The following is a 56540-nucleotide window of genomic DNA, read 5'->3' as shown; positions in this document are numbered from 1 at the left end:
CGGCGTAGGAGTAAGACCCGGCTGTTCGAAGGTGCTCGGCACAGGGAGAGTCGCCCAGTGGCCGACCGGCCAGGCGATCACGACGGCGCGGCCCACCACGTCCGTCAGGGGCACCATTCCGCGGCGAGGGTCGCTCTGGTGGTAACGGGAGTCCTGCGAGCTCTGCCGGTGGTCGCCCATCACCCAGAGGTGGCCGCTGGGTACCGTGACCTTGAACTGGCCGTCCCCGTCAGTGCTGCAGGCGGTGTTTCCGGGAAAGACGTACGGCTCGGTGAGCGGCCTGCCGTTCACCTTCAGTGGTCCCGTGCCCGTACATTCGACCGTGTCTCCGGCGACGCCGATGACCCGCTTGATCAGGTGTTTCTCCCCGGCCGCCGGCATCAGCCCGATGAAGCTCAGGAACTTCTGTACCGTGTTGGGCTCCTCCATCGGATGCCCCACCAGCCAGTCGCCTGGATCGCGGAAGACCACGACCTCGCCCCGGGCGGGTTCTGAGCCGAACCGCGGAGTGAGCTTGTCGACCAGGACGCGATCGTCCTTCAGCAGGGTGTTCTGCATGGAGCCCGAGGGGATCAGAAACGCCTGGAGCAAGAACGTCTTGATCAGAAAGGCCAGTGCCAGCGCAATGCCGACGAGGATCGGAAGCTCCGTCCAGAAGGAGTGACGTCGCTTCGGACCGCGGCCGGGGGCAGGGGCGGCCTCGTCGGAAGGAACGTCCTCCGGGCCCTCCGCATCGGACCGCGCATCGATCACCAAGTCCCCCATGTCTACCCCCGCTTCGTCGAATCCTGCCGTATGAACGGACCCTATGTCCGATGATCCCCAGGCGGCGACTGCCGACCGCTCTGCACCACTTACGGATGACCTGATGGCCCCCGTCGCAGCCCCAGAGGGCGCTGCGAGACGCCTGGGCGGTACCGCCGCTGCGTGAGCGATGCGTGAGCGGACGGGCCGACAACAGTCGTCACGTCTTGGACCAGGCGGCGTGCCGCATGGTGCTGACCAGGCAGAACAGCACCACGCGGCAGAAACTGGAACCCCCCGGCAAGGATTCGATCCCACTCCTAAAGCGGGTGTCGCAGGTTCGAATCCTGCCGGGGGCACAACGCATTACGCTGCCGACCTGGGGGTTCCCCAGGGAGGTGCTCTGTTCGGCCTCGGGCTCCTCGTTCGGGTCCGTTTGGGTGAGCGGTGCACCCTCCGCCCCGGAGCCAGCTTCTTCAGCGCCTCTGTGTGTCAAGCGGCCTGGGCAAGGTGGTCCGTTGGTCGCGTTTCATGATCCTGTAGACCACGTTGGACAGTCGGCGTCTGAGGGCTCTGCGGGCCTCGGCGGGTGTCTTCCCTTCGGCGATCTTGCGCAGGTAGCAGTCCTGTCCGCGTCCGCTGTTGCGGATCCGGCAGACGGCGATGATGTGCAGCACGGAGGTCAGGGCGCGGTTGCCGCCGGCGTTGAGCCGGTGGCGGACGTTGTTGCCGCTGGAGGCGTCCGGAGGCGCGCTGCCGGTGCAGCCGGCGAAGCGGTGTTCGGTGGGGAAGCGGCCGGCGTCGCCGACGTGGCCCACGGGCTTGGCGGCCGGCACGGTGCCCAGGCCGGGCAGGCTCGCGTACGTGTCGGCCGTGATGGTGATCGAGGAGTGACCGAGCATCTCCTGGATGTCCTTCAGGTCGGCCCCGGCCGCATGGGCGAGGGTCGCGGCACCGTGGGTATGTCAATTTAACGGCTGGTCTTGGTTGTTGATGGTCAGTTGTTGCTCGGGGTCAGGCGGCCTTCGAAAGCGATCTGGAACGCGTTCAGCTGTGTTTTCCAGCGCATGGTTCACCTCTTGCGGCCCTTGCCCGTCGGATCCAAGCTCATCAGCGCCATGTAGATGCACTTGAGGGCGGCGGCCTCGTTGGAGAAATGTCCGCGGGCACGGACGGCCTTGCGGATGCGGGCGTTGACGCTCTCGATGGCGTTCGTGCTGCAAATGACCTTGCGTATCTCGATGTCGAAGGAGAGAAGGGCACGAACTCGGCCCAGGCGTCCGACCACAGCTTCACGATCGCCGGATGCTTCCCTCCCCAGGACTCCTGGAACTCCAGGAACCGTTCCGTCGCCGCGTCCTCGCTGGGTGCGGTGTAGACGGGCTTGAGTGCCTTGGCGACCTTGTCCCAGTCCTGGCGGGCCGCATACCGGAACGAATTCGGCAGCAGGAAGGAAGGCCCTCGAGCCCGTCGCAGACCAGCATCAGCACGTCGTCCAGGCCGCGGTTCTTCAGCTCGGTGAACACGTGCAGCCAGTACTTGGCTCCCTCGCCGCCGTCACCGGCCCAGATCCCGAGGATGTCGCGGGTGCCGTCCACGGTCACCGCCATCACGACGTAGACCGGCCGGTTCGCGACCTGCCCGTCCCTGATCTTGACGTTGATGGCGTCCACGAACAGGACCGCCCGCGGTCCAGCGGGCGGTTCTGCCATTCGGCCATGCCGTCCATGACCTTGTCGGTAATGGTGGAGATGGTCTGGTTGGACACCTCGGCGCCGACCACAGACTGACAGGGAGGGACCCGGCGGGCTCGGCCTTCCGCCGAGCCCGCCCCGCCGGCTCCATACCGGAGCCGGACTCGTGTCACGCCGTCAGCGCTGCAGTGTCAGCAGGCCCGGACGGTAGGGCAGGAGGCCGTAGTCGCCGCCGGAGTTGGGGCTGCGCCCCTGGTAGAGCAACTGCAGATTGCAGGGATCCACGGTCATGGTCTGATCGGCGCTGGTGCGGATCAGTTCGCCGTGGCTGATGTCGTTGGTCCAGGTGGCGCCGCTGTTGGCCTTGCCGGCGAAGGGATTGCTCTCGGTCGCGGCCTGGGGTGTCCATGAGCCGTTCAGACTGGTGGCTGTGAACGAGCGGAAGTAGCGGCCCTGCGAGCCGATCGCCTCGACGATCATGAGGTAGCGGTTCTGGCCCTGGAGCTTGTAGACCTGCGGGGCTTCGAACAGGTTGTTCGTCGTATCGCTCATGATCGTCGTGTACGACGAGCCGAAGCTGCCCGGGAAGTTCCCGATCGGCATGCTGGCCCGGTAGATCTTGCCGTTGTCACCGGCGAAGAACAGGTACATGTTCTGGTCGTCGGCGATGAGCGTCTGGTCGATGGGTCCGGTCCCGGAGCCGGAGATGCTTCCGGAGAAGAGCACCTGCTCGGATGACCAGCCATTCGGGTTGGTGGGGTCGCTCGACGTCCGGTAGGAGAAGGCGGTCCCACCCCACTGGTAGGCGAGCACCCAGATGTTCTTCGGCGCGAAGTAGAAGAGCGTGGGCGCGACGGTGGAAGCTGACATGGTGTTCTGGCTGGCCGAGGCCATCTCCGACCAGTTGGTGAACAGGCCGAAGTTCATCGAACCCCACCTCGTCCCCGTGTCGTGCGTCGTCGCATAGACGAGTTGCCTGCCGTTGTAGGGGGCGACGGTGAAGTCCTTGAGCGAGACCCACCCCGGCTTGGGCTGCGCCAGCGCGCCCGTTGATGTCCAGCGGTATGTCGACGGAAGATCGCACGGGCCGGGGTTGCCGCCGCCGACCTTGACGAGCTGCCACTGCTGGTTGGTGCCGCCCCAGTCGTCGTACTGGACGATGTTCGCGTTGTCGGCGGTGGAGGCACCTTGTACTTCGAGGGCCTTGTTGCTGTGGCGCGAGATGAACCTCACGTAGCCATCCGAGCTGTCGGCCAGCCGCCACTGCTGGTTGGTGCCATTCAGGTCGGCCCACTGGACGATCGAGCCGCCGTTCGCGGTGGACCAGTTGTGGACGTCCAGGACCTTGCCGGAGTGGCGGGACTTGATGCGGTAGTAGCCGTCTCCGGAGTCGACGAACTGCCACTGCTGCTGGTTCTGATCGTTCCTGGTCCACTGGGTGATGCGGGCGCCGTCGTTGGTCGCCAGGTTGTAGACGTCCAGGGCCTTGCCGCTGTTGCGGTTGACCAGCACATACCAGGCGTTGGGGTCGACGGTCGCCGCGCCGGCGGGCTGGGCACCGAGGAAGGTAGCCACGAGCAGCAAGGGCGCAAGGACGGCGAGTAGGCGTCTCAGGTGGGCCGGGGACGGACGGCGAAACCACATCAGAAGACCTCCTTGGGGGGCGGGGGTGAGGTGACCCCCGATGAACCGCGGAGCGGCCGCGCCGGGGGGCAGGGACGGGAGAGGTGCGAAGGCGCCGCATATGCCGAAGAGTTGGTGCTCTGGGCGCTCAAGCCGGAGCACTTCGCCGTGGACCGAGATGAGAGAGGTCTCCGGCCTTCAGCCGCCCCGGCTGACGGACGGTTGTGACGGCTGCCGGCAGGGGCCGTCACGCCAGCGGATCCACCAGGCGTCCGGGAGGTGCTGGCCATGGAGACCTCAGGGGTGGGAAGTGTCAGTTCAGTCTCGAAAACCTTACGGAAACTTCTCGGACTCTTTGACGCCACAAGCTAGGAATGTGGGGCTTCCCGGTCAAGGCCTGTCGCCGGTCTGTCCATAAACAGCCCCTCTCCTTTGGGCTTGACGAGCTGTCCTCCCGACCGGAAACCATCCGGAAGTTTGCGATACAGCTCGCCAGTCCAAGGCGTCCGCGCAGAGGAGAGGAGTTGAGCAAGCAGCGTCCGACCCTGGCCGGTACTCGGCCTCGCGCGGCGGCCGGAACACGGCCCCCGTCGCCTCGGGGCCGCGCGAGTTCGCCGACGTGCTGGTCGAGCCTTTCATCCGAGCCCTGCGCGAGGCGACCGCGTCGTCATGAGCACACTCGTCCGGGCCCCGGTCCTACGGCTCCGCCGACGGCGGCGCTGGGGGTCCGGCGGTTCCCCGTCCGACTCGCCGGGATTCCGGAAAGTTTCGGGCAAGGAACGGAAACTTCTTCTGCGGGGAGTATTGACGATCCACCGTCAATCCCTCAATCATCCCTGTCTGAGGCACCGGTTGTAATTCGAAATTTCGAACAACATTGGCCCTGAGCAATCTGTGCTGCACGACAGATCCGCGCACCACAGCACCCGCGCCACCCCGTTTCCGTTCCGGTGAGGTTCGCACCAGCGCATCCCGGCTCTTCGCGCAGTTGGAGAGGTACGCGACGCCGTGTGGCGGCCCCCCGGCTGAGCCTCGATGGAATACCCCCATGCCTCTGTCGAAACACCGCCGCCGCCCGCGTCCGGTACGCGCGGCCGTGGTCGTCCTCTACGGCCTGGCGCCGGCGTTGCCCGCCGTCCCCGCCGAGTCCGCTCTCCTCCGCACGTCCATGGCCGACCCCGCTGTTCCCCTTCGGGCCCGGGCTCAGCTGAACCAGCTTCACCTACCCGGAGTTCTCGGTGGATCCAGTCGCCGCGACGGACGGGGCCGTCGCCGTTTCGGTCACCGTCCGCAACGTCGGCGAGGTGGGCGGTACGGAGGTCGTCCAGCCGTACCTCTCGGATCCCGTGGCGTTCGTCGTCCGGCCGCAGCGGTGGCCGGCCGGGGTCGGCAGGGGCGAGCTGCAGCCGGGCGCGGCCGTCCGCCGGCCGGACCTCTTTCACCGGGCTCGACCTGCGGAGGAGGGTAGAACCCGGGGATATCGGCCGTGGCCGTCGGACGGTCCAGCGGCGACCTGCCGCTCCAGGGCTCCTTCACCCTGGAATGCCCCGTACTCACCCGGAGGCCGACCGGGTGCTGTCCGCGCCGGTCGAGATCGTCCCGGTTCCACGACCACGATGTCCAGTGATCCCGTAATGCCCGGATTCCGGCCCGCCTCGTCCGCCTGCCGAGTGGGAGCGGACGACGCATTCCGCTGCACTTCAGTCCTTCCGTGATTTCTACCCTGGAGGCACAGTCATGGGCTCGTATGCCATTCCCCCACCCGCCGTCCGCCGGAAGCTCCGCGGTCTGCTGATAGCGCTGGTCGTCGGCGTCCTCGGTGTGGTCGGTGCACTGGTCGCGCCGCCGAGAGCACACGCCGCCGAGAGCACGCTCGGCGCCGCGGCAGCGCAGAGCGGTCGTTACTTCGGCACCGCCATCGCCTCGGGCAGGCTGGGCGACTCGGCGTACACGGCGATCGCGGGCCGCGAGTTCAACTCGGTGACGGCCGAGAACGAGATGAAGATCGACGCCACCGAACCGCAGCGGGGCCAGTTCAACTTCACCGCCGGTGACCGCGTCTACAACTGGGCGGTGCAGAACGGCAAGCAGGTGCGCGGTCACACCCTGGCCTGGCACTCCCAGCAGCCCGGCTGGATGCAGAGCCTCAGCGGCGGCGCGCTGCGCCAGGCGATGATCGACCACATCAACGGCGTGATGTCCCACTACAAGGGCAAGATCGCCCAGTGGGACGTCGTGAACGAGGCCTTCGCCGACGGCAGTTCGGGAGCCCGGCGCGACTCCAACCTGCAGCGCACCGGCAACGACTGGATCGAGGTCGCCTTCCGCACCGCGCGCGCCGCCGACCCGGCCGCCAAGCTCTGCTACAACGACTACAACGTCGAGAACTGGACCTGGGCCAAAACCCAGGCCATGTACGCCATGGTCCGGGACTTCAAGCAGCGCGGCGTGCCGATCGACTGCGTCGGCTTCCAGTCGCACTTCAACAGCGGCAGCCCCTACAACAGCAACTTCCGCACCACCCTGCAGAACTTCGCCGCCCTCGGCGTCGACGTGGCCATCACCGAACTCGACATCCAGGGCGCCTCGGCCACGACCTACGCCAACGTGATCAACGACTGCCTGGCCGTCCCGCGCTGCCTCGGCATCACCGTCTGGGGTGTGCGCGACACCGACTCCTGGCGACCGGAGCACTCGCCGCTGCTGTTCAACGGCGACGGCAGCAAGAAGCCCGCCTACACCGCCGTCCTCAACGCACTCAACGCCGGCTCCTCTACGCCCCCTTCGGATTCCGGGCAGATCAAGGGCGTCGCTTCAGGCCGCTGCCTGGACGTGCCCGGCGCCGGCACCACCGACGGCACCCAGCTCCAGCTGTGGGACTGCCACAACGACACCAACCAGCAGTGGACCCACACCGCCGCCGGCGAGCTCAGGGTCTACGGCAACAAGTGCCTGGACGCCGCCGGCACCGGCAACGGCGCCAAAGTCCAGATCTACAGCTGCTGGGGTGGCGACAACCAGAAATGGCGCCTCACCTCCGACGGCTCCATCGTCGGCGTCCAGTCCGGCCTCTGCCTCGACGCCGCCGCAGGCGGCACCGCCAACGGCACCCTGATCCAGCTCTACTCCTGCTGGAACGGCAGCAACCAACGCTGGACCCACACCTGATAGGACCTGCCACAAACGAAAGGGTGGATCGATGAAGACCCATGGTGCGGCTTCCCCCGCCCCTCCACGAAGGCATCGCTGGTGGTCCCGGGTCGCCGCCGCGGTGGCGGCGACCCTCGCGATCGGCATGCTCGGCGCGGTGAATCCGGCGCCCGCCGAGGCGGCGACGGTGGACACCAATGCCTGGTATGTCCTGGTCAATCGCAACAGCGGCAAGGCGCTGGACGTCTATGACGTGTCCACGGCCGACGGCGCGCGGGTCAGCCAGTGGACGCGCAACGACGGAGCCAACCAGCAGTGGCAGTTCGTGGACTCCGGCGGCGGCTTCTACCGGCTCAAGGCCCGGCATTCGGGCAAGGTTCTCGACGTGGCCGGCGCCTCGACCGCCGACGGTGCCGCGATCCAGCAGTGGGCCGACCACAACGGGGCCAACCAGCAGTTCCGCCTGGCCGACTCCGATGCGGGCCACGTCCGGCTGATCAACCGCACCAGCGGCAAGGCGGTGGAGGTGCAGGGCGCCTCCACCGCCGACGGCGGCAACGTCGTCCAGTACACCGACTGGGGCGGCGCCAACCAGCAATGGCAGATGATCAAGCTGTCGTCCGGTGGCGGCGGCGCATGCGGCAGCACCCCGACCCTGGCGAGCGGTACGCATACGATTCAGAGCGGCGGTAAGAGCCGCAGCTTCATCCTCAGGGTTCCCGCCAACTACGACAACAGCCACCCCTACCGGCTGATCTTCGCGTTCCACTGGCGGGGCGGAACCGCCGGCGACGTCGCCTCGGGCGGCACGAGCGGGAACGCCTGGTCCTACTACGGCCAACAGGAGCAGTCGAACAACAGCGCGATCCTCGTCGCCCCCCAGGGCCTCGGCAACGGCTGGGCCAATGCGGGCGATGAGGACGTCACCTTCGTCGACGACATGATCCGGCGAATCGAGGGCGGCCTCTGCGTCAACCCGGCACAGCGCTTCGCCACGGGTTTCAGCTGGGGCGGCGGTATGAGCTACGCCCTCGCATGCGCCCGGGCGAACGCCTTCAGGGCCGTCGCGGTCATCTCCGGCGCTCAGATCAGCGGGTGCAGCGGCGGCACCCAACCCACCGCCTACTTCGGCATCCACGGCATCAGCGACAACGTCCTCAACATCACGCAAGGACGGTCCCTGCGCGACAGATTCGTCAGCAACAACGGCTGCACCCCCCAGAGCCCGCGCGAGCCCGCGCCGGGCAGCCGAACGCACATCACCACCACCTACTCGGGCTGCCGTGCCGGATACCCGGTCCAATGGGCCGCGTTCGACGGAGGCCACATACCCGGTCCGGTCGACGGCTCCCCCAACGAAAGCGGCGTCGCCACCTGGACCAAGGCAGAGATCTGGAGGTTCTTCGCACAGTTCCAGTGACACGCCCGCACCATGGAGTGGAGCCAGGATGATCCTGGCTCCACTCCGTCGACGTCTACCGCAAGTTGAAGGATGGAGCCGCCTTTCAGGAGAGCTCCCCGGGTGGTCGAACAACGCAGCTTGCGGAGGAGCCGCCAGGATTTGAGGGTGGCGACGGCTTGTTCGACGAGGGGCCTTGTCCCCGAGGGGTGGACACCTGTTTGTGTCGTTATGTGGCAAGTGTCAGGGCAGCCGACTGCTGTTCGTAGGCGATCGGTGTCTGCTGTCCGTTCGCCGAGTGCCTGCGGCGGGTGTTGTAGCGCGTGGTCCAGCAGAAGACCGCCAGGCGGCAGGCGTGGGCCCCGTCGAAGCGGCGGGCGCCACGGAGCGTCTCGCGTTTGAGGGCTGCGTTGAACGACTTGGCGAGTGCGTTGTCCGCGCTCGTGCCGACTGCGCCCATGGACTGCCGTACCCCCAACCCGGCGCAGACATCGGCAAATTCGCGGGAGGTGTACTTGGCCCTGATCCGCTCGGCGAGCGCCGCATCGGCCCGCTCGCGCGCGGCGCGGGCCGGCCGGCGGCCGCGGGTCGTAGCCCGGGCGCAGGACGGAAGCAGGCGCCGCCGCAGTGGCCGTTTCCCGCACGGAAGCAAGCGCACGTGGCGAGACGTCATCACCTGTATCCGGCACTGCCAGAGCCTCCTGGCCGGCCTGAACGCGCCCAGCGACGGACTCGGCCTCCTCCGCGAGCGCGCGCAGCACCTCGCCACAGGCGATGCTCGCGTGCTCGCGGCGCTGCCGGGCAGCGGCTCCGTCGGCTCTCGTCCGGAGTCCAGCTCGCCCGGCAGAGGCAGGCCGAACAACCGCATCGCATGGCCGAGTTGACGCTCGTTGGTGGCGACGAACTCGAAGAGATCCTGCGCCTGATACGCCTTCGACTGCCCCTCCAATTGCTTGACGAACACGTCGACCTGGTTCTGTCGCCGCCGGAACATGTCACCGACCTCGGTGGCCGCCTTGTCCGGCTGCTCGGCCAACAGCACCGCCCAGGGCGTCAGCCAGGCGAGCGCGTCATCGTTCTGCCGGACCCCGGCCAACCCGCCGGCGAGGAACGCCCGCCACTTCTCGGCGACCTCGCTCAGCAGCCGTACCTGGAGCGCGGACTTCGCGTACCGGTGCTCGATGTCCTGGAGTTCCAGGGCCGCCTTGCGCTGCTGTTCCAGTACCTCCGGCGCGGGCTGGAGATAGGCGACGGTACGACAGCTCACCAGCCCGTTCTCGAAGCATTCCCCCTCCCGCAGATGGTCGTTGACGGCGCGCTCGGCCTCCTCGGCACGGAACGGCTCGTAGCGGCGGGCGATGTCACGGACTCGCTCCGTGAGTCGTTGGGGCATGACCGCCTGATAGCCGTCGAGGGCACGGCCGAGCGTCTGGTCGTCGAGGCGCCCCTCGGCGCACCAGTCGCAGCGGATCTCGACCTGGAAGCCGAACCCGTCGCCCTTGGCGGGGGTTTCGAACCTGACGGTCGAGTTGCGATGCACCGACGCGATCTCCGGCACCTCGACCATCACGGCTTCGATGGGCGCCCTTTGCTCCGGCCGGCCGCCGAACAGACCTCGCAGCCAGGCGAACGGGCCACGACGCGATGTGCTGGTCACATCGACCACCTCTCCTCCAGAAGGGACTTGATATGTAGGGCCGTGTCGCCGTCGGGGAGTTGATGACCCCACAGCCGCAGGTGGAACAGCAGCCGCTCCCGCAGCCGGTCGCCCTCGACGTCCGGCTCGGGCAACTCGGCGAAGAACTCGGCCACCAGCTCGTCGAGGCCCGGTTCGTCCCCGGCCCGCTCCACCCACAGCCGCATGCAGTTCCAGCCGCACTGGCGGTGTGTACGGCTGCTGCTGAGCAGGGTCCGCCGACTCAGCAGCAGCAGGTGCTCACGGGGCCCCGGCTCCTTGAGGAAGGCGGTGACCGCTCGCTCGCCACGGAATCTGCTGAGCCCCTGGAGACACTTCGCCGCGTCGTCGCGCAGCCAGTGGCGTGACGAGGCCGACCACTGGGCCAGCCGCTCCAGCACCTGGGCTCGTGATCCGGCCGCGTAGATCTCCCGTACCGCGGCCCACACGCTCCTCGTCCCCGCCCCGGCGATCCGCTCCAGACTGCTCAGCGCCTCCGCGGGGAACTTCGCGCCGATCCGCGTGCCGTACGCGGCTTGGGCGCACGCCTGGAAGTCACGGCGCTGGGACCAGCGCGACAGCAGGCGCTGAACCCGGGGGGCGAGCAGCGGATCGGTCACCGCCCGTTCCAGCGCCCAGGCCGCCGCGAACCACCGCCGATCGGCGTGTTCCCCTCGTTCGGATGCCCAACGTACGAGCAGTTCCTCGTGTACGTAGGCCAGTCGAAGGTCGCCAGCAGGCCGACCGTCTGAGCGGCGGACACCCGGATGTCCTCCTCGCCCCGGACGACGAGGCTGTCCAGCCACTCCAGCAGGGGGCCGCGGGCCCCGCTGTGGTCATGCCACAGCACCTCCAGGACCGCCTCACCGAGACCGGGCTGGCTGACCCGCACCAGGCACTCCGGGTGCCGGGCCCCGACCGGTTGCCCGGTCCGGTCGGTGAACTCCACGTCGGAGTGGTCGAGCCAGTCCCGAACGCTCTCCTCGAACAGCGGCATCGCCGGGACCGAGGACGGTGAGCGCACCCCGTGCAGCAGCTCCGCGAGCCGGTGGGACTCCCGGCTGACTCGGCTCAGCGTCGTCCCGTCGAGCACCACACAGGCCAGCAGGAACGCGTGCGACCACAGGGACAGCTGCTGCCTGCCGGCCCCGTCGGCCGCATTCTTCTGCGGCGGTCCGAGGAGCCTCACCGCTTTGGCCCGCAGCTCGGCTCCCAGCCCCTGCACGATCTGGTCGACGTCGTCGCCGTCGCGCACCCGCCGCGCCAGTTGACCGGCCAGGCCGGCGACCTCGGCCATGGACCTGCGCCCGCGCAGGTCTTCCCGCAGGCCCTCGTGCTCCAACAGTTTGCGGCGGTCCAGCGGCCGGTCGGCGAGCAGCACCGTCAGATGCCGCTCCAGCACCTGAAACGGCATCCCGTCCGCCACCTCGTGCTCGACCACGTGCCCGGTCAGACCTCCGACCGGCACGTGGTCGTCGACGATGATCACCAGTGGGGAACGGCCGTACGCCGCTGCTCGCAGCCGTATGAGCAGCTGCGGGCGCAGTTCGTTCGCCCACTCCGTGCCGTCGCCCTCGATGACGTGGCCCCGGCTCGGCTGAAGGCCTCTTTCGTCCGTCACCAGCCGACGCACGCCCGCCTCTGAGTCCAGGACGACGACGCCGGTGTCCATCGCCTGCCGCACGGCGAGCAGTGCCGTGGTGTAACGCCCCGAGCCGGGGGCCCCACGCAGCACCGCGACCCCGTGTCTGGTCAGGTGCTCGACCAGAGCGGTGTGCGTGGCCGGTGCCACGTACAGCTCGCGCAGCCGGTCCAGGTCGTCCTCCGGGACCCGGCCGTCGACAGGGTCGACGGCCGGAGTGCCGTAGTAGTTCTTGTAGATCGTCCCGGCCGCGTCACCGCTGCCGAAGCCGACGGCTCTCGCCTTGACTCCCCCGTCGACGACGGTCTGCGCCAGGCCCCGTTCCCGCAACTGCCGGATGTAATCGACCTGTTCGTCGGTCGTCTCCGTGCCGGCGGGTGTGGACGCGGCCTCCTCCTCATCGGCGGACGGCTCAGCAGGAAGCGGGTCCATGAGTTCGCTCACGGGTTCGGTCTTGTCGTCCATGTCTCACGCACCATCACCCGTGGTACTTCTTGTGCATGGTCCTGGCCGCGTCGCCGCTGCCGAAGTGGAAGACGCCGCCCTTGTTCTTCTTCACCACGTTGGTGGGCGCGGGGCCTCGGCCTCCTCCGGCTCCGGGTCGGCCACGAGCGGCTCCAGCTCCTCCCGGCCGTGCTCCGGTACGTGGATCCAGCCGTAGCCGCTGAACTCCTTCTGGTGAACGTGCACCCTGACGTACCGACTCGGATCCAGGCCCTGGCCCTCGCCTCGAAGCCGGACCACGTCCTGGTAGATCCGGTCGGAGACGATCAAGGCGAGATCGGTCGAGCCGAGAGCCTCCAGCACCCGCTTCAGCTGGGGCGCGTTGAGATAGCGGGCCACGGAGACGGGGGCGGGCCCGCTGTAGCCGAGAGCGGCCGTGCGGGCCACGCCGAAGTCGATGGCGAGCCGGAGCCGCATCCGCTCTTCTTCGGCACGGTTGGCGTTGCTCTCGCCGAGCCGGACGGCCAGGTTCCGTACAAAGCCGCCGAGTACCACCGGTTCCTGGGTTTCGAGCGGCAGGACGGCGAATTCCTGATCGCCTTGCGGCTGACGTTCCCAGGCCGTGCGGTCCAGGCCGCTGAGCACCGCCGCCTCTTCCAGCACCCGCACCAGGTCGGCTTGGAAGGCCTCCTGGCTCGGAGTGTCGAGGCGGCTGTACTTCTCCACGTCGGCAGCCATGCACAGATGCCGCGTGATGATCTCCTGCGAATGCGATTGCGATGTCATGGACTCGGTCACCCGTCTGCCTTGGTCGAACGAGGTCGGGTGTCAACTGTGCGCCCGGAGACGGGGAACACCGAGTGGGTCGTAGAAATACGGTTTTCGGCAGGCGGTGCGGGCGACGCCCCTGTTACGGAACGGCCGCGGGCAGCTGGGCGATTTCCCGCAGCCGACTCAGGTCGAGGACCGTGGTACGGCGGTAGCCGGTGGTGATGAGTTCGTCTCTGCGCAGTTCGGCGAGCGCCTTGTGGATGGTGACCTCCGCCGAGCCGGTGAGCGCGGCCGGTTCCGGCTGGGTGAGGTCGACCCCTATGACCAGCCCACGCGGCACCGGATGCCCGTACGAGGTCGCCAGCTCGGCGAGCACACGGGCAAGCCGCACCTTGACCGGATACCCCCCGAACTCCACTCGCCGTTGGTTCGACCAGCGCAGCCGCTGCACGACGATCCGGTTGACCGCGCGCGCCGCCTCGGGGTGGGATTCGAGGAAGGACCGGAGGTCGGACTCGCGGACAATGCTGGCGACGATCTCTCCGCAGGCGGTGACCGTGGCCGACCTCGGCGCACCGTCGTCCATGGCGGCCATCTCGCCGACTATGTCCCCTCCGACCCGGATGGCGAGCAACGACTCGTGGCCGTTGTCCAGGCGAGCGGTGACCTTGACGAATCCGGAGCGCAAGAGCACCACATGGTTGGAGAAATCACCCTCACGGATCAGGATCTCTTCGGGTAGGTAACGACAGCGGGTACCGATCCCGAGCAGCTTGGTGCGGACGGGTTCCGACAGGCCACCGAGGAAGCTGCGGGCGGGCCACCCCTCCAGGCCCTGGGATGGGGACTGCGGCGTCAAGGGCGCTCCTCTCCTTCTCCGCACCACTTTGATCTGTTTCTGATCCGTGCGAATCAGCTGTTCCAGAGAAGCAGTTGTCAGGGACCGGGGCAGAGTGCGCGGAGGGTCCACTTGATGCGCTGGGCGCGCGTCAGGGGCGCACACCAGATCGATGAGCGCCCATGCAACAGCCTCGGCTACTACGCGGATGCCGGCCGACGGGGAGGGGCGTGAGCGAGATCAGCGTGCCGGACGGATGGCAGACAGTACGCTGAACCCAGCGGGATCGGGCCCGCAGCACAGTGTCCGGGAGGTGCTTCATGACGGCCGAGATGGTGGCTCCGGCATGGATGCATGAGCAGATCACGGCGGAGGAATACGAGTCCTGGTCCGAGGAGCAGTGCGCCGGTATCGAGATCGTGGACGGGATGGTCGTCGTGAGTCCGAGTGCGTCCAAGCGGCACAACCGGCTCGCCCGGATTCTGGCCAACGCCCTGGATGCCGCCGCGGGCCCGGAGTGGAACGCCGACACCGACTTCGACGTCCGGCTTCAGGACGTCCCGCTCACCAATCGCCGCCCGGACGTCATCGTGTACCGCGCAGACATGATCGACATCACCCCCACCCGCCCTGAGCACGTGCTGCTGGTGGCGGAGGTGGTGTCACCAGGCTCGGAGACCACCGACCGGATCGTGAAGGTCGACCAGTACGCCAAGGCAGGCATCGGCTTCTACTGGCGGATCGAGCAGGCCGCGACAGGCGTCCCTCTCGTGTACACCTACGTTCTCGACCCCGCGACGAAGACCTACCGGGACGGAGACGTGTTCACTGGCATCCTCAAGGTAGCGGCCCCCTTCCCGGTGGAGATCGACCTTGGCCAGGTCTGACCACGCGCCGCTCAGCAGCCAGCAGCGCGTGAGCGATGCGTGAGCGGACGGGCCGATACAGGGCGGCATGAGCCGGATCAAGTGGCTCGCCGCGCGGTTCTGACCAGGGGAAACAGCACCGCGCGACAGCGCCAGGCATCCCCCGGCAAGGATTCGATCCCACTCCTAAAGCGGGTGTCGCAGGTTCGAATCCTGCCGGGGGCACCGAACTGCACAGCAGGCCAGAGGGGCCGAGAGGCCTCCCGTTTGTTCGAACGGGAGGCCTTTCTCATGTTCAGAGTCCACATAGAGTCCACATCCCCAAACGATCAAAGTGTTTCGCATCACTCATCCGGGGGACTTGATCAGAATCGTGACGCGCATACGCTGCCCATGCAGGACGAGGGCGGCGCGACTCCCCTCGCGCGCCAGACAGAGGCTCGTCGTCACCTGCGGTGTCCGGGCGGAGAGGTCTGGCCCGCGGGCGGCGACCCCCGCCGAGCGAGTCGGCGGGGGTCGTACGCACAAACGTAGACCGCCCCACCCCGGCCAGGGGGTGGGGCGGCTTGCTCTGACCGGGTCAGAGCGAAGGATGACGTGTCCCGGCGGACAGAGGTACACCGGCCGTCAGTGGCTGTTGTCGTTCCGAATCTGAGGGCTGCGTTTTCGCTGGTCAGGCATAGGGTCGGTGATTCGGTGGGAGTGGTGGCGTGTCCTGTTGTCGCTCCCCGGGAGGTTGCGGATGCCGTCGGTTGTCGGACTGCTGGAACAGCACGAGCTCGCCGCTCGCCGTCGAGTCGACGGGTTGCGTGAGGAAGCCGATCGCATCCAGGCCGAGCTGGCCGCGGCCGAGCAGGAATGGCAGGAGTGGGCGATCGCCCGCAGGCGAGTGGGCACGGTCCTGGCTCCGGACGGCGGCAGCATCGCTGATGAGGAGGCCGTCCCCGGCCCACGGGACGCGGACGTGCGCTCGGCGCCCAGGAAGGCGGCGAAACCGAAGTCGCAGGTGCCGGTGTGGCGTGAGGGGCTGGCCTGGTCGGTGCTGTCGGTGGACTATCAGCGCATCCTCGAGGCGCTCGCGGACCGGCACCGGCTCCATCAAGGGCCGCTGACCTGCCAGGAGTTGGCCGTGATGTTCGGCATGGATGTGGTGCCGGCCAAGGTGGAGGCGCTGCGGTCGAAGGCGAAACTCCTGGTCGCGCGGGGCTGGCTGGCCGAGCCCGCGCCGGGCCGGTTCACGCTGGCTGCGGGCGTGAGCGGGCCAGGCGGCGCGTCATGAGCAGGGTCATCGACCAGTAGACCGCCGCCTCGGCGCTGGCGGTGCGGCGTTCGAAGTCGCGCGCCAGGCGGCGGGTGCGCATCAGGTGGGCGAAGAACCGCTCGACGATCCACCGCTTGGGCAGCACCACGAAGCCGCGCATGTCGTCGCTGCGTCTGACGATCGCCAGGATCAGCGCGAGCGTGGCCAGGCAGTACTCGACGAGGGGGCCGGTGTAGCCGCCGTCGGCCCAGACCAGGGCGAGCCGGTGGTGCGTGTCGGCCATCTGCTCGAGCAGGACCTGGGCGGCGGTGCGGTCGCCGGTGTCCGCGGCGGTGACCATCACGCCCAGCAGCAGGCCGAGCGTGTCGACCACGACGTGCCGCTTACGCCCGTTGACGAGTTTGCCGCCGTCGAAGCCGCGGCTGTCCGAACCGACGACGGCGTCCGCCTTGATGGACTGCGAGTCGATCACACCGGCTGTCGGTGCCGCGTCGCGGCCCAGCGTTTCGCGAACCTGTCCGCGCAGCCGGTCGTGGAACTCCTTGACCAGGCCGTGGTCGCGCCAGCGGCGGAAGAACGCATACACCCGGTCCCGTGGCGGGAAGTCCCCGGGCATCGCGCGCCACTTGATGCCGTTGTCCACGAGGTAGCGGATCGCGTCCAGCATCGCGCGGTGGCAGTACCCCTCCGGCTGCCCGCCCCGGCCGCGCAGCCAGGCCGGCACCGGCAGCAGCGGCCGGACCTTCTCCCACTCCGCGTCCGTCGTGTCCGACGGATACCGCCGAACACGCTCTGGGTGATCGGCTGCGTTTCCGAACCGGTGGGCGACACAATCACACGACGGAGACGCCGAGTTGAACTCCACCGGCGCGAGCACGTACAACTGCGGCAACAGGGTCTCCTGGATCTCGGTTGGCTTCGCAACCCCGAGCTACCAAGAGGCCCTGCCTTCATGCCCGCGGCCAGTGCCGATCACCCGATCGGGACCCCCGTTCGACGCACACCCCTCAAGATCGGAACGACAACAACTACTTACGCGCGAGGGTGTTCCAACGACGAACCGGACGCACCGTTCACGGCGTGCTGGTGCGGACTACCTACGAGCGGCGGGGATGCTCTTGACGATCTCCCCGTTGACCAGAACGACCAGGCAGCCGCAGCCGCTGGCGCAGTACTCGAGTTCTCCTTCGGAGATGCGGTGGTGGGACTTCAGTGTCCACCACCGGGCCTCTGCCGGAGTCGGCTCACCACAGACGGGGCAGCGGTCGACTGTCAGCGTGACTGCGGACGTGGGAGTCATGCCGCCAGCATGAAGTCACTATCTAAGTCACTTCAACCATTACATGGGCCGGTGGCTCCGGGCGGTACGAGTACCGGAACCGTCGGCGGGTGCCCTGTTCCGGGTGGCGCGACGCACCGACCAGGCGCCCGCGAGGACCACCAGCGCCATGGCGCACAGTTGACGTGCCGTGAGCTGCTCGTGCAGCAGGACGTATCCGACCCCTGCCCCCACTGCGGGGCTCAGCGCCAGCAGCACTCCGAAGGCTCGCGTGTCGATGCGCCGCAGGACTGTCATGTCCAGCGAGTACGGGATCAGGGAGGACAGCAGTGCCACCAGGAGCCCGGTGCCCAGGACGGCCGGGTGGGCCGCCACGACGTCACCGTCCGCGACAGTGGCGACTGGGGCCAGCACACAGGCGCCGCAGGCCAGGGCCAGGGCCAGGCCCGTCCAGTCGGAGAACAGTTGCCCCACCCTCCGGCTCAGCACCACATACCCGGCCCGGCACAGCGCGGCGGCACCGCCCAGCAGGATTCCCGCGGTGGGGAGTGAGGCCCCCGGGGTGGTCAGCAGGAGTACGCCGGCGAGCGCCACCAGCGCCACCGCGAGGTGTTCCAGCCGACGTGACAGGACGATCGACAAGGCGAGCGGCCCGAGCAGTTCCAAGGTGGCGGCAACCCCGATCGGCAGGCGGCTGATGGCCTGGAAGTACGCCAGGTTCATCGCCGCGAAGACCAGACCGAGTGAGATCGCCGCCCGCCACTGCCGGGCCGTGACCCCTCGAAGCCGCGGTCGGACCAGGACCCACAGGACCGCGGCCGAGAAGACCAGCCGCATGCCGGCGAGTGCCGTGGGGCCGATGACTGCGTACGCCTCCTTTGCCACGGCCGAACCCGCCTGCAGGCTGATGATCTGGGCCAGCATCAGTGCCGGCGCCGCTGCGGCGCCCTGCAAGGTCGGGCTGGGAGTCTTCACCGTCGGGCTCCTCCACCTTCTGCGCTGCCAGGGCTTTGCCACGCGGATCTGCCGCAGCGACCACGCCGACAGCGCTGGATTGCCGCCGCACCTCCGAAGAGCTCGTTGCTCACACGGTGGTGTAATAGTCCTGTGCATTTCAACCATTACGGCGGAGAGGCCGCTCGGCTAGCCGCTGACCTGGCCAACCTCACGGCGCCGCCACGACCAGAGCACCTGGAACCTCTGCTCGCCGCGCACGGCGTGGTGCACCGTATGCTCACCATCGCCGAGGCCGAGGAGATCTGGAGATGGAGCCGACGCCTGGCCACTTGTTTCGGTTCGCAGAACCTCGAAGAGCGGTGCCAGGCGATCAACACCCTGCTCGCCGACGCTTCCAGCAGGCCCCACATCTCCCTGCACGACGGCCGACCCCACCTGCACTACAGCGCCGCCGATGCCAGCGCCGCCGCCCACATCCGCGCCATCACAGCGGCCGGACTCGCCTACATGGTGTGCTTCGCCGGCGCCGACCGGCTGGGCCGCTGCGCGCGCAGCGGCTGCGGTCTGGCATTCGTCGACACCTCCCGCAACGGCCGACGCGCCTACTGTTCGGTGCGCTGCGCCAACAACGACGCCGTGGCACGTCACCGCGGACGGCGCCGCAGCGCGGACTGAGCGTCAGCCGAAGGGGAGGCCCGGCAAACGCAACAGGACACCGCTGGCCTCGATCACCGAACACTCCCCGCCCCACCGCAGCGGTGTCAATTCTCGTCAACATTTAGCGGTCCTGTGATCGACAAGTGCTGCTCAAACTCATCGACAACCGGTGTCGGCTCTCACCTACGAAGCCATCTCCGGGATGCGGACATGCCGGCCGACCTTCACGTACCGGATGCGCCGCTCCTCGATCAGCCGCCGAGGGAATCGAGCGGTCGTGCCGAGCAACTCGGCGACCTGGTCGACGGACAGGTAGCGGTCATTCATGCGGTGGGCTCTCCTTCCGTTCCGGGTGCGGGTTCGAGGGATGCAGCCAGCCAGGCTTCGGCGTCGGTGCGGCCGGTTCCGGCGAAGACCCAGTGGGCGAGGACGTACATCGTCTCCGGCTCGCGCTCGGAGGCGTTGGCCCCTGCTTGGGCTCGGCGCCATTCGGCACGGGCATCACGGAGGGCGCCGAGGGTGGTGGAGTAGCAGCGGGACTTGGTGGAGAAGTGGCCGCGGAATCCGAGCATGTGGGCCCATGCGCGCAGGCGGAGGTGTTCCAGGTCCTTGCGTCCGCCGAGGGTCCAGGCGGTTCGGATCAGGCGGCGGGCGTGGTCACTGATGTCGAGCTGGGCGAGTTCGGCGGCGAACTTCAGGGGGCGGTCGAGAGCTCCTGTGGCCGTTTCGGCGCCTTTGGTTGCGTACTTGGCGATGTACGCGGCAACGGCCCGATCGGTGAGTTCCTGGCCGTCGTTAAAGTCAGCGGATCGGATGGTCCGGACGTCGAGTTGGCGGCCGAAGGTGAAGGTGTGGGTGCGACCGTCGATGATCGGGCCATCCACGCGGCCCTTTGCTGCGGCGACACGGATGGCATCGGTGAGCGGCTCGGCGGTCGCCCAGGCCGGGGGCGGGGTATCACCGCCGCCGAGGCCGTCGAGGCGGATCACCGCGTGGAAGTGGACGGCGCCCCGCTTCTGGTACTCGGCGACCTTGGCGAAGGAAACGCGGGCGTGCTCGCGGAATCGCCGCTGGGACAGGCCCGCGCGCTTGGCGACCTCACGGCGCAGGTAGGTCGAGAAGCGGCGCCAGAGCGGTCCGGCGTGCGCGTTCCAGAGCACGGCCGCTTCGTAATGCGGCTCCTTTTCGGACTCAGACATGGAAGGGGTAGGGAGTTGGCGTGAGGCGGCCACGCCGACCGGGTTGGGGAAGTCAGTCGGTCACGGCTGGAAGGACTTCAGCGCGGGCAGGTGGGGCACCAGGTGTGCCGAGGTCCGGCAGGTCTCGGCGGCATCGCCGAGGGAGAGGTACGGCGTGCGGATGCGGGACCAGCCGCCGGAGGTGTCGCCAGCGACGGCCAGGCCGGGACGCTCGGGAGCGATGCGCAGGCAGCCAAGACCGCCTCGGGGCGATGTCGCCGAGCGCCGTCTTGGCGGACGCTTCGTCGTTGACCCGGTGGCAGACACGGCCGGTGAGCTGGGCCCGGAGCATGGTGGCTCCCTTGCCCAGTTCGGCGCCGAACCGCTGCCCGCACACCTCCAGGTAGATCCCGGCGGCACGGCCGAGTTGGGCAATTCGAATGAGCTGGGTGACCATCTCGTCGCGGCGTTCCTCGTCCTTGCGCGTGGCGACGAGGAAGAGTTCGGCGACTTCATCGACGAACAGCACGACGGGCACAGGCCGTTCGTGGTCTGGCAGTCCCCCAGATGCCGGAGGTGATCTCCTCATCGGGGGTGCTGGAGGCGATGCCCTGGCGTGCCTTGATCAGGTCGTAGCGGTCCTCCATTTCCTTGACGAGCACGGGCAGCAGGTCAGCCGCCTGTTCCGGGTCGGTGGCGAGCGCCGAGAGCCGGGGCGCGAAGGGCGCCAGTTCGACACCTCGCTTGCAGTCGATGCCGACCAGGGCGACGGGCTGTCGAGCGAGGCCGGTGATCAGGTGGCGCAAGTACATGGGATTGCCTGACAGCGTTGCGCCGAGGGTGAGTGAACTGCGGATGTTGGCGCTGGTTCGTAGCAGAGCAGAACCGACAGAGCTGGCGACGTGGCGTCTAGTGTCTCGTGATCCTGATTGTGTTACTTCGAGTTGTTATTGACGAGTTTCTTCACGCTGGTCTGGACGAGTCGGACCTTGGCGAGGATCTCGTCGGCGGTGGCGGTCCAGGTGAAGGGCTTCGCGTTCTCGTTCCAGGAGTTGATGTAGTCGCGGATCTGTTTGACCAGGACGTTGACGCTGGAGAACGTGCCACGGCGGATGGACTGCCGGGTGATGATCCCGAACCAGATCTCGTCGGGTAGGACCGCTGCATTGCTGCAGCGGTCCCCCCTCAGAACCGGCCGTGCCCGCTTTCCAGGCAACCGGCTCAAGCAAGCCCCTTGGGCTCGCGGGCGAACAGAAGTGCTGGTCACCGGCCGGGGCCAGTGGCCAGCCGACGCCGGCAGTGGGTGTGTATCAGGCGTGAGGCGGCGGGTTTGTCCGGCTTGCCGTTGCCCGCTTCGGCGGTGACCGCGTGTTTGCGGATCGCGATGCGGGTGACCTTGAGCCACTGCTCCCACTGGTCGGGAGTTTGCGGCTCGTGGTCGGCGTGCAGCAGCAGCCCTCCGCAGAGCGGACATCGGCCGTCTTGCATCTGCAACAGATGCAAGGTGCCCTTGCCCAGCGGGAGTTTGCCGCGGCGGCACCGCTTGGCCCAGAAGTCGGCCAGGGCGGGATCGTCGGTTGACGCCCTCCCTGGCACCATCCGGTGCCGGACGATCGGCGTCCAGGCGAACTTGTAGAGGTAGAAACCGCTGGTGCGGTCCCCGAATACCCATGTGTCCTGCCTGAACGGGTTGAACATGGCGAAGTACCGGGCAGTCACCCAGCGCATCGGCTTGTTCGGGTGGGAGAACTTGGCCCACTTGTAGACCAGTCTCCACACGTAGGCGTCCAGCGAGTTGAACGCCCGCTTGGACACCCCGATCCGGTAGTAGGCAGCCCAGCCCTTGATGATCGGGTTGAGCTTGGCGATCACCGCGTCGGCGTTGGCCCCTCGCAGGGCCAGCACCTCGGCGGCAAGCCGTTCCCGGATCCGCCGCAAGGCCGCGTTGCTCGGTTTGGTCAGCAGCTTGCTGCGGTAGCGTCGGATGTTGAACCCCAGGAAGTCGCAGCCCTCATCGAGGTGGACAATGCGCGTCTTGTCCTCGTTGAAGGCCAGGCCCCGGGGCGCGAGCCACACAGTCAGCCGCGCCTTGACCTGCTCGGCCTGTTCCCGAGAATGACACAGGGCGAGAAGGTCGTCGGCGTAGACGACCAGAACCGGAGAATCGCGCGCCAGAATCGTGGCATCACTGCCGAGATTCTGGTAGCGGACTCCAGCAGCCTTTCCCATGCCGTGCAAGGCGATGTTCAACAACGCGGGACTGATCACCCCGCCCTGGGGAGTTCCCTCCACCGTGGGGGTGAACCAACCTTTCTCGACCACACCCGCCTTCAGCCATCCGGCGATCATTCCCCTCCCGGGAAAGGAGCCCAATGACGCGAGCAGGTGATCGTGGTCGATTCGGTCGAATGCCGCTTTCAAGTCCGCGTCGAGCACCCACAAGCGTTTGGCGTTCTTGCCGCTCGCCGTCGTGTGGATGGCAACGATCGCGTCATGACAGCCACGGCCTGGACGGAAACCGTAGACCTTCGGTTCCAGCCGTGCCTCCCACTCGGGCTCCAGTGCATTCAGCGTCAGAGCTTGAAGGCATCTGTCGGCGATCACAGGAATTCCAAGTGGGCGCTGCTTCCCATTCGCCTTGGCTATATACACCCGCTTGACGGGCTTGGGCTTCCACGGGGCCGCGCCATGCTGGACCCAGTCGGCCAACTCGGCCTTTCCCTGGGGCAGCAGGACGACTTTCCCGTCGATGCCCGCCGTCTTGCGGCCAGCGTTGACTTCCGTGACCCGCCGCACACTCGCGAGTGTGTTGGCGCGGGAGCGGAGCATCAACTTCTGCAGATTCCTGACCTTGGCCAGGTCTCCTGCCTGCGATGCCGTGAAGATGCGTTGCCGCAGACGCCGTACGTCGTCCTCGACGGTCCGCCAGTCGATCGACGGCCAGTCGGTGATCTCGTCCTCCGGTCCGTTCGCCATGCCGGCTGCGGTCGCAGCGGCTTGCGCCGCCCCAGCCACGTGTGTCGTCACGGCGTCCAACTTGCCCTTCGGTTCAGGTGTCTTTGGTCATCGTTTCTTCACGGGCTCACCAGACCCACGTCAGCGCCCTTTCAGGCCGGGACATCGGCCCCTATCCGGCCAGTTATGCGGGGACCACCGACGGAGGTGTCAGCGCATGGTTCCCGGTTTCCTGTTGCCTTTCGGCGACCGGCATTCGCTTGCTGGGTCTTCCTGCGCCCGCTGGAGAGTTGGGCCTTCCTTGCGGTTGGCTTACCAGGTCAGAATTGCATTGCCTGGACTCCATCGGGGTTGTCACGTTCCGCATGAGAGAGATGCTGCCGGTGAGGGGGCCCTCTGCACCCCGGGGACGGCGGTGCACTCCCGACTGGCCAGATTTCCCCAGTCGGCGCCTGCCGATTTCCAGCGGCCAGTCCCTATCTCTCGCTGAAACGACCCATCGGCGAGAGTGCTCATGACGAGGCATCATCAAGGGTTCATTCGCATTCACCCGTCCGGCATTTCCCAGCCTGTAACCCCCGGATGGAACGAGGATCCTTGGGCATTTCCCCAGGCTTCGCACCCCGCGATTACTCACGACGCACGCTGAGGCGGGAACGAGCCCTGTGCACTGGCTCGGGAGCTACACCTTCGACATCAGTCGATCCTCCTTCGGTGAGTCCGCTCTTCTCAAGCGGCTTTCGTGTCGCACGATCTGGTTCAGCCACGAGGACCCGACAGGGGTGAAATGGAAGTGGACGTGCGGGTTCTTCGCCAGCCACGCCTTCACGTCCGGGGTGGTGTGCGTGGACAGGTTGTCCAGGACGACGTGGATCTCCTTTCCCGCATGCGGCTTGACGGCCTTTTTCAGGAACGCCAGGAAGTTCGCGCCGTTCCGGCTCGGCTTGCACTCGCCCAGCACCTCACCGGTCGTGACGTTCAGCCACGGCAGCTGTAGTTCGTGATCACGCCGCTGCAGTGACCTCGTTCCAGTAGCGGTGGCAGGTGGCGGCCCGGTGTTGGTGGCGTCGTCGCCAGTGTGACCAGTGCAGGACGTGTTGGGCGTCGGTGACGGGCTGCGGCAGGACGAAAGCCCGTAGAAGCCGCAGGAGTTCGGGTCGGGTGAGGGCGATCATCGGTTCGTGCTCGGTGTCGGGCTCACCGCTTTCGGTGTCGCCGGGGTGCCGGGCGGCGGCCACGGCGAGAAGGGAAGCGGCGATGAGGCTGATCAGACTCCAGCGCATCCAGGAGTTCCAGCAGGTCGCCTGCCCTTGGTCGAGCCCGGCCAGGGACTTCGCGGCCTGGAAATCTTCCTCTACGCGCCAGCGACAGCAGATGACTTCGACGAGGTCGGACAGGGTGACGGGGGTGGTGGAGTGGCAGCGATAGAAGGAGAGTTCACGGGTGTAGCGGTGGCGGCGGACAAGCAGGAAGCTGTGGCCCGTCTCGTGCCCCTGCGGGATGTCGTCGGCGGTCACCTCGATCATTACCCAGTCGTAGTGGCGGTCGCCCTTGGTGCCGTGGCCGGTGCGGATCCGCTGCCAGGCCCTGCGGGGCAGCTTCGCCAGCACGCCGGCGGTGTCGAACCGGCCGGCCGGGGTGGTCACACGGTGCGAGGCGGGTACGGCGACGGCGTAGTCGAAACCGAGCTCGCGTATGCGTCTGCGCAGGTCGACGCCACCGTAGACCTCGTCGGCGGCGACCCAGCGAGCCGGGAAGCCCTGAGCGCGGGCCTGGGCGAGCATCGCGGCGGCCAGCTGCGGCTTGGTCGCGAAAACCAGCTCGTCGGGCACCCCCGTAAGCAGCCGCCGTTCCTCGTCAGCGGCCCAGTCCCGGGTCAGGTACAGGGCGCGGTCAATCAGCGCGTGCCCGGCCGGGCCCACGTAGGTCAGATGGACGGCGACCTGGCACAAGCCGACACCGCCCAGCGCGCCAGAGTACTGATGGGCGGCGCCCACCGCATCGGTCGAGGACTTCGCGTCGCCGGTCTCGTCGACCACCAACATCGCCTGGTCATCAGCGAGATGTCCCACAGTGAAGGCGGCAAGACGCGCACGGACCGCCTCGTCGTCCCACACCGCCCTGGACAGGAAGTGCTGCAGCCGGTGCGGACCGCAGTGCCCGAGCGCCTCGGCCAGCGTCCAGCAGTTGATCCGCTCCAGCCCCATCAGTACCGCCTCGACCGTCTCCCGCAGCGTCCGCCGCGTCTCACGGCGTGGAAAGCAGTCCGCTACCAGCCCCATGGCCGCCCCGAAGCCGTCCCGCCACACCGCCTGCGCTACCGTGACCTCCACGGCCACCGCGTCCTGATTCGTCGTCACAAACGGTCATGATCACGGTGGCCGTACCCATGCCCGCAAGCAGCCTCGTGGAACCGCTGACCAGCCCGGATCCGTTACCGATCACGAACTACAGCTGCCGTGTCAGCGCGGCGAACAGGTTCGTGGTGCCGTGCCGGACGTAGTCGTGGGTGCGCTGCTCGGTGGCCGCGAAGGCCACCGGCAGCACCGGCTGGGTCCGGTCCAGGGCCTGCACCTGCGTCTTCTCGTCGACCGACAGCACCACGGCGCCACCGGGCGGGGCCAGGTACAGCCCGACGATGTCGGCGACCTTCTCCGCGAACGCCGGGTCCTTCGAGATCTTGAAGGTGCCCGAACGGTGCGGTTTCAGATTCTCCTCACGCCAGATGCGGGCAACGTAGTGCCAGGACACCGAGATGCCCTCGCGCCGCTTCAAGTGGTCGGCCAGCGATCGCGTCGACCAGTGCGAGAGCCCGGAATCCACCGGCGGGGACATCCTCGTCAAGGCGATCACCCGGGCCCGCACCCGAGGCGGCACCTGAGTCCGCGGCCCGCCCCGGCGTTTGTCCTCCAGCCCGGCAACACCACGCTCGGCATAGCGGGACTTGCACCGGTCCACCGTCAGCGGTGCCACACCGGCGAGCTCGGCGATGTCCTTTCGGCGCCGCCCCTCGGCCGACCACAACACGACCCGCGCGCGAAGCGCCACGACAGCCGGCACATGCCGCGAACCCGCCAACTCCCGCAGCTCAGCCATCTGTTCAGAGGAGAGATCCATACCAGACTCAACGATCACAGACGCCTCAGGTTCCATGAACAGGATCACAAGACACTAGTAGGGCTTTGTTAGGTCCTGTGGTGGGGTTCGGGTGCTGGTGCGGGTTGGCCGCATATCGAGCAGGCGCCGGTCCAGGTGGCCAGGAGGGCCTGGAGTTCGCGGAGGACCGCGTAGAGGGTCAGGCCGGCGCAGGGGCTTTTGGGTCGAGCCTGAGCATGGTGCAGAAGGCCTGGGCGAGGGACGCGAGGGTGACGTGGCGGTGCCAGCCGAGGTAGTTGCGGCCCTCGAAGTGGTCCAGGCCCAGACCGTCCTTGAGCTCGCGGTAGTCGTGCTCAACTCGCCATCGGATCTTGGCGATTCGTACCAGTTCGCGCAGTGGGGTGTCGGCGGGAAGCGTCGAGAGCCAGTAGTCGGTTGGCTCGGCGGAGTCGGGTGGCCACTCGACGAGCAGCCAGCAGTCGGGCAGGGAGCCGTCGGCGGCGCGGCGGATGGTGCGGTTGGCCGGTCGGACCCGCAGGGCCAGGAACTGCGAGCGCATCTCGGCGTTCGGGTTGCGTCTGGTGGCCTTGCTGCCCTGGCGCCAGGTGACGGTGCGGGTGGCCGCTCGGCCGACGGCCAGGGCCAGGGCGCGCAGGGTGGTGTGCGGTTGGGGGTAGGCGGACACGGGAGGGCGGCCCTGCCCGGAGTACGGCGGGCGTTGGGGTGTGGCATTGCCGGGGTGCGCGGTCGTGGTGGCTTTGACCGCGACCGCGTAGGTCAGGCCGCGCTCGGTCAGGCCCTCGCGAAAGCCGGTGGCGTCGCCGTATCCGGCGTCGGCGGCGACCGGAAGGTCGGGCAACTCCCAGTTGTCGCGCACCTCGTCGAGCATGTCCAGCGCCAGGCGCCACTTCTCCCGGTGCCGCTCGGTGTCCGGGATTCCCGCCTTGGCGCGGCGGCGCCGGATCGCCTCGGCCATCAGCGCGTCCTCGCCGTACTTGGTGTCGTCCCAGCTCTCGGGCAGGAACAGGCGCCAGTCGACAGCCGATGACGCACGGTCACTGACCAGGTTCACACTGACGCCGACCTGGCAGTTGCCGCGCTTACCCAGGGCGCCGCAGTACATCCGCGCCACCCCCGGTGAGTCGTAGCCGTCCTTGGGGAAGCCGACATCATCGATCGCGTACGCCTCGGGAGAAATGTGCGCGGCAGCCCAACGGGCCAGCCGCTCACGGACCTTGGAGTAGTCCCAGGTGGACGATGAGACGAACTGCTGCAGCTGCTGGTGGTCCACGCCCAGGCGCTCGGCCATCGGCTGCATGGACTTGCGCTTGCCGTCCAGCATCAGCCCGCGCAGATACAGCTCGCCCTTGGCCCGCTGGTCCCGACGCGCCAGCGAACCGAGCATCTCCGCCGCGAACGCCTCCAGGCGCGGGCGGACCGTCTCCATCTCCTCAGGTGTCACACCTGACAGAACATCACAATCTACCTGACGATGATCAATCGGGGTACCTAACAAAGCCCTACTAGGCATCGCATCGACATTTTCGGGAATCAGGGCGATGCCTAACCCCGGCCCGGGGAATCGCAAAGGAAAGTCGCTATCTCATCCATCGCACCGGTGTCCGGCACGTCGAGGTCTTCGATGGGTTCGACTGCAGCTGGCTTATCCACACCGACCTTAACGGCCACGATCCTACGACTCCGCGTCCGCCCCGTGCGTGACAAAACGGCCGTCCTCCCATGTCCAGCTGACATGGCGAAGTATTGAGGGTCCCGACGCATGACTGTCTTCAGGTCCGTAGAATTTGACGTCAGCGGCAAGCCGACCGCCCTTGACCATCAGGGATTTCGGCTGATATTTCGGCGACAACTCAGGGACATCGAAAGTGGGCGTGCGGCCTATCTCGCTGCCGTCATCGGTGCGGTAGACGCGCAGTTCCTGCAGGAAGAAGTTGCTCGGTTTCGGAGAGCAGTAAAACAGCACAGCAGTCACGTTGCCGAGGCGCGGCAGGCTGCCTTGGGCGGTCCGCTGGACCTCCACCTCCCAGTGGTCATACCCGCCGATGCCGCCGCCTTTCGCAACCCCTTTGCCATTGCGCACAGCCACCTTGACCGGCTTGTCGACGATGTCATCGCAAGTGAGGCTATAATTGCGATTCTCCCAGTCAACCACTTTAGGCGCCGACGGCTTGTGCGCCTTCGACCCCAGGAAGTCGCCGCCTTGCTGGACTTGAGATGCTGCCTGAGCACTAGCCGAACCCGTTGCCAGGGTCGATCCCGCTGCAAGGATGCAGGCTGTGCCGAAAGCAATAGAGGTACGCCGCCAGGAGCTTCCCCACATAGAAATAATCCCCTCTAAATCTGAAGATCAAGCTGACGCTCGCAAGGATTCAGTAAATGTGGGCACATCGCGCCGACACTGGCTTCCGTCGCCTACGCAGACGACCTTCTCGAAGAATGAAGTGCTGGATGCTTTGGCATGGTGATCCCAGCCGAGGATCACTTCCCACTTTCCATGGTGCTTCATCGACCTTGTGGCTGCATCTGGAGCAGTCAAGCGCGGTACGTCGGCCACCGGCTGACGGAACAAACCAGTGCACGAGCTGGCCGGGGTGGCCCGGAGGGTGCTGGAGGTGTTCGGTGACGCCGCCTACCCGAGGCCGCTCACTGCGTCACGCAACCGCCGGAAGGAGCGTCCCACATCCCATCGCGGTAATCGCATGGCGCCCGCTCGCCGAGGCTGTAGGCGCGTTTGCTGACGCCGCTGCGGTGACAGGACTGCTGGCAGTCGGCTGCGGTACAGCAGCGAGGCACAGCAACCGCAGCGACCGAACACGTCCCGCAGCCACCCTGTAGGACCTCATTGCGACCGCTATGGCCGCCGCTGACCGATCCAGATAGAGCTACGGATCAAAAGGCTTCTGACATCCACGGCTGACATCAACGACGCCGGACGGAGGCGTTCATCAGTGTCTTTGTCCGGATGTCACACCAGTCGACGACAGTAGCCGGAGCGGACTCGGATCGAACTCCTAACGCGGTGGTCTGTGAGGCGCGATGTCGTTCGGCTGGCAGACTTGCCGCTTGCCGTGGGACTTCGGACAGGGGGCGTGATGAGTAGGCGCACGAAAGGGTGGCTGATCGGCGGTTGGCTCGTGCTGGTTGTCGTCAGCTGGTCATTTACGGAGTCGATCAACGATGGGATTGAGCCAACGTCGGGTCCCCGGCCGGAGCCGTCGTCATCGAGTTCTTCTTCGGGATGCTCGGCGCCGACACCGTCGGCCGAGGCGGAGCACGACGTCGTTGCCTACACCGACACGGAGCCTGAATTTGTTGCCACAGCGGTCATCTGCAAGACGTCAGGCTGACGCCATGCCCCCGATGAGACGTGCAGACCCTTGCCCTCTCAACAGAGGTGAGTGACTAACTGCGTGACAACGCCGACGCACAGCGGCGGACAGCCACGCACGCCTGTGGACCATCGCAGCAGGCGAACGGTGCACCGGCCCCAGGTCGAGCGCCCATCCAAGTTGCTTCGGGACGAAGAGGTCTCGTCGCCAAGGAGTGGTGGGAGGGGGCGGTGCGCCGGCGCGACTGGAATCCCGAGGCGAACCCGGGGACCCCTCAATTCCCGCCCCCCTTGGCCGCCGTACCCGTCAACGGAAACACCGAACCGGCCCATCGCGCCAGAAGCTAGCCCACCACTGACAACATCCTGGCGCTGGCCCGCACTACCCGCCCAGACGTGCCAGATCCTGCGGGGAGCCACGGGGAAGTTGTCAACGGTTGAGCAGTGTGCGGACCTTCCGTAGAGCGGCAGCTCCTGCAAAGAAGCCTGGGTCTCGGCGAGGCAGACGGCGTCCGCCAGCCGGTTCACGGTGATGGCCGCTCCCTGGGGCGGATACGTAGGATGCTTTGAGTGCTCGTGCCACCCCCTCCGGCTTCAACGAAAGAGGTCCTGATGTCCCGTCGGCACGAGCCGTCACCGCCGTTGTCGCCACTGCCGTCGCTCACGCTGCGTGGGTACGGCGAGACCATGTGGCTGGAGGGCCGGACCGTAGTACTGGAGCAGAAGGGGCTGCGACGGCGGATACCGATCGAGGCCGTGGAGGAGGCGCGGGCCGTGGGCCGGGGGCGGCGCTCGGTCGAGATCGCGCTGTGGGGCGTGAACGGCGCTCCGGGGCCTGTGTTCACCCTGAAAGGCCGCGACGCCGCCTCGGCGGGCCGGCTCGTCGAGGCGACCAACCGAGCACGGTCCAGGAGCGGTCCACCGCAGGGCGGGGCGGCCCTGGTCGAGGAGCGGCCGGCGAGCACCTCTGGCCGGAAGAAGGGCCTGGGGCTGACACGCCGTGAACGTGCCGTGGGGATCGCTCTCCTTCACGTATACGTCGGCGGGTTCGCCCTGCTGGCGTGGGCCGGCGAACTGCAGCAGGCGGCGTTGTGGCTGCTCGGGGTGGCACCCGCCCTCTTCGGTCTGTTGATCGTGGTGCCCTCGCTCCGGTGGGCGTGGAAGCGGTGGACCGTGCGCAGGCGGGGTGTCATGGTCGTCGCGGTGTTCGCCCGGAGAGAGGGCAAGCGGACGTTCTTCCGGTACACCGACCTGGAGGGCGGCACACACGAGATCGAGCCTGACTACGCGGCCAGGGGCATCGGCGGCGACCCGAAACGCATCGAAGTCGTCTACGACCGTCAGCAGCCCGAAAGGGCTATCTGCTCACTGGCAGCCTCGACCCTGCTGTGGCGCACAGCGGGCGTGACGCTGGCTGGCGGACTGCTGCTGTCGCTCGCGTTCCTCATGATGCCCCTGCAACTGATCCTCCTGGCGCTCTCTGGATGACCTGAATGACATCCACTGCTGACATCAACGGCTACGAACAGCCGCAGATGTCGGCGGTTGCTCGTAGCCCCAGTGCACGCAGGAAGGCCCCACCGTGCCGGGGGATGGATCGAACTCCTAAAGCGGGTGTCGCAGGTTCGAATCCTGCCGGGGGCACAACGCATTACGCCGCCGACTTGGGGTTTCTCCCCCGGGGAGGCACTCTGTTCGGCCTCGGACTCCTCGTCCGGGGCCGTTTGCGTGAGCGGACGGGGAGTTGATCTCCCGAATGTCGCCCACCCGATCAGCATCACCTGGCTCGGACTCCAGGCCGAGCTCCTCCTCGGCGTCGGGCTATGGCTCCGCTCCGGGAGAGGCGTCCTAGGAGGCAGCGCGGGCGCGCGGTACGAGTCGGGCAGCGGCCTCGGCAATCGCCCGATCCGCCTTGGGAAGCAGACTCTTGTACGTGTCGGCCGTGATGGTGATCGAGGAGTGACCGAGTATCTCCTGGATGTCCTTCAGGTCGGCCCCGGCCGCGGGGGTTAGCGTTGCCGCGCCGTGGCGGAGGTCGTGGAGCCGGACTGGCGGGAGACCGATCTTCCTCGTACAACCCAACGAATCGCCGCGTGACGTTGGCGGGGTGGAGCATCTCGCCGTTCTCCATGGTGAAGACGCGTCCGGTCTCCACCCAGGCGCGCTCCCCCATTCCTCGCGGTCCCTGTCCTGCCTGGTTGTGGTCTTGAAGACCGACGATGTCGTGTGGGTGGGTGCGGATGTCGTTGCAGCCGATGAGGTCGGGGGAGATCCCGGCGGAGATGGTGCGGGTGGTGCGGGCGGCGCGCGGCTTGCGAAGACCAGCCTCCAGCACCGGCTCGCCGACGCCGCGATCAACCCCGCCCGCATCGACGCCCACCTCGCCGACACGCCCCGCGCCCGCACCAGCCATTCGCACGACTTCGCCCCGCCGAGCAACCACCCGACGGGGCGAAGTGATCAGGACCCCGAATAACCAACAGCGTCTGATCACGGTCCGGGGCCCTCGACATTCACTTCTGACATCAACGCTGGTGATCATTGACTGCCAGGGATGTCCTGGGCAGGCGATCCAGCCGCCGTTGAGAGGAGGATGGCAGTGCCGTGGCGAGCGTCGTGCAGGCGTATCACGCAGAGGCTGTGCTGCTACTTGAGCTCGTCGGCGGTGAAGTATTCGCCCGCGATCAGAACATCGTAGTTGGTCTTGTCGACGCTCTTTGGCTGCAGCAAGACGGCGGGCACGACCTTGACGCCGTTGTTGTAATCCCCTCTGTTGTCTACCCACGGCGTCCTGTCGCTGAGTATGTCGTCGACCATTTCTGCGGCGGCCCCGGCGAGCTGGCGGACGTCCTTGTAGACGGTCTGCGACTGCTCACCCGCGATGATTGACTTCACCGAGTCCAGTTCGGCGTCCTGACCAGTGATGACCGGGAGGGGCTTGCTGTCGGAACCGTAGCCGTCCGACTGCAGCGCAGACAGGACGCCCCTGGAAATGCCGTCGTACGGCGACAGGACCGCGTCGACCTTCTTGCTGAGGTACCAGTTGGTAAGGATGTCGCTCATGCGCTTTTGCGCGGTGGGCCCGTCCCAGCGCAGGGTGGTGATCTGGTTGAGCGCGGTCTGGCCGGACGGGACGACCAACTGCTTGCTGTCCAGGAACGGCTGCAGGAGCGCCATCGAACCTTTGAAGAAGTATTTGGTGTTGTTGTCGTCGGGGGAACCAGCGAACAGCTCGATGTTGAACGGGCCCTTGCCGTCCTCCAGGCCGAACTTTTCGATGATGTGGTGGGCCTGGAGCCGGCCGACCATCTCGTTGTCGAAGGAGACGTAGTAGTCGACGTTCTTGGTGCCGAGGATGAGCCGGTCGTAGGCGATCACCGGAATGTCCGCATCGGCGGCCTGTTGAAGCACGCCGTTCAGCGACTTGGCGTCGATGGCCGCGATGATCAGTGCATCGACGCCCTGCTTGATCAGGTCCTCGATCTGTGAGAACTGGGCTTTCGGGTCGTCGTCGCCGTAGACCAGCTTGGTCTTGTACCCCTTGCCCTTCAGGGCCTCGACGACGCTCTTGCCGTCGGTGAGCCAGCGCTCGGAGGTCCGGGTCGGCATGGCGATGCCGACAGTACCGCCCTCGGAGCTGCCCTCGGAGCTGCCCTCGCCGTTCTGGCCGCAGGCGGACAAGGTGAGGGAGGCGAGGGCGGCGAGGGCGGCTCTTCGGTTGAACATCGTGATCGTTCCTTGTTCTTCTCGTCGTTGAGCGGGATGACGGTGTATCAGACGTCGATGGGGAAGGCGGTGGAGCGGGCCGGGCAGTCGGCAGGCAGGTCGAGAGCGAGTCGGACGCGCCGTACCCGCTCCCGGGCGGTGTCCAGAGCCAGGTCCCGCAGATGGGTGCCATACGGGTAGATCCCCAGGCGCCCTGGACAGACCGAACTTCAGACAGAGCGGTGCGCCGGGGCGGATCAGCTCGGCGCCCTCGTGGATCCGCACGTAACCGCCGAGGTCGTCGGGGTCTTGGTGCACACGTTTCAAGGCGAGTGAACAACCGGCGGGCCTCGCTCAAATGATTGAGGTCAGGTCGGCCCGGCACGTTGCTTGGATCGGCGCTCAGGCGCCTCGGTGTCCCGCAGATCGCCGATCAGTGCGTTGCTGCGGCCCGGTATCCGGGGCTCGCCGACTCTCGTGACCCCTTTGCCGGTGTGCACCTGTACATACGTCAGGCTGCGCCACGGCGTTCCGGCCACGTGCGTGCTGATTCCGGGGATGCACAGGGCACTTGCCTTTCAAAAGTTCGAAATCTCGTCACATGTTCGGAATGTTTGCGTGACACTAGGGCGGGAGTGTGCGGAGTGTCAACAGGTGAACTGGAACGGTTACAGAAAGATATTGGCGTTCGCTTCCGGTCTCCACCAGAGCAGCGGGGCGAGGCGCCTGCGGGACAGCCATGGACATGCCGTTCCGCGAACGTGTGTCACCGCGTGCAGGGGCAACGTCGGACACGTACTTGGCGGCGACACCACCATCGGGACCAGTTCGCCGCATGGTTGCGGCATGCGGGGTTGATGTGTCCGACCCCGCGCTGTATTCGGTGACGGATGGGCGGAAGCCGGCCATCCCTCAACCGTCCCGCAAAGGGGCGGGCTCACCAGGGATGTGCGGCCCGCTGCGCGGACCGTAGTCTCTGCCATGTCGACCTGCTCTCTCAGGTTGGTCATGCCCCGGGACCGTTCGCGCGGCCGCCGGGGTCTATGAGGTCTGGCCAGGATCCTTCGACTCTGCGTGTACGGCGCGCAGCGCACGGTCTGAAGAAGGGGGAACCGCTCATGATCGAGACGGAGTTGAAGGCCCGCGTGCACTCACCCGAGGAAGTCATGCGGCAGTTCGACAAACTGGCGCCAGCCCGCGTCGAGGTGTACCAAGACACCTACTACGACCGCCCTGACGGGTCCTTGGACAAGGCCGGCGAAGAACTACGGGTCCGCACAGTGCATGGCACTGACGGAACCCGCACAGTGCTCACATACAAAGCCGCCGCAGTCGACGAGAACTCCGGTTCCAAACCGGAACACGAGACCCGAGTCGAGGACCCGGAAGCGACGCACGCCATCCTGCGCGGCCTCGGATACGTACCGTTCATCGCCTTCGAAAAACGGTGCCGGAACTACGACTTCGAAGCACACGGCCGCAAAATGCTCGCGACCCTCGTACGCGTCCCCGAGATCGACGGCACCTTCCTCGAGGTCGAGACACTCGTCGACGAGGACGACTTGGCCCCAGCCCTGGACGGCATCCGCGCTGTCCTCACCGACCTCGGCATCGGCCCGGAGGACCTGACACGCGAGACGTACACCGGAGCCGTCGCAGCGCAACGCCGCTGACGGCGAACCGCTCGGCCGGCACGGTGCGGCCCACACGAACGGACCTGCTTCCACGGATCCCATACCGGCTGGCGACTTGAGTGACCGGAACTCCTGGAAGCTACCTCCATGACCGCGTAATACTGCTCGACCACGTTCAACTCCATTAGCAGGGCCTCGGCGGCCCTGCACGCGCCGATCAGACGCGCACAGCCTCGGTATCGCCCGCCTGCACAACCTCACGCTGGCGGGATGACGGAGCAACGGGCAGGTCATCCAGCACGTCGAAGATGATGCACGGGACAGCTTTGATCGAGGTGCCGCGCCTTCAGAGGGCTGGGTAGCGTGAAGGGCGTGTCGAGTGAGGAAGTGATGCAGGACAGTGCCCATCGTCGGGTGGTGCGGATCGGTGACACTGTCCGCAGGCCCGTCCAGCCGTGGACGCCCACCGTCCATGCGTTGCTGCAGCACCTGGAGAAGATGGGCTTTGCCTGTGCGCCGCGGCCGCTGGGAATCGATGACAAGGGTCGGGAGGTCCTTACCTACATCGAGGGTGACTCCGGGCCCTCGGGCTGGGCCAAGGTCGTGGACGGCCAAGGTCTGAGGAACTTCGCCCGGCTGTTGCGCGACTACCACGATGCCTGCAGCAGCTTTTCACCTCCGCCGGGGGCGACCTGGTCCACGGACACAGGCAGCCCAGGCGGCGACGAGGTCGTCTGCCATGGAGACTTCGGCCCCTGGAACATCGTCTGGCAGGGTAACCGGCCGGTGGGAATCATCGACTGGGACTTCGCCCGCCCGGCACCACGCTTGCACGACGTGGCCTACGCACTGGAGTACGTCGCCCCGTTCCGCGACGATGCCGAGTGTCTGCGCTGGCTGCACTACCCGGCGCCGCCCGACCGCCGTTCGCGGCTGGAGGACTTCTGCAACGCGTACGGCCTCGACTCGACCGTGGGGATCGTCGACGCCGTCATCGCCAGACAGCGGGACAATGCCGACCTCGTGCGCCGGCTGGCCGAGCAGGGGCACGAGCCACAGGCCACCTGGGCTGACAGGGGACTCCTGACCGAACTCGACAAGAGGATCGACTGGAGCAAGGCGCACCGGCATCTGGTCGAGTAGCCAATTCGAGGTGGGGCCGCCGAACGCCTCCTTGGCCACTGGAGGACAACCGGCGGCGTTTCTCGACGCGGCCCGAGCGGTCATGGCTCAGGCCACCACCCGGTGCCCGAGATCTTTTGCGGACCGCCGTCAGCTCTTCTGCAGGGTGCGGGTCACGCCCGCGATGACGGCCGTGGTCAGCACCCAGCCAAAGGCGATCAGCGCGTAGGCCAGCCACTGGAGGCCGCTGTCCGGCCAGTACCACGCCGTCCGCTGCCCCAGACCGCCGATGGGGATCAGGAGGTCGAGGGTGTAGACGAAAGGCTGGAACGGGGCGCCTTCGTCCGGCTTCACCGGGGTGGGGGAGCGAGTGTCGAAGGCCAGCGTGCCCAGCAGGGTCAGCACCAGGAGCCAGACACCGGCCAGCCAGGGGCGGTAGCCGTAGCCGACGGTCACGTCGAGCAGGTGTCCCCATGCACGTGCGGTCGGGGACAGGGTGCGGCGCCGGTGCCGCTGCTTGGCCAGGAGCACCCGGCGGGCGTCGTCGTCATGGCCCGCCTTGCGGTACCAGCTCGCCAACTGCTCGTACGGCTGCGGGCTGTAGCCCGGGCTGCGCCGTATCCATGCCACGCGGTGGACCACGGACTCCGGGGCCCCCACCGCCTCCCGTCGCTCGCCCGCCTCCGCCACCGGGGATCACGACGCAGCACCCGACCCTGCGTTCCATGCCATGAATGCGAGGTCCCCGCGGAAGGGCAGGGCGCTGCTGAGAGACTCCCGCCATGGGATCTTGGGGGACTCTGGGACCGGCGGTGCTGTCTCTTGCGGGTGTCGCGCTGGGCGCGGCCGGGTCGCTGTTCGGGCAGTACCTGGTGTCACGGGCGAGTGCCCGGCAGCTGGACATCGAGCAGTCGGCCGTGCATCGCGCCGAGCTCAAGGGCGTGATCCTGAGGTTTCTCGGTGTCGCGTTCCGTGTGCAAAAGGCAGCATTGGCCGACCCACCTGGTGAAGACAGGGAAGAGGACGGCACGCTCGCCGAACTCGTGGAGGACATGTGGCTCGCGCACGCGGAGATCGATCTGGCGGCCGGGACCGAGCCGCTGCGCGGCGCCGCCTACCGCTATGCGGCTCGCCTGACCGAGGCGGCCAACACAGATGCCGCTGACAGGGCCGCACTACACCAGGCGCAAGTCCAGTTCATGGACGCCGCCTATGACGACCTGTGGCCGGGCCGGCAGCGGGTGACCGAGGGTGTCGGCGCCTCTGGCGGAGACGCGTGAAGGACTCGATCCCACTCCTGAAACGGGTGTCGCGGGTTCGAATCCTGCCGGGGCACCAGCGGAAAGGCCCTGGACCTGTCAAGGCCAGGGCCTTTGGCATGTACGTCTGCCACGTCCTCAGCCGGCGGCCTTGGCGATGATGCGATCCATTTCCTCTCGGCCAAAGGCCCGCAGGGTCGTGGTACGGACGTTACCCACCCCGCCGAGCTGCAGGAGCGCCGCGGTGGCGGTTTCGTCGTCGGGCGCCTCGACAACGGCCACGAGGTCGTACGGACCGACGGTCCAGTAGACGTTCAGGAGCTTCGCCCCGAGCTTCTGTACCGCTGAACCGAAGGCCTCGGCACGCTTCGCGGTGTCCTTGTAGTTTCGGATCCCTTGATCGGTCCAGTTCAGCAACGTGACATATGTCGGCATGGTCCTTCACCTTCAGGAGGGAACGCATCGCGAGTCCAATCCTGGACGCAATGGCGGAAACACGCACAAGGTGCGCACCTGAACGAGTAATACCTCAATAACCATCAGCCGAGAGTTCGGGACGAAGAGGTCGCGTGCCACAGCCGTACCAGAGGCAGGAGTGCCCAGCGGGCGCACAGAGAACCTGGCCAAAGGCCCTTCCGTCCTGCGGGCGGAAGGGCCTTTGCGTTTGTGGCCGCCTGAGCGCCAAGGCTGCTGCGGGCAGCTGATCCCGAGCGGCGTCGTGAGAAGCGGGCAGGCTTTCGTGCCCCTGCCCCGGCCCGCCACCACCCCGGCGCCCTCCGCGTCGTGCTTCCGCCGTAAAGTCTTGACGCGTGCGCGGACGACGACTTGACGATCGCTACGAACTGATCGAGCTCTTGGGCTCCGGCGGCATGGGGGAGGTCTGGCGGGCCAGGGACAGGGAGTTGGGCCGTGACGTGGCGGTCAAGATTCTCCTCGCGGCGCGGAACGACGGTGCGGACCGGGAGGAGTCGCTGGCCCGCTTCCGGCGCGAGGCCCGGGTCGCCGCCGCCCTGGACAGCCCGCACATCGTCGCCGTACACGATCACGGGACGGACGACGGCAGCCCGTACCTCGTGATGGCGCTCGTCGAGGGGCGGACGCTGGAGCAGATCCTGCGGGAGAGCGGGCGAGTGACTGTCGCCGACGCGCTGCGGTGGACGGCGGACGTCTGCCGAGGCCTGGACGCCGCGCACACGGCCGGGGTCGTTCACCGTGACATCAAGCCCGCCAACATCATGGTCACCGGCGAGGGCATCGCCAAGATCGTCGACTTCGGCATCGCCAGGTTCACCGAGTTCCGGGCCACCGACCCACAGTTGACGCACACCGGGCAGCTTCCCTTCGGGAGCGTCCAGTACATGGCGCCCGAACGCTTCCACCAGCGCCGGGGTGACGGTCGTACCGATCTCTACGCCGTGGGCTGCGTCCTGTACGAACTCCTCGTCGGCAGGCCTCCGTTCGTCGGCGACGCGGCCGGCGTGATGTACAACCACCTGCACGACGAGCCCCTGCGGCCCAGTCGGGCACGTTCCGAACTCACCTCCGCCGTCGACCGGTTGGTCCTCGACCTCATGGCCAAGGATCCGGACGACCGGCCCCGCGATGCGAAGGCGGCACTCGCACGCATGGAAGCGGCGGCGCGGGCGCTCGCTCCGGCACCCGCACCGGAGACGGAACCTGTTCCGGCGTCGTCGCCGGATGCCGTACGGGAATCAGGTCCCGAGGATGCCAAGCCGCCCACCACCCCACGGCCGGTGCCCCGGGACGTCTCCAAAGAGACCTCGGCGCAGTCCCCCTGGGTCCCCACGGACCCACCACCCTCCACCCCGCGCCGCCCCCGCCGCCGCACCACCGTCCTCGCCGCCGTCGCCGCCCTGTTCGCCCTCGGCATCCCGGCCGGAATCGGCCTGAGCATGTCCTCCTCGGACGGCACCGAGGACGAGGGCCGGACCCAGGCACCGGCCGCCGACAAGACCTCCGCGGCCCCGACGTCGTACACACTCGGTGTTGCGTACCACTGGGGAGAAGGCGAGGACGGGCAGGATCCCCGGATCCGCACGCAGATCGTCAAGGCCGCGCTGAAGGAGGCCGAGCGCAGGGCGAAGCGGAAGATCCCCGTCAACGTCGTCGCGGTGCAGGACTACGGGCAGACGCCCGCACATGAGCTGCTGGAACAGCACCCGGGGATGATCGCCCTCGTCGGCGCCATCGACGACTTCGCGGACGTGGAGACCGACTGGTCCGACGACATGGCCGTCGTCGACACCTGCGACGGCGCAGGCCGTCCGGACTCCGAATCCCTCCTTCTTGCCCCGGAGTCCGAGGTGGGACGGCAGGCGGGCCGCTACCTCGCGGGGGCGTACGGCGTCGGCAAGGTCGTGGAGGCGTCGGACAGCTACTGGGACACGGACACCGACGAGGACACCTTCGGGCACGGCCTGCGCGCGGCCGGCCTCACCGCGCTGCCGCTGCCTTCGCAGAAGGGCACCGACGACCTGACCCCGAGCCGGATCACAGCGGATCTGGACACCTCACGGCCGGACGCCGTGACGGTGGCCGATCTGAGGGCCGGCGGCGGCGAGGAGACCATCGTCCCGACCGTGCGCAAGCGCGGCACACTGATCGCCGTCCACGCGAGCTACGCCTCGGCCTGCGACATCGGCGACGACTTCGAGATGTTCGCCGGGGAGGACAGGCAGCTCCCCGACGACAGCCTTCGCTTCCGCACCTTCAACGACGAGCAGCAGAAGCCCGACTGCACGGAGTTTCCCAAGCTGTGCACTGCCCCGGCCGACCTGAAGAAACTGCTGAAGCACCGGGGAGCGACCGAGCTGTACGACGGCACGCTCGCGATCGCCGCGGGCCTCGACCGCGTGTTGGGTGACGGCGAACGGCCGGCCGCCGACAGCATCCGTCCACAGCTCCCGGCCACCCTCGACACGGTCGTGAGCGACGGGCTCCTCGGGCGCTACACCTTCAAGGGACACCAGGCGCAGGGCCGTCCCGTGTGGGTCGACCGCCTGGTGGACGGCAGCTGGAAGCAGCTGGGAACGGTCCAGCGACTCACGGGCCAGGCAACGAACGGCACCGGATGACGACTGCCGGGGGGCACCAGCGGAAACGCCCCGGACCGATCATGGTCCGGGGCGTTTGGCATCAGGTTCCGACATCAACCGTGCAGCTCTTCTCTGTGATCGCGCTGCGGCGCGCCCGCTGACGTACCCCCGTGACACGTCTGTGACAGTCGGCGGACACCGTCGTGAAGTCGCCCGGTCAGACTCTTCAAAAGAGGGCAAATAGCACTATTCGGGCATGCGCCTCCTGCTTCCGAGGGTGTGAGCAGTGCTGACCGAGCCGATCCGTCGGAGGAAACCCCATGAGCCTCACAGCCACCATGCCGCACGTCGAGACCCCCGCACCTGCACTGGCTCCGCGTGAGCGGGAGACACTGCGCCATATCGCCGAAGGGCGCACCTACCTGCAAACGGCCCGCCACATGGGACTCTCCAAGCACACGGTCGACGCCTACCTCCGCCGCATCCGGACCAAGCTCAACATCAACAGCACGGCCGAACTCACCCGACTGGCCATCTCCCTGGGACTGTGACACCCGGCCGCCCGAGTCCGACCGACCGCGCGGGAGCAGTCGATCCGCGACACCGTATCGCCATGCCTGCACCACGAGAACTCGTCGAAACAGACATCCCACCGAGCATTGCTGGGGCTGTGGCCGGCACTGGGCGCGCAAACCATCGCCGACCGGACGCTGACCGGATACCGGTTGAAGTGGGTCTACATGCGGGGCGCCTACGGCCGCCCGCTCAACCCGAAGAAGCGCAATCGCTACGGATAGGGCCTGCCAGGGGTGATTCAGGGGGACGGGATCTTCCTGGGCCCGCCTGCCGGCCGGCCAACACCCGCGCACCAGACCTGCTAGAGCGGCTTGCCCCCTGCTCCCCGCCCGCTCTGGCGGGTGGAAGTCGATGGCGCAGTACCCGGCTGGAACGGCCGCGCACACCCGTTCGCCCGGACCGAAACTGACTGGCGAGCTCGGGCCCTCACGGACGAGCATGTACGCATGAGTGACCAACCCGCGCGATGGAGCCAGGCCACCATCTACCCCGACATGTGGGCCGACCCGGACGACGACCCCCGCAACAGCGAAGGTGTCAGTCCGGACGGCGAGCTTGCGACGCTGCAGGACTTCCTGACGAACTACCGCATAACCCTGCGGATGAAGTGCGAGGGCCTGGATGCGGAGCAACTGGCCCGTCGGTCGGTTCCGCCGTCGACGATGTCGCTGCTCGGCCTGATTCGGCACCTCGCCGAGGTGGAACGGGACTGGCGCAACTGGATCAGCGACGGTGATCCGCTGCCGAAGCTGTACGGCGAGCGTGACGCGGACTTCGACAGGGCTGTCGCCGAGCAGGCCGAGGTCGACGCTGCGTACTCCGATCTGGAGCGCGAGCAGGCCGCGCTGGACGCCGCGCTGGCCGAGCACCCTGATCTGGGCGAGCGTCCGGGGAAGGACGGGATCGCAGTTCGGGAGCTGATGGTGCACAGAATCGAGGAGTATGCCCGCCACTGCGGGCACGCCGACCTGTTGCGCGAGTGCATCGACGGGAGGGTGGGCCAGTGACGAGTCCGGGTGTCTGACGGACTCCGGGGCGGGCGGTGGGATGGGGGGACCCGCCGGGCACCTTCCGGGAATCGAGCATAGGATGACGGAAGGTAGCGAAAGCGACACCTGGGAGGCCGTGATGGCGGCTCTCCGCTTCGTAGTCGAACCGGACGAGGGAAATTCGATCTGGCTCGCGGGCCTGGGGGTCGATTTCAAGATCGGGGGTGAGGACACCGGCAACCAGTTCTCGATCGTCGAGCACCCGATCGAGCCGGGCCGTCTCATACCGCCGCACGTGCACAGCCGCGAGGACGAGTTCACATACGTCCTGCAGGGCCGGGTCGGCGCCCGGGTGGGTGACCACGAGGCAACGGCAGGGCCGGGCTCGTACATCATCAAGCCGCGAGGGATCCTGCATACCTTCTGGAACGCCGGACCGGAACCGGCGAGGATCCTGGAGATCATCTCCCCCGCCGGCTTCGAGGGGTTCTTCGAAGAGTTGGGGAGGGCCGCCGAGACGGCGGCCGATCCTGCCGAGTTCCTCCAGCGACGCGCCGAGCTGGGCGAGCAGCACGGTCTGGGGTTCTCGGACGAGTGGGTCGCCGAACTCACCGCCAGGTACGGGCTCAAGCTGCTCGGCGAACCGTGACCGCGGGACACGCCGCCCGTCCTCCAGTCGGCTTCGTCCCACCAGGTTTGAGCGAGGAGCCTTGTCGGGCGGCACCTGCGTCCCCAAGGGCCGCGCCCCCGATTCGTGAGACGCGCCGCATCAGTTCTCACATATAAGACCACAAGACAGGTCTTATTTACCCATGCACACATATACGCGGCGCACCTTGCTCGGTGCCTCGATCGTGGCGGCCGGCTCGGGAGTCCTGACCGCCTGTTCCGGGTCCGGCGCGCACCCCGGGGTCACCGACCGGACGGGCGGCGGGTACAGCGGCGGCGGCTTCGTCCCCAAGGGGCCCAAGGGATACGTCAACCCGTCCGACCCCGAGGTCGTCGCCGCCGAGAAGAAGCGCGGGTCCGGCCCCGTCCGCAGGTTCACGCTCACCGCCACCGAGACGTCCCTCGACCTGGGCGGACGAACCGTCAGGTCATGGGCGTACGGCGACACGCTGCCCGGCAAGGAGGTCCGGATCACCGCGGGCGACGTACTCGATCTCACGCTCGCCAACCATCTGCCCGAGGCGACGACGCTGCACTCGCACGGTATCCGGATGCGCTGCGACATGGACGGCGTGCCGGGCCTGACCCAGTACTCCATCAAGCCCGGCGCGGACTTCACCTACCGCTTCGCCGTGGCGCACCCGGGCACGTACTGGCTGCACTCGCACTCGGGCATGCAGCTCGACCGCGGCCTGTACGCCCCGCTGATCGTCGAGGACCCCAAGGAGCCGTTGTCCTACGACAAGGAGTGGGTCGTCGTCCTGGACGACTGGCTGGACGGCGTGGCCGGATCCACCCCGGACGGCGTGCTCGCGCAGTTGCGGAACGGCAAGGGCGAGCCGATGGACATGGGTGAGGGAGACGTACACAACGGTTCGGACCATGACAGATCCGCCGGCCCCTCCCGCATCCTGCGGGGCTCCCGCAGCCGCATCCTGCACAGCGAGGGAGGCAACGTCGACTACCCGTACTACCTGGTCAACGGCCGCCTTCCGCAGGCTCCCTCGGTTTTCCGGGCCCGCCCCGGGGACCGCATCCGGCTGCGGATCATCAACGCCGGGGGCGACACCGCCTTCCGGGTGGCACTGGGCGATCACGAGATGACGGTGACGCACACGGACGGCTACCCGGTCGAGCACACGAAGACGGACGCGCTGCTGCTCGGTATGGCCGAACGCTACGACGTGCTGATCACCGCCAAGGACGGAGTGTTCCCGCTGGTCGCGCTCGCCGAGGGCAAGAACGCGCGCGCCCTGGCAGTCCTGCGCACCGGCAGCGGGAAGCTCCCCCGGCCCTCCGTGCATCCGGACGAGCTCGAGGGCCGGGTCGTGCCCGCCAGACGGCTCGTGCCGGACGAATCCGTGGCCCTCAGCGACGACGAACCGGACCGCGAGATGCGCATCAAACTGACCGGCGGCATGGAGAACTTCGACTGGGGCTTCGACCACAAGCCCTACTCCATCGAGCAACGCGTCCCGGTCCGGGAAGGTGAACGAGTCCGCCTGAGCCTCATCAACGCCACCGACATGTGGCACCCCCTGCACCTGCACGGCCACACGTTCGCCCTCACCGGCATCGACGCGGCCGGAGCCCGCAAGGACACCGCCCACGTACTGCCCCACCGCAAACTCGTCATCGACTTCTACGCCGACAACCCGGGCCTGTGGATGCTGCACTGCCACAACCAGTACCACTCCGAGTCCGGCATGATGACCATCCTCGGCTACCGGAAGTGACGATGGTTCAGATTCCGCTGCGGGCGGCGTGTACCCGGGTCCGCGGAGGCGGGCCCGCGGCGCGAACGGCCGCGATACGGGCCCGCAGATGTGAGCGGGGGCGTCAGCGACGCCCCCGCCCAGCGCGGTGCGCTGGGGCCGAGTTGGCCATCAGTTCGGCCGTTGGCGGGCAGCGAGCAGCGCGACGTCGTCCTCGCTGAAGGGCGCTGACGCACCGGCCCGCCCCAGGATCACGACACCGACACAGCGTCCTGCTGTGGGCAGCGGGACGACGAGAACCGAGTGGACCCCGGCCGCGCGGAAGATCCTCACCCTCTCGGGGTCGACCGTCACCTTCTCGATCAGTTCGTCCGTGGCCCGATTGCCCAGCCATGGCCGCCCGGTGTCCATGCACCGCCGGGTGACCGAAGTCCGCGGCAGGTCCAGGTACTCATCGGGTCCGCCCAGGTGACGTAAGTGCCATCTCAGTTCCTGCGGGGCGGAGAGTGCCGTCTTGCGCAGTCGGAGCATGCCGGGAGCAGGCGTACCGCAGAACTCGTCCTCGACGATCCCGACCGCGGCGACATCGGCCATGGAGGGCGCAAGGAAGTCGGCCAGCTCGGTGCACGTGGTCTCGATGTCGAGTGTGGTGCCGATCCGGGTGGCCGCAAGGTCCAGCAGGGCAAGCCGCTGATGTGCGTTCTCGAGGTCGTCCAGGTATCGGCCCAGGTTGCTGACCTCGACGCCGATCCCGCATACGGCAAGGCCTCGGTCCCGCGTCTTCAGCCGGTGGAAGACCCCACGCCACAGCCTGCGACCGAGGTGGGAGGGGACGCGTGTGGTGCCCGTGAAGGTTGCCTCCCGGGGCTGCCCGTCCTCCAGCACCTTGAGCAGGACGTCGTCGGGCCAGGAGACGTCGGGCAGCACCTCACCCAGGGGCCGGCCCAGATACGCGGCGGCGGGGACGCCACTGACCCGGACCCACGCAGGATTGACGTAGAGATAGCGAAGCCGCTCGTCGAGCATCACCACGGGAGCCAGGGTCTCTTCGATGATCCGGCGCAGCAGCCCGCACTCGCACTCCGCGTCCATCAGGGCGTCCATCGACCTCGGCGTCTGTCGTGGACGGCCCTGGCTCAGGGGAAGGACCCACGACGGCGGAGGTCGTTCAGCGGCCACTCGTCGTCCTCTTCTGATCGCTGTCCTGACCAGGTCAATCCCTCCCATCCTGTGGCAGAGATCGGCGTAGCGCATCTCGGGGTGCGCCGGCGAGCGGTACGTCGTCGGGCCAGGGTTCGCGTGAGCCACCCGCTCGGTGGCACTGTGTCGGTAGGCGCCGACCCGGGAAGGACCGAGATCGTGATCATCTTTGGTACCAAGGGATATCTGTACCAACTCGCGATACTGACGCTCGTGTGCGGGCAGTGCGGTAATCCCGCCGCGCACACGCTCCGGAAGCGCGTCACCAAGTTCACGCTGTTCTTCGTGCCGCTGTTCCCGGTCTCGACGAAGTACCTGACTCAGTGCACCTTCTGCGGCGCAGAGCAGAAGGTGTCCCAGGCGCAGGCGGAGCAGCTTCAGGCGCAGGCAGCCGGCGGCCCACACGGCCAGGCGTACGGGCAGTCGCAGCAGCAGCCGTACCAGTCCTGAGCCAGGGCGGAGAGCTTTCGCCGGGTTGACCGGTGAGTGGCCTGGTGGACGGCCCGGCTCACCTCCGCCCCTCGCCCCGGCACACCCCCGGGACGGCCCCGGGACGGCCCCCGCTCCCTGTTCCAGCTCGAGCAGAACGTCCCCGAACCGGGCATGGTCCACAACGGCCCGTATCACCGAGGCACTACAGCTCAGCCGACGCCGCCCCGAACCCTGGGAAGAGGCCCGGACTCTGGTCGGGCTGGGGGCTCTCGACCTGAGCGTGGGCGAAGGGGACCGGGCCATCACGCATCTCATCCCGGGGGTGGACCTGGCCAAGCGACAGCGCAACGACTGGGTCGCCTCGATGGGGCTCGTCGTTCTCGGTCTCTCCCACTACTTCGGCAGGCGCAACGAGGAGGCGCTGGCCTGCTTCGCCGACGCCCACACCCACGCCGGGACGGACGGCAGACCGCGCATGCTCGGCAGGGCCCTGAGCTGCGCCGCCGACGCCCACCTCCGCCTCGGCCAGTACCGTGGCGGCCAAGAGCCTGCTCCGTGAGGCAGTCGACCTGGTCGAGCAGGTCGGCGACACCTTCCTCTGCGCCCGCAGTCTGACCCGGCTGGGCACGGCGGAGCAGGGCGAGGGAAACCCGCACGCGGCCATCGCCTGGCTGGAGATGGACATCCGTTCCCGCCTGGGCCGCGCCTACCTGGCGACCGGCCGCCTCCGCGAGGCGGGCGAGCAGTTCCAGGCCGTGCTCGACGTGCGGGCTCACGACGCCCGGTAGCGGCGACTGTTCATGTTCCTGAATAAAGATCAAGTACGCGTCTATTGACGGGTTCACGGCAGCCGCCTTACCGTCCCGAGAAAGCGCTTTCCCCAGGTGCATTCTCCTCGTCCGGATCCGGGATCCGGCCGCCCAGCTCATTCACGATCGTTTCACGTTCATGAACCTGACGGCACCCGCTGACCAACCAGGAGACAACGATGCAACGAAGAGCCGCCCTCATGTGCGTCAGCCTGCTGACCGGCACGCTCGTCGCGCTCTCCGGCACCATGGCGCAGGCCGCGACCGCCCGGTACGAGGCCGAGAGCTCACCGTCCGTCTGCACCGGCACCATCGACTCCGACTGGGCCGGTTACTCGGGCAGCGGGTTCTGCAACGGCACCAACGCGGCCGGCGCACACGCACAGTTCACCGTGAACACGCCCGCCGCGGGCACCGCGACGCTGAGGGTCCGCTTCGCCAACGGAACCACCACCGCGCGCCCGGCCGGCCTGGTCGTCAACGGGTCCACGGTGCAGACCCCGTCGTTCGAAGGCACGGGCGCCTGGTCGACCTGGGTCACCAAGACCCTGACCGTGTCGCTGAACGCGGGCAGCAACACCGTCCGGCTCAATCCGACCACCGCCGCCGGTCTGCCGAACATCGACTACCTCGAGGTCGAGACGGGCGGCGACACCACCCCGCCGCCGACCGCCGACGCGCTGTACGTGGCGCCGAACGGCACCGACAGCGCGGCCGGAACCCAGACGTCCCCCACCACGCTCACCTCGGCGATCAGCCGCATCACCCCCGGCGGCACGATCTACCTGCGCGGCGGGACGTACAACCACTCGCAGACGATCACCATCCCGGCCGGCAACAACGGCACCGCCGGCGCCCGTACGAAGCTGTCCGCCCACCCCGGTGAGACCCCGGTCCTGAACTTCTCCGCCCAGAGCGAGTCCTCGTCCAACCGCGGGCTCGCCGTGAACGGGTCGTACTGGCATGTCTCCGGCATCGTCGTCGAGCGGGCCGGCGACAACGGGATCTTCGTCGGCGGCAGCAACAACGTCTTCGAGCGCACCGTGACCCGCTTCAACCGTGACACGGGCCTGCAGCTCTCACGGCTGGCCTCCACCACCCCGCGCGACCAGTGGCCGTCCAACAACCTCATCCTGAGCGCCGAGTCGCACGACAACGCCGACTCCGACGGCGAGGACGCCGACGGCTTCGCCGCGAAGCTCACCTCCGGCCCCGGGAACGTCTTCCGCTACGCCGTCGCCCACAACAACATCGACGACGGCTGGGACCTCTACACCTACGCCGACGAGGGCCCCATCGGTGCCGTGACCATCGAGGACTCCCTCGCCTACGAGAACGGCACCCTCAGCGACGGCTCCCAGGCCGGGAACGGCGACCGCAACGGCTACAAGCTCGGCGGCGAGGACGTCCCGGTCAACCACGTCGTCCGGCGCAGCATCGCCTACGACAACGGCAAGCACGGGTTCACCTACAACCGGAACCCCGGCACGATGACGGTCTCGAACAACGTCAGCATCGACAACACCGAGCGCAACTTCTCGTTCGACGCGGGCACTTCGGTGTTCCGCAGCAACACCTCGTGCCGCAGCGGCAGTGGGACGAACGACCGGATCGTCGGTGACGCCGACAGCTCGAACCAGTTCTGGTCCGGTTCGAACGGCTCCCGGTGCTCCTCGTACGCCGGTGCCCTGGGCTGGTCCTACGCGGCGGACGGCCGCCTGGTCGTGACGTTCGGCGGGAATCAGGTGACGCCGTAACTTCACCGGAACCCTTCTCGCGGCCCGGCCGGCACCCCGAGGTGCCGGCCGGGTCAGTGGTTCGCGTCGGCGAGGATCCCGCCGTCCGTGCCGCGTGGCGCCGCCCCGCTTCACGCCTCCACGGATGCCGGCCTCGCCTCGGCCTTCCGCAAGCTCCGGGCCAGGCACCCCGTCACCACGATCGACGCGGCCGCCATCACCGTCATCCCCACCGCGGGCGAGGTCAGTTGGGCCACCGTGCCCGCGATGGCCGCTGCCACGCCCTGCATGGTGAGCATCCCGGCGGAGCGCAACCCGAGGGCGTGACCCGCCATGTCGTCGGGGGTGAGGGACATCAGGCGCTCCTGCTGGACCAGGCTCGCTGCGAACCCGACGTTGGAGAGGCACACGGCCAAGGCGGCCAGGACCACCCCCGGCCGCAACACGAAGAACAGATACGGCGTCGCCAGCAGCAGAAGCAGCGGGGTGGCCAGCCGGGGGCGCAGGGCGGGCGGTACGAAACGGCCGATGATCACGTCACCGACGAACATGCCCAGCGCCCCGCACGCGAACAGCGCGCCGGCGGCGTGCGGGGCGTAGGAGACATAGAGGGAATCGCAGCCGACGACCAGGCCGTTGGGGATCCACAGGCCCAGGTAGGTGAGGCGGCGCGGGCGCGAGGACCACAGGAAGGCGTTGGTACGCCAGGTCGCCGCGACCGAGAGGCGGCCCGAGGAGCGTGGCGGGCGGGCGGTCAGGCCCAGGCGGTAGCCCAGGGCCGACATCAGGTACAGCGCCGCCGCGAGGAGCAGGCAGGTGCGCGGGGACAGGAGCGCCAGGAGCGCGCCGCCGGTCGCGAACCCGATGACCTGCATCAGCCCGGAGGCCATGTTGAACACCGAACGCCCCAGCACAAAGCCGTCCTTGGGGAGGATCTCGTTGAGCAGGCCCCCGGTCACTCCCCCGCCCAGCGACGCGATCAGGCCCTGCGCGAGGACGACGCCGAAGACCGCCCAGATCGGCAGTCCGGGCAGTGCCAACACCGCCGTGAGGGCCGCGAAGGCGAGACCCATCCCGGCCAGCGTCGACCGAGGAGGCAGCCGGTCGGCACCCGAGAGCAGGAAGGTCGCGCCCAGCACCTGCGCCAGCTGCGGCCCGAACATGCTCATCGCCGACAGCAGCGGCGAGTCGGTGGCCCGGTAGACCAACGTGGCGAGCGACAGACCACCGATCGTCAGGGCCGCGTTGTAGGCGGCGTAGGAAAGGAAGAAGGGGGTGAACTCCGGGGTACGGAAGAGATCGCGGTAGCTGCGCATGCACGGGAGTCTCGGAGCGGCCGGGCGGCGATCGTTATTGTTTCGCTCGTCGGCGAAACCTACGGGGGTGGTCATGGGCTGGTGGCAGCTGAACGCCGACACCCTCGCCCGCAGCCGGTTCACGCTCTCCCCGTTCGCCGAGACCTTCGCGAGCCTGAAGCTGCTGCACGCCGGCACCGGCGCCCATCCCGGCGAGGAGGCCTGGCTGCGCACCCACCTGCCCGGCTACCGCGCGCTCCTCGCGGCCGACCCGGTGACCGCGCAGCTCGTCCGCGCCGGGCTCGGCAAGTCCTGGATCGCCGACTTCCTCGCACCACTCCCCTGCGACGGGGAGCCCCTCGAGGAGACACTGGCCCAGGTGCGTGCGACCGACCCCGCCGAGGCCCGCGCCAACCTCCGCGTCTCCCTCCCCGGCCCCCTCCCCGCCGCCCTGGAACGGGACGACCTGCCGGACCGGGCGGCCGCGCTCCTGGAGTACGTCTGGACGGAGACCGTACGGCCGTACTGGGACCGCCGACGCCGCGTTCTGGAGGCGGACGTGGTCGCCCGGACCGCGCAGGTGAGCCGGGGCGGTTGGGCGGCCGTACTGGACTCCCTGAAGCCGGGGCAGACGCGCTGGCTCGGCGACAACCGGCTCCAGGTGAACGTGCACGAGTACCCGCCCCGCGACATCTCCGGCGCCGAACTCGTCCTGGTGCCGGTCACGCCGGGGCACGGCTGGGTGTACTGGGAGATCCCGAAACGGTACGCCATCGTCTACGGCTGCACGGGCGCCCTCGCCGACCCCGGCGCCCGGCTCGTGCCCGCGAGCCTCGGCGCGCTGCTCGGCACCGCGCGGGCCGGGGTACTCGTCCTCCTCGACTCACCCATGAGTACGAGCCAGTTGGTCGCCGTGACCGGACAGGGGCTCGGCTCGGTCGGGCGGCATCTGAAGGTGCTGCTGGACGCGGGGCTGGTGCAGCGGCGGCGGGCGGGACGGTCGGTGCTGTACTCGCGCACGGCGGCCGGGGAGGTGCTCGTGAAGGCGGCGGGACCGGGCCACGGGCCCGACACCTACCGGAGCTAGTGCCGCGGCAGGCAACGTTTGCCCGTCAAGGAGCGGCGTCCGGTGCGTGCTCTCGGCGTGCCGGCCGGAAGTCCTCGTACTGGACGTACTTGGGCTTTCGGCCGGTGCGGCGAGAGGGCGTGCCGGGCGTCGCGACGGGGCGAACGTTGCCTGCCGCGGCACTAGCATCCGCTCATGACTGCTGACACCAACGCATCCCCCCTCGATGTCGAGATCGGCTCCCTCCAGGGCGGTTCCGCGGACCTCTCCCAGTACGCCGGCAAGGCCGTGCTCGTCGTGAACGTGGCCTCCAAGTGCGGCCTGACCCCGCAGTACACGGGTCTGGAGAAGCTCCAGGAGCAGTACGCGGAGCGCGGCTTCACCGTGCTCGGAGTGCCCTGCAACCAGTTCCTCGGCCAGGAGCCCGGCACCGCCGAGGAGATCGCCGAGTTCTGCTCGGCGACGTACGGCGTGACCTTCCCGATGACCGAGAAGGTCGAGGTCAACGGGGACGGACGGCATCCGCTGTACGACCGCCTGGTCGGCTTCGCCGACGCCGAGGGACACAGCGGCGACATCCGCTGGAACTTCGAGAAGTTCCTGATCGGCCGGGACGGCACGGTCGTCGCCCGCTTCTCGCCGCAGACCGAGCCGGAGGCGGCGGAGGTCGTCGCAGCCGTCGAGGGCCAGCTGGCTGGTTGACCTTGCCCCAGGGTCAGGGCTGAACGTCCTTCGCACCGGGTGGAAGAGCCGCCCGGTGACGGAGGATGACGTGGTGGACCTTCACGGCGAAGAGCTGCTCACCATCGGGGCGTTCGCCGCGCGGGCCCGGCTGTCGGCCAAGGCGCTGCGGCTGTACGACCGCCTCGGGCTGCTGGCCCCGGCGCATGTCGACGAGGTCAGCGGCTACCGCTACTACCGCGCCGACCAGATCGAACGCGCCCGCCTCGTGGCGCTCCTGCGCCAGCTGGACATGCCGCTCGCACGGAAAGTTCGTGGTCGAGACGGTGGACGTGCCCGAGCAGGTGCTGATCACCGAGACGCGGCATGTGCTGGCGGGCGAGCTGCCGGCGTGGATCGGCGCGTCGCTGGGACGTCTGGAGGACGGGGCACGGGAGTGCGGCGGCATCACGGCGGCGCCGTTCGTCGTGTACCACTCCGACGTGTCGATGGAGAGCGACGGACCGGCCGAGTCGTGCGTGCCGGTGGCCGACGAGGCGGCGGCCCGGGCATGGGTCGAGAAGCAGGGCCGTACGCGGGAGACGAAGGTCCGTGTGGAGCCGGCTCAGCGGTTGGCGTACACCCGGGTCATCAAGGCGCAGGTGGCCCATCCGCAGATCCTGGCCGCCTTCGAGGCGGTGGAGGAGTGGATCCCGAAGCAGGGGCTGTGGCAGGCCGGCCCGTGCCGGGAGGTGTACTTCGCGGACTGGGACACAGCGGGGGCCGAGGACCCGGTGTGCGATGTGGCGTTTCCGGTGAGGTGACGGCGGCCCTGCCGAGCAGGGCCTGGACAGGGCCGAGCCCCCTCGGCCGGGACGGCGGGCCAGTCGAGAGGGCTCTTTCTGTGGTGCGCGTGGGTGTTGGACGGGCGTTACTTGACCGACGCCACGAAGACGTTCCACGCATCGACGGGGAAGGCCAGAACGGGGCCTTCGGGGGTCTTGGAGTCCCGGACGGCGAGCGCCGACGGGACAGGAGACTTGATCTCGACGCAAGCGCCGTTTCCGGTCGAGTATGAGGATTTGGTCCACTCGGGGGTGGCGCCCTGCTGAATTGCCATGGTTGCTCCGGTCTGGCAAGTTGACGAGTCGCCAACGTTGTTGATCGATGGCGTAATCGACGCTACTCGCCAACTTCCCCGCCTGAAGAAGCGATTCACTCGACCGGATGGCATATTCCAGAGGAGTCTTCCTTTCAGGCGGGCGAACCTGTACTCTCCGCCGCCCTTACGGGGTGCGGAGCATCAGCCCGCATACTCTTTCGCGACATCTGCAATGAACTGGCGCGATTGGTCCACATTCAGGGCCTGCGCCCTGAGGTGTTCGTACATGACGCAGTACTTCTGGACATCGGCGGGCTTCTCCAGATAGAGATCGCTGGTGACGCCCTCGATGTAGACGACGCTCGAGTCGCCCGCATCGGGGAACTCCAGGACCGCGTACTGGCCGTTGAGGCCGGGGTGCGCCCCCACCGAGTACGGCATGACCTGAACGGTGATGTGCGGAAGCCGGGACATCTCGACCAGGTGGTCCAGCTGTTCACGCATCACCTGCCGGTTTCCGACGACGCGCCGCAGGGCGGCCTCGTCGAGCACCGCCCACAGGCGCAGCGGGTTCTCCTCGGCGCAGATGCGTTCCTGCCGCCGCAGGCGCACCTGGACGCGTTTGTCGACCTCGGCCTCCGACGTCTCGGGCAGTGCGCCCTGGATGAGCGCCTCGGCGTACGGCCGCGTCTGCAACAGGCCGGAGATCACCTGCGGTTCGTAGACCCGCAGCGAGGCCGCGTCCGTCTCCAGACCGATGTAGACGCTGTACGGGATGTCCCCGAACGCGTGCCACCAGCCCTGCTGACGTGAGTCCTTGGCCATCTGCATCAGCGAGTCGACGATCCGGTGGTCCTCCACCTCGTAGACCCCGCACAGGTCACGGACGTCGCGCTGGCTGATGCTGCGCCGACCGTTCTCCAGTCGGCTGATCTTCGACTGCGACACCAGCAGCCGCTCCGCCACTTCCTCGGCCGTCATGCCCTTGAGCTCACGGAGCCTGCGCAGCTCCTGGCCCAGCCGGCGCCGCCTGACGGTGGGATTGACATTGGACGCCACGGGACGTGCACCTCCGGCTGCATGCCTCGAACTCTGCCACTTTGCGTATCTGCTGCTGAGCAGACTGCCACCACGGTGCTTCTTACCGCTGGGAAACAGCGGATATGCGGCGCGTACGCGTCAGTTCGCCCGCGCACATGCGACCGCGCGGGGCGGTGGGACCCGTCCGTCGTCCGAACGACGGGTTCCAGCCACCCCGCGCGGACCGCTGCGGCTCCCGAACCAAGTCTGTGGGGCGTCTGTGGGGCCCTGTTCCATGGCTCGGCGGCGCGTGGCGGTGCGTGGTGCGGACGTGCTGCTTGCTGCGTGCTGTCGTGCTGCCCTGCTGTGGTGCGGTGCCGTGGGACTGCGGCTCAGTGAGCCACGGCTCGCGTCATCGATCCGCGGCGTGACTGCGCCGGGACCCCGCGGGCGGGCTCCGCCGCGGGCCTGGCTCCGGCGGCCGCTCGACCGGCCGGTGCCGCGCTGCGGCGCGGCTGGGCCGCCACGCCGTTCTGGACGTCCATCACGGCGTGCGCCACGAGACCGCCCATCGGGTCATGCCGGATCAGATCCCGTAGCCGGGAACGCGACGAGCGGCCCTCGTTGCCCGGATACAGGTGCTTGCCGAGGCCGACCGCGTGGGCCAGTGCGGCGAGCGCCGCGGTCCGCGGGTCCGGCGGTACGCCGGTGCGGATCGCTGAATCCAGCCGGGACCTGATCTCCCGGCTGATGGCGTTGTCCGTCGCCTGGTAACGAGTCGTCGGCAACACCCCGCACATCTGGCCGGCCACGGCATGCACCATGCCGCACCGCTCCAGATGCGAGAGGTAGGTCTGGCGGAGCCCCAGTCGTGGCCCGCCGATCCAGTGAACTGCACGTACCGGAGCGCCGCGCCTGCGCAGCAACTCCAACGCGCAGTCCAGCGTCGGATCTCCTGTCGGCCGTGGTACGACCACGGCGATACGATCCCCGTCTGGGGCTATCCGTCCGGCCAGCGCCAGCTCCACTAGCTGTGCTCCGGCCAGACCGAGGTCGAGCGACTGCGGCTGTGCAGTGGTACCCGTGGCCGGGTCCAGTGCCAGCAGCAGAAGCTCTTCCGGAAGTGTTCTGCGGCTCCTGCCCATCCATGCCTCCCCGCGTGGATGAATGACAGGGTGACCCCTCTCACATTGGTCTGTCGAGGGTGCGTGACCGGTTCGTAGTGGAACCAGTAGGTATGTCGTTCTCGTCTACCGCAGGGGTCAAGTCCGCACACAGGACACTGGTACATGGTTCGGACAGGCCTGTGGAACGGTGTCCCAGGCGGCTGTTCCACGGTTTCGGGTAGGCGCACGGTACGTGCGCCGCATGGAGGAGGCATCGGTGGCGGGCGAGTCCCCCGACAGGTCGAAGCAGCGCGAGTCGTCGGCAGAACCGACGTCGGGGAGCGCGGGTCCGGTTCCCGAGGCCAGGAAGGCCGCGGCGGGCGATCCTCGGCTCGCCGTGGCGCGGGAGTCCGCGCCGGGCGACGCGGGCGGTCGCGTGGATACGGCCACGCAGGTGCTCTCCGTGCGGGAGCTCTCCGAGGATGCGGCGAAGGACGGTGACACCGGCGGCCGCGAGGAGCAAAACCGTGCCGAGGCGAAGGGTGACGAGCGGTTGCGCACGGCTGTGGCCGCGTGGGTGACGTCCGCGGACGAGAAGCGGTCCGCTCCCGCGGAGACGGACGAGGACGCCAGGGAGAACGCCGGCGGGAACGCCGAGCAGAACGGGGACGACGCGGCCGAGGAGGCCTCTGCGAACGCGGCCGAGGAGACGACCGAGCAGGCGGCTGTGGACGCCGACGAGGTGACCGGCGCGGAGCCCGACCGGGAGGCGTCTACGGAGGCCGCCGAGGAGGCTTCTGCGGACGCCGAAGGGGAGACCGACGAGCAGGCATCCACGGAGGGTGCCGAGGAGGCCTCTGCGGACGCGGCCGAGGAGACGACCGAGCAGGCGGCTGCTGACGCCGACGAGGCGACCGCGGAGACCGCTGAGGAGACCTCAGCGGACGCGGCCCAGGTGGCGGCCGAAGAAGCGGCTGCCGACGCCGAGGCGACCGACGACAACGCCGAGGACGCCAAAGACGCCGACAGCGCCCAAGAGGCCGACGGCAGCGACGAGTCCGGCCGTGACGGCGACGGCACCGGTGGCACCCCCAAGCCCGTGGACCAGCCCACCGCTGTTTTCCGGGCCGTACGACCCGCCAAGCCCGCCGTCGACCAGCCCACCACCATGCTGAAGCTGGGCGACGTCAAGAAGGCGCCGAAGGAGGGCGCTGAGCAGGCCGCCCCCGCCTCCGAGGCCGAATCCGAGCGCACCAGTAAGTTCGTTGCCCTCAAGCCGCTGGACGACCCGGAGACGCGCAAGCCCCGTCCGGCCGAGGCCACCACCGCGCTGCCCAGGGTTCCCGCGGACGCGACCACTCCTGTTCCGCAGGTCGGGCCGGAGCGGACGACGCAGCAGCCGCTGCCGCCGAAGCCGCCGCTGGACCTGCTGGCGGAGCTGACGAACACGCCGCCACCCCCGGAGACGGCGCTTCGGACGCTGGTACGGCGAGTCAAGATCTGGACGCCGCTGGCGCTGCTGCTGGCGATCGTGTTTGCGATCGTGCAGGCCGTGCGGCCGTTGCCGACGCCCACGCTCGAGCTCACCGCCGAGGAGTCGTACACCTTCGACGGGAAGCAGGCCGAGCTGCCGTGGCCCGGCGAGGGCCAGGGCTGGATGGACGTCACCGGCATCGGCACGATGGGCAACTTCGGCGAGCAGAAGCCGGTTGCCATCGGCTCGGTCGCCAAGGCCATGACGGCGTACATCATCCTCAAGGAGCACCCGCTGAAGGCGGGCGAGGAGGGCCCGAACATCGAGGTCGACGCCA

General features: G+C 68.0%; 46 protein-coding genes and 11 pseudogenes (2 of these 57 running past the window's edge). 23 read left to right on the top strand and 34 right to left on the bottom strand.

Annotation, left to right across the window (positions count from 1 at the left end):
- The 4 genes and pseudogenes from lepB to ACKTSN_RS26905 all read right to left on the bottom strand — a co-directional run.
- Positions 1 to 765 carry the 5' portion of a signal peptidase I gene (gene lepB, locus ACKTSN_RS26920; RefSeq protein ID WP_409471461.1) on the bottom strand. 3 nt of this gene lie to the left of the window's left edge, so only the first 765 of its 768 coding nucleotides appear in the window; it begins with the start codon at positions 763 to 765; its stop codon lies off the left edge, out of view.
- Between the two features lie 455 nt (positions 766 to 1220).
- Positions 1221 to 1646, bottom strand: a complete 426-nt coding sequence (locus ACKTSN_RS26915) for a transposase (protein WP_409471460.1) — start codon at positions 1644 to 1646, stop codon at positions 1221 to 1223.
- 95 nt (positions 1647 to 1741) lie between these two features.
- A pseudogene (locus tag ACKTSN_RS26910) lies at positions 1742 to 2527 on the bottom strand (transposase); the annotation flags it as partial.
- A gap of 88 nt (positions 2528 to 2615) precedes the next feature.
- The gene (locus ACKTSN_RS26905; RefSeq protein WP_409471459.1) at positions 2616 to 4082 is read right to left on the bottom strand and encodes a non-reducing end alpha-L-arabinofuranosidase family hydrolase; all 1467 of its coding nucleotides are present in this window, start codon (positions 4080 to 4082) and stop codon (positions 2616 to 2618) included.
- Positions 4083 to 5798: 1716 nt separating this feature from the next.
- Here ACKTSN_RS26905 and ACKTSN_RS26900 point away from each other — a divergent pair.
- A complete protein-coding gene (locus tag ACKTSN_RS26900; protein ID WP_409471458.1) occupies positions 5799 to 7229 on the top strand; it encodes an endo-1,4-beta-xylanase in 1431 nt (476 codons plus the stop codon).
- A 31-nt stretch (positions 7230 to 7260) separates the two neighbouring features.
- A complete protein-coding gene (locus ACKTSN_RS26895; RefSeq protein ID WP_409471457.1) occupies positions 7261 to 8631 on the top strand; it encodes an RICIN domain-containing protein in 1371 nt (456 codons plus the stop codon).
- A 98-nt stretch (positions 8632 to 8729) separates the two neighbouring features.
- On the opposite strand, the pseudogene ACKTSN_RS26890 reads toward ACKTSN_RS26895, so the two are convergent.
- The 6 genes and pseudogenes from ACKTSN_RS26890 to ACKTSN_RS26865 form a co-directional block, all read right to left on the bottom strand.
- A pseudogene (locus ACKTSN_RS26890) lies at positions 8730 to 8807 on the bottom strand (IS5/IS1182 family transposase); the annotation flags it as partial.
- 32 nt (positions 8808 to 8839) lie between these two features.
- Positions 8840 to 9130 (bottom strand): annotated as a pseudogene (locus ACKTSN_RS26885) (integrase core domain-containing protein); the annotation flags it as partial.
- A 1133-nt stretch (positions 9131 to 10263) separates the two neighbouring features.
- Positions 10264 to 10905: a hypothetical protein gene (locus tag ACKTSN_RS26880; RefSeq protein WP_409471456.1), complete on the bottom strand. Its 642-nt coding sequence runs from the start codon at positions 10903 to 10905 to the stop codon at positions 10264 to 10266.
- Complete coding sequence (locus tag ACKTSN_RS26875) at positions 10902 to 12392, bottom strand: hypothetical protein (protein WP_409471455.1); 1491 nt, start codon at positions 12390 to 12392, stop codon at positions 10902 to 10904. The genes ACKTSN_RS26880 and ACKTSN_RS26875 overlap by 4 nt, the downstream gene beginning before the upstream one ends.
- A gap of 90 nt (positions 12393 to 12482) precedes the next feature.
- Positions 12483 to 13157, bottom strand: coding sequence for a hypothetical protein (locus ACKTSN_RS26870; RefSeq protein WP_409471454.1), 675 nt, complete (start codon positions 13155 to 13157; stop codon positions 12483 to 12485).
- A 124-nt stretch (positions 13158 to 13281) separates the two neighbouring features.
- A complete protein-coding gene (locus ACKTSN_RS26865) occupies positions 13282 to 14001 on the bottom strand; it encodes a Crp/Fnr family transcriptional regulator (protein ID WP_409471453.1) in 720 nt (239 codons plus the stop codon).
- A gap of 299 nt (positions 14002 to 14300) precedes the next feature.
- Here ACKTSN_RS26865 and ACKTSN_RS26860 point away from each other — a divergent pair, with 299 nt between their 5' ends.
- Positions 14301 to 14867 carry a Uma2 family endonuclease gene (locus ACKTSN_RS26860; protein WP_409471452.1) on the top strand — a complete coding sequence of 189 codons (567 nt, stop codon included), beginning with the start codon at positions 14301 to 14303 and terminating at the stop codon, positions 14865 to 14867.
- 721 nt (positions 14868 to 15588) lie between these two features.
- Entirely contained in the window at positions 15589 to 16125 is a 537-nt protein-coding gene (locus ACKTSN_RS26855; protein WP_409471451.1) for a hypothetical protein, read from the top strand.
- Here the strand turns inward: ACKTSN_RS26855 and ACKTSN_RS26850 are convergent.
- The 3 genes from ACKTSN_RS26850 to ACKTSN_RS26840 form a co-directional block, all read right to left on the bottom strand.
- A complete protein-coding gene (locus ACKTSN_RS26850) occupies positions 16082 to 16999 on the bottom strand; it encodes an IS5 family transposase (protein ID WP_409471450.1) in 918 nt (305 codons plus the stop codon). The genes ACKTSN_RS26855 and ACKTSN_RS26850 overlap by 44 nt on opposite strands.
- Before the next feature lie 201 nt (positions 17000 to 17200).
- Positions 17201 to 17407 carry a hypothetical protein gene (locus ACKTSN_RS26845; protein ID WP_409471449.1) on the bottom strand — a complete coding sequence of 69 codons (207 nt, stop codon included), beginning with the start codon at positions 17405 to 17407 and terminating at the stop codon, positions 17201 to 17203.
- A gap of 39 nt (positions 17408 to 17446) precedes the next feature.
- Entirely contained in the window at positions 17447 to 18361 is a 915-nt protein-coding gene (locus ACKTSN_RS26840; protein ID WP_409471448.1) for an EamA family transporter, read from the bottom strand.
- Positions 18362 to 18616: 255 nt separating this feature from the next.
- Here ACKTSN_RS26840 and ACKTSN_RS26835 point away from each other — a divergent pair, with 255 nt between their 5' ends.
- A complete protein-coding gene (locus ACKTSN_RS26835; RefSeq protein ID WP_409471447.1) occupies positions 18617 to 19018 on the top strand; it encodes a CGNR zinc finger domain-containing protein in 402 nt (133 codons plus the stop codon).
- Between the two features lie 171 nt (positions 19019 to 19189).
- Here ACKTSN_RS26835 and ACKTSN_RS26830 read toward each other — a convergent pair.
- The 10 genes and pseudogenes from ACKTSN_RS26830 to ACKTSN_RS26785 all read right to left on the bottom strand — a co-directional run.
- Positions 19190 to 19327 (bottom strand): annotated as a pseudogene (locus tag ACKTSN_RS26830) (excisionase family DNA-binding protein); the annotation flags it as partial.
- A pseudogene (locus ACKTSN_RS26825) lies at positions 19324 to 20172 on the bottom strand (replication initiator); the annotation flags it as partial. The pseudogenes ACKTSN_RS26825 and ACKTSN_RS26830, both read right to left, overlap by 4 nt.
- An 87-nt stretch (positions 20173 to 20259) precedes the next feature.
- Positions 20260 to 21026: pseudogene (locus ACKTSN_RS26820) on the bottom strand (FtsK/SpoIIIE domain-containing protein); the annotation flags it as partial.
- An 86-nt stretch (positions 21027 to 21112) separates the two neighbouring features.
- Entirely contained in the window at positions 21113 to 21403 is a 291-nt protein-coding gene (locus ACKTSN_RS26815) for a hypothetical protein (RefSeq protein ID WP_409467919.1), read from the bottom strand.
- Positions 21404 to 21441: 38 nt separating this feature from the next.
- Entirely contained in the window at positions 21442 to 23154 is a 1713-nt protein-coding gene (gene ltrA, locus ACKTSN_RS26810; RefSeq protein ID WP_409467920.1) for a group II intron reverse transcriptase/maturase, read from the bottom strand.
- A 661-nt stretch (positions 23155 to 23815) separates the two neighbouring features.
- A complete protein-coding gene (locus ACKTSN_RS26805; RefSeq protein WP_409471446.1) occupies positions 23816 to 24094 on the bottom strand; it encodes a transposase in 279 nt (92 codons plus the stop codon).
- A 43-nt stretch (positions 24095 to 24137) separates the two neighbouring features.
- The gene (locus tag ACKTSN_RS26800; protein ID WP_409468959.1) at positions 24138 to 25493 is read right to left on the bottom strand and encodes an IS701 family transposase; all 1356 of its coding nucleotides are present in this window, start codon (positions 25491 to 25493) and stop codon (positions 24138 to 24140) included.
- A 106-nt stretch (positions 25494 to 25599) separates the two neighbouring features.
- Positions 25600 to 26229, bottom strand: a pseudogene (locus tag ACKTSN_RS26795) (IS630 family transposase); the annotation flags it as partial.
- Between the two features lie 199 nt (positions 26230 to 26428).
- The gene (locus ACKTSN_RS26790) at positions 26429 to 27691 is read right to left on the bottom strand and encodes an IS701 family transposase (protein WP_409467247.1); all 1263 of its coding nucleotides are present in this window, start codon (positions 27689 to 27691) and stop codon (positions 26429 to 26431) included.
- Between the two features lie 231 nt (positions 27692 to 27922).
- The gene (locus ACKTSN_RS26785) at positions 27923 to 28570 is read right to left on the bottom strand and encodes a hypothetical protein (protein ID WP_409471445.1); all 648 of its coding nucleotides are present in this window, start codon (positions 28568 to 28570) and stop codon (positions 27923 to 27925) included.
- A gap of 1620 nt (positions 28571 to 30190) precedes the next feature.
- Here ACKTSN_RS26785 and ACKTSN_RS26780 point away from each other — a divergent pair.
- The gene (locus tag ACKTSN_RS26780; RefSeq protein WP_409471444.1) at positions 30191 to 31066 is read left to right on the top strand and encodes a hypothetical protein; all 876 of its coding nucleotides are present in this window, start codon (positions 30191 to 30193) and stop codon (positions 31064 to 31066) included.
- Between the two features lie 360 nt (positions 31067 to 31426).
- Here the strand turns inward: ACKTSN_RS26780 and ACKTSN_RS26775 are convergent, their stop codons facing one another.
- On the bottom strand, positions 31427 to 31660 hold the full coding sequence (locus ACKTSN_RS26775; protein ID WP_409471443.1) for a tyrosine-type recombinase/integrase: 234 nt from the start codon (positions 31658 to 31660) through the stop codon (positions 31427 to 31429).
- A 124-nt stretch (positions 31661 to 31784) separates the two neighbouring features.
- Here ACKTSN_RS26775 and ACKTSN_RS26770 point away from each other — a divergent pair, with 124 nt between their 5' ends.
- Entirely contained in the window at positions 31785 to 32054 is a 270-nt protein-coding gene (locus ACKTSN_RS26770) for a hypothetical protein (RefSeq protein WP_409471442.1), read from the top strand.
- 170 nt (positions 32055 to 32224) lie between these two features.
- Here ACKTSN_RS26770 and chvE read toward each other — a convergent pair whose 3' ends face one another.
- The 3 genes and pseudogenes from chvE to ACKTSN_RS26755 all read right to left on the bottom strand — a co-directional run.
- Positions 32225 to 33304: a multiple monosaccharide ABC transporter substrate-binding protein gene (gene chvE, locus ACKTSN_RS26765; RefSeq protein WP_409471441.1), complete on the bottom strand. Its 1080-nt coding sequence runs from the start codon at positions 33302 to 33304 to the stop codon at positions 32225 to 32227.
- A 47-nt stretch (positions 33305 to 33351) separates the two neighbouring features.
- A pseudogene (locus tag ACKTSN_RS26760) lies at positions 33352 to 33692 on the bottom strand (hypothetical protein); the annotation flags it as partial.
- Positions 33691 to 33849: pseudogene (locus ACKTSN_RS26755) on the bottom strand (mandelate racemase/muconate lactonizing enzyme family protein); the annotation flags it as partial. The pseudogenes ACKTSN_RS26755 and ACKTSN_RS26760, both read right to left, overlap by 2 nt.
- 552 nt (positions 33850 to 34401) lie before the next feature.
- Between ACKTSN_RS26755 and cyaB the strand changes: the two are divergent.
- Positions 34402 to 34956, top strand: coding sequence for a class IV adenylate cyclase (cyaB, locus tag ACKTSN_RS26750; RefSeq protein ID WP_409471440.1), 555 nt, complete (start codon positions 34402 to 34404; stop codon positions 34954 to 34956).
- Positions 34957 to 35289: 333 nt separating this feature from the next.
- Positions 35290 to 36060, top strand: coding sequence for an aminoglycoside phosphotransferase family protein (locus ACKTSN_RS26745; RefSeq protein ID WP_409471439.1), 771 nt, complete (start codon positions 35290 to 35292; stop codon positions 36058 to 36060).
- Positions 36061 to 36189: 129 nt separating this feature from the next.
- Here ACKTSN_RS26745 and ACKTSN_RS26740 read toward each other — a convergent pair.
- A pseudogene (locus ACKTSN_RS26740) lies at positions 36190 to 36714 on the bottom strand (oxidoreductase); the annotation flags it as partial.
- A 107-nt stretch (positions 36715 to 36821) separates the two neighbouring features.
- Between ACKTSN_RS26740 and ACKTSN_RS26735 the strand changes: the two are divergent.
- Entirely contained in the window at positions 36822 to 37319 is a 498-nt protein-coding gene (locus tag ACKTSN_RS26735; RefSeq protein WP_409471438.1) for a hypothetical protein, read from the top strand.
- Between the two features lie 117 nt (positions 37320 to 37436).
- Here ACKTSN_RS26735 and ACKTSN_RS26730 read toward each other — a convergent pair whose 3' ends face one another.
- Positions 37437 to 37733, bottom strand: a complete 297-nt coding sequence (locus tag ACKTSN_RS26730; protein ID WP_409471437.1) for a GYD domain-containing protein — start codon at positions 37731 to 37733, stop codon at positions 37437 to 37439.
- A 374-nt stretch (positions 37734 to 38107) separates the two neighbouring features.
- Here ACKTSN_RS26730 and ACKTSN_RS26725 point away from each other — a divergent pair, with 374 nt between their 5' ends.
- The 5 genes from ACKTSN_RS26725 (at position 38108) to ACKTSN_RS26705 (ending at position 44324) form a co-directional block, all read left to right on the top strand.
- Positions 38108 to 40393 (top strand): serine/threonine-protein kinase, encoded by a 2286-nt coding sequence (locus ACKTSN_RS26725; protein ID WP_409471436.1) that lies wholly within the window; start codon positions 38108 to 38110, stop codon positions 40391 to 40393.
- A 281-nt stretch (positions 40394 to 40674) separates the two neighbouring features.
- Positions 40675 to 40905: a response regulator transcription factor gene (locus tag ACKTSN_RS26720; protein WP_409471435.1), complete on the top strand. Its 231-nt coding sequence runs from the start codon at positions 40675 to 40677 to the stop codon at positions 40903 to 40905.
- 471 nt (positions 40906 to 41376) lie between these two features.
- Positions 41377 to 41937, top strand: coding sequence for a DinB family protein (locus ACKTSN_RS26715; RefSeq protein WP_409471434.1), 561 nt, complete (start codon positions 41377 to 41379; stop codon positions 41935 to 41937).
- Positions 41938 to 42019: 82 nt separating this feature from the next.
- Positions 42020 to 42568, top strand: coding sequence for a cupin domain-containing protein (locus ACKTSN_RS26710; protein ID WP_409471433.1), 549 nt, complete (start codon positions 42020 to 42022; stop codon positions 42566 to 42568).
- Between the two features lie 163 nt (positions 42569 to 42731).
- Entirely contained in the window at positions 42732 to 44324 is a 1593-nt protein-coding gene (locus ACKTSN_RS26705) for a multicopper oxidase family protein (protein WP_409471432.1), read from the top strand.
- 150 nt (positions 44325 to 44474) lie between these two features.
- On the opposite strand, the gene ACKTSN_RS26700 is transcribed toward ACKTSN_RS26705, so the two are convergent.
- Positions 44475 to 45407: a PAS domain-containing protein gene (locus ACKTSN_RS26700; protein ID WP_409471431.1), complete on the bottom strand. Its 933-nt coding sequence runs from the start codon at positions 45405 to 45407 to the stop codon at positions 44475 to 44477.
- 255 nt (positions 45408 to 45662) lie between these two features.
- On the opposite strand from ACKTSN_RS26700, the gene ACKTSN_RS26695 reads away from it, so the two are divergent.
- The 4 genes from ACKTSN_RS26695 (at position 45663) to ACKTSN_RS26680 (ending at position 48501) form a co-directional block, all read left to right on the top strand.
- Positions 45663 to 45953, top strand: a complete 291-nt coding sequence (locus tag ACKTSN_RS26695; protein ID WP_224734699.1) for a zinc-ribbon domain-containing protein — start codon at positions 45663 to 45665, stop codon at positions 45951 to 45953.
- Positions 45954 to 46215: 262 nt separating this feature from the next.
- Entirely contained in the window at positions 46216 to 46494 is a 279-nt protein-coding gene (locus ACKTSN_RS26690) for a hypothetical protein (protein ID WP_409471430.1), read from the top strand.
- A complete protein-coding gene (locus ACKTSN_RS26685) occupies positions 46469 to 46723 on the top strand; it encodes a hypothetical protein (protein WP_409471429.1) in 255 nt (84 codons plus the stop codon). Before ACKTSN_RS26690 ends, ACKTSN_RS26685 begins: the two co-directional genes overlap by 26 nt.
- A gap of 200 nt (positions 46724 to 46923) precedes the next feature.
- On the top strand, positions 46924 to 48501 hold the full coding sequence (locus ACKTSN_RS26680; protein ID WP_409471428.1) for a carbohydrate-binding protein: 1578 nt from the start codon (positions 46924 to 46926) through the stop codon (positions 48499 to 48501).
- A gap of 110 nt (positions 48502 to 48611) precedes the next feature.
- On the opposite strand, the gene ACKTSN_RS26675 is transcribed toward ACKTSN_RS26680, so the two are convergent.
- Positions 48612 to 49796 carry an MFS transporter gene (locus tag ACKTSN_RS26675; protein ID WP_409471427.1) on the bottom strand — a complete coding sequence of 395 codons (1185 nt, stop codon included), beginning with the start codon at positions 49794 to 49796 and terminating at the stop codon, positions 48612 to 48614.
- Between the two features lie 73 nt (positions 49797 to 49869).
- Between ACKTSN_RS26675 and ACKTSN_RS26670 the strand changes: the two genes are divergently transcribed.
- The 3 genes and pseudogenes from ACKTSN_RS26670 (at position 49870) to ACKTSN_RS26660 (ending at position 52325) form a co-directional block, all read left to right on the top strand.
- Positions 49870 to 50862 carry an ArsR/SmtB family transcription factor gene (locus ACKTSN_RS26670; RefSeq protein ID WP_409471426.1) on the top strand — a complete coding sequence of 331 codons (993 nt, stop codon included), beginning with the start codon at positions 49870 to 49872 and terminating at the stop codon, positions 50860 to 50862.
- 174 nt (positions 50863 to 51036) lie between these two features.
- Complete coding sequence (locus tag ACKTSN_RS26665; RefSeq protein ID WP_409471425.1) at positions 51037 to 51543, top strand: glutathione peroxidase; 507 nt, start codon at positions 51037 to 51039, stop codon at positions 51541 to 51543.
- A gap of 55 nt (positions 51544 to 51598) precedes the next feature.
- Positions 51599 to 52325: pseudogene (locus ACKTSN_RS26660) on the top strand (MerR family transcriptional regulator).
- 107 nt (positions 52326 to 52432) lie between these two features.
- Here ACKTSN_RS26660 and ACKTSN_RS26655 read toward each other — a convergent pair.
- The 3 genes from ACKTSN_RS26655 to ACKTSN_RS26645 all read right to left on the bottom strand — a co-directional run bounded on the left by ACKTSN_RS26655 (position 52433) and on the right by ACKTSN_RS26645 (position 54768).
- On the bottom strand, positions 52433 to 52621 hold the full coding sequence (locus ACKTSN_RS26655) for a DUF397 domain-containing protein (RefSeq protein ID WP_409471424.1): 189 nt from the start codon (positions 52619 to 52621) through the stop codon (positions 52433 to 52435).
- Between the two features lie 183 nt (positions 52622 to 52804).
- The gene (locus tag ACKTSN_RS26650; RefSeq protein ID WP_129800053.1) at positions 52805 to 53662 is read right to left on the bottom strand and encodes a helix-turn-helix domain-containing protein; all 858 of its coding nucleotides are present in this window, start codon (positions 53660 to 53662) and stop codon (positions 52805 to 52807) included.
- A gap of 353 nt (positions 53663 to 54015) precedes the next feature.
- Positions 54016 to 54768, bottom strand: a complete 753-nt coding sequence (locus ACKTSN_RS26645) for a GOLPH3/VPS74 family protein (protein ID WP_409471423.1) — start codon at positions 54766 to 54768, stop codon at positions 54016 to 54018.
- Between the two features lie 223 nt (positions 54769 to 54991).
- On the opposite strand from ACKTSN_RS26645, the gene ACKTSN_RS26640 reads away from it, so the two are divergent.
- A protein-coding gene (locus ACKTSN_RS26640; RefSeq protein WP_409471422.1) for a D-alanyl-D-alanine carboxypeptidase crosses the window boundary here: on the top strand, positions 54992 to 56540 show its 5' portion. It continues 875 nt past the right edge of the window; 1549 of the gene's 2424 nt are visible here — the first part of the coding sequence; its start codon is at positions 54992 to 54994; its stop codon lies beyond the right edge, outside the window.

Source organism: Streptomyces flavusporus (genome assembly GCF_046267975.1).
In the GTDB taxonomy this organism is placed as follows: Bacteria; Actinomycetota; Actinomycetes; order Streptomycetales; family Streptomycetaceae; genus Streptomyces; species Streptomyces flavusporus.
The sequence above is the reverse complement of the archived record's forward strand: the minus strand, read 5'-3'. Positions and strand labels throughout refer to the sequence as shown.

What these genes read in the sequence shown, in the direction of transcription:
- ACKTSN_RS26710 (WP_409471433.1), top strand. Translation starts at nt 42,020, where the DNA reads ATGACGGAAGGTAGCGAAAGCGACACCTGGGAGGCCGTGATGGCGGCT.
- ACKTSN_RS26875 (WP_409471455.1), bottom strand. Translation starts at nt 12,392, where the DNA reads ATGGACGACAAGACCGAACCCGTGAGCGAACTCATGGACCCGCTTCCT.
- ACKTSN_RS26715 (WP_409471434.1), top strand. Translation starts at nt 41,377, where the DNA reads ATGAGTGACCAACCCGCGCGATGGAGCCAGGCCACCATCTACCCCGAC.
- ACKTSN_RS26915 (WP_409471460.1), bottom strand. Translation starts at nt 1,646, where the DNA reads ATGCTCGGTCACTCCTCGATCACCATCACGGCCGACACGTACGCGAGC.
- ACKTSN_RS26780 (WP_409471444.1), top strand. Translation starts at nt 30,191, where the DNA reads ATGTCCCGTCGGCACGAGCCGTCACCGCCGTTGTCGCCACTGCCGTCG.
- ACKTSN_RS26705 (WP_409471432.1), top strand. Translation starts at nt 42,732, where the DNA reads ATGCACACATATACGCGGCGCACCTTGCTCGGTGCCTCGATCGTGGCG.
- ACKTSN_RS26835 (WP_409471447.1), top strand. Translation starts at nt 18,617, where the DNA reads ATGCTCACCATCGCCGAGGCCGAGGAGATCTGGAGATGGAGCCGACGC.
- ACKTSN_RS26675 (WP_409471427.1), bottom strand. Translation starts at nt 49,796, where the DNA reads ATGCGCAGCTACCGCGATCTCTTCCGTACCCCGGAGTTCACCCCCTTC.
- ACKTSN_RS26735 (WP_409471438.1), top strand. Translation starts at nt 36,822, where the DNA reads ATGGGATCTTGGGGGACTCTGGGACCGGCGGTGCTGTCTCTTGCGGGT.
- ACKTSN_RS26900 (WP_409471458.1), top strand. Translation starts at nt 5,799, where the DNA reads ATGGGCTCGTATGCCATTCCCCCACCCGCCGTCCGCCGGAAGCTCCGC.
- ACKTSN_RS26670 (WP_409471426.1), top strand. Translation starts at nt 49,870, where the DNA reads ATGGGCTGGTGGCAGCTGAACGCCGACACCCTCGCCCGCAGCCGGTTC.
- ACKTSN_RS26700 (WP_409471431.1), bottom strand. Translation starts at nt 45,407, where the DNA reads ATGGACGCCCTGATGGACGCGGAGTGCGAGTGCGGGCTGCTGCGCCGG.
- ACKTSN_RS26665 (WP_409471425.1), top strand. Translation starts at nt 51,037, where the DNA reads ATGACTGCTGACACCAACGCATCCCCCCTCGATGTCGAGATCGGCTCC.
- cyaB (WP_409471440.1), top strand. Translation starts at nt 34,402, where the DNA reads ATGATCGAGACGGAGTTGAAGGCCCGCGTGCACTCACCCGAGGAAGTC.
- ACKTSN_RS26720 (WP_409471435.1), top strand. Translation starts at nt 40,675, where the DNA reads ATGAGCCTCACAGCCACCATGCCGCACGTCGAGACCCCCGCACCTGCA.
- ACKTSN_RS26645 (WP_409471423.1), bottom strand. Translation starts at nt 54,768, where the DNA reads ATGGGCAGGAGCCGCAGAACACTTCCGGAAGAGCTTCTGCTGCTGGCA.
- ACKTSN_RS26785 (WP_409471445.1), bottom strand. Translation starts at nt 28,570, where the DNA reads ATGTGGGGAAGCTCCTGGCGGCGTACCTCTATTGCTTTCGGCACAGCC.
- ACKTSN_RS26870 (WP_409471454.1), bottom strand. Translation starts at nt 13,157, where the DNA reads ATGACATCGCAATCGCATTCGCAGGAGATCATCACGCGGCATCTGTGC.
- ACKTSN_RS26860 (WP_409471452.1), top strand. Translation starts at nt 14,301, where the DNA reads ATGACGGCCGAGATGGTGGCTCCGGCATGGATGCATGAGCAGATCACG.
- ACKTSN_RS26905 (WP_409471459.1), bottom strand. Translation starts at nt 4,082, where the DNA reads ATGTGGTTTCGCCGTCCGTCCCCGGCCCACCTGAGACGCCTACTCGCC.
- ACKTSN_RS26855 (WP_409471451.1), top strand. Translation starts at nt 15,589, where the DNA reads ATGCCGTCGGTTGTCGGACTGCTGGAACAGCACGAGCTCGCCGCTCGC.
- ltrA (WP_409467920.1), bottom strand. Translation starts at nt 23,154, where the DNA reads ATGGCGAACGGACCGGAGGACGAGATCACCGACTGGCCGTCGATCGAC.
- ACKTSN_RS26730 (WP_409471437.1), bottom strand. Translation starts at nt 37,733, where the DNA reads ATGCCGACATATGTCACGTTGCTGAACTGGACCGATCAAGGGATCCGA.
- ACKTSN_RS26680 (WP_409471428.1), top strand. Translation starts at nt 46,924, where the DNA reads ATGCAACGAAGAGCCGCCCTCATGTGCGTCAGCCTGCTGACCGGCACG.
- ACKTSN_RS26845 (WP_409471449.1), bottom strand. Translation starts at nt 17,407, where the DNA reads ATGACTCCCACGTCCGCAGTCACGCTGACAGTCGACCGCTGCCCCGTC.
- chvE (WP_409471441.1), bottom strand. Translation starts at nt 33,304, where the DNA reads ATGTTCAACCGAAGAGCCGCCCTCGCCGCCCTCGCCTCCCTCACCTTG.
- ACKTSN_RS26655 (WP_409471424.1), bottom strand. Translation starts at nt 52,621, where the DNA reads ATGGCAATTCAGCAGGGCGCCACCCCCGAGTGGACCAAATCCTCATAC.
- ACKTSN_RS26895 (WP_409471457.1), top strand. Translation starts at nt 7,261, where the DNA reads ATGAAGACCCATGGTGCGGCTTCCCCCGCCCCTCCACGAAGGCATCGC.